The sequence below is a fragment of the Pelotomaculum terephthalicicum JT genome (assembly GCF_022410535.1).
Lineage (GTDB): Bacteria > Bacillota > Desulfotomaculia > Desulfotomaculales > Pelotomaculaceae > Pelotomaculum_D > Pelotomaculum_D terephthalicicum.
The window spans coordinates 399,397-447,031 of the sequence record NZ_JAKNBL010000001.1 but is presented as its reverse complement, the minus strand read 5'-3'; the positions used below and the strand labels follow the sequence as shown (position 1 = coordinate 447,031).

The following is a 47,635-nucleotide window of genomic DNA, read 5'->3' as shown; positions in this document are numbered from 1 at the left end:
CCTATTGCCTGAATCAATGGGACAACCTGAAAAACTTTCTGCTGGATGGCCGACTGGAGATTGACAACAATCGGGCGGAGCGCTCGATCAAGCCTTTTGTGATCGGCAGGAAAAACTTCCTATTCTCCAACACTCCCAGAGGTGCCAGAGGCAGTGCGATTATTTACAGTATTATAGAGACGGCCAAGGAGAATAATCTCAAACCTTTCAACTATCTGACTTATCTGTTTGAGCAGTTGCCTAATGTAGACACGAGTGACGCTACTGTCATAGACAGTTTGTTGCCCTGGTCGGATGCATTGCCGACTGACTGCCGCATGCCCCAACATTCCTCTGGATGAGAATACCCCAAATCTTGCTTGATGTACAGGTGTGCCATATTTGACGCTTACCTATAAACGTTATAGTACGTGGCTCCGGAAACCGAATCCCAAGTTAGATTCACTTGCGCGTCACCAGCTGTAGCTGACAGGTTGGTTGGAGCGGGAGGAGATGGGGTCAATTCCTCCATCATCTCCATTTCATAAATTAAAAACCGGCATTGCCATTGTTTGCCGAGACATTGATTTGGTACTTTATATAGCTTGTATCATTATTAAAAACAAATTCTTTTTTATTCTGTGTATTCCAGTCAGTAACATTAGATTGCGTATCTAATATAACCCAAGCCGAGCCATTCCAACCCTCAAAGGTCCAGTTTTTGGGTGCTCTATCGAAATAATTACTTACTAGTAATGTATATTTACATATTTTTTTTAAACTTGAAAACTCATAAGCAAGCCACCCGGTACGGTTGTCTGTTTCATGAAATGATCCTACACTATCATCAAACGCAAGATAGGCATAGTAATGCGCCTCTTGACCAGTAGAACTTGCATATCCTGAAGGATAATTGTTACTTGTCATATCCGGGATTAGATCATCAGTATACTCTGTAGCCATAGCAACTCCAGGGATAAAAATCGCTACCAACAACAACATAATCACTAAATATTTTTTCATTTCTTTCCCCTTTCTTTCCTTTTTTTATTGATTCACTTTATAACTCGCCTCGCTGGATACTAAAAATCACCACCTTCTCTATTAAATAAATCCTATATATGTAACAATTCGACAAAGCAAAAAGCTACCCTTGCCAAAATATCCAACAAATACCGACATAGTTCTACATTGTTCTGCAAAAGGAAATAACAGCAAAAGCCCCACTCGCCATTGAGCAGGGCTCGTTTCGAGGACTAAGCCGGTTTGGAAAAGTCCCTGGTTAGTATGTCCTTTATAGTCCTAAATTACATTAACCGTCCTTGTTGCCTCATCCCAGGATACCGTTTTGCCCAGCGCTTCCGCAAGCGCCCGGACAGGTGCCCAGGTAAGATCATCAATCTCTTTACCCTCCAGGACTTTGCCGGCAACCCTAATCGTTATCGCCCCTGTTACTGTGATTGCTTTCTTTTGCAATCCCAAAGCCACCACCAGACCGTAAGCGATCTCGTTGGCCAGGCCGTCCAAAAACGATGAATCTTTCAGCTTCTCCGCGTCGGCCGCCGTATCAATAAATAAGTTCTCAAGCAGCACTGCCGGCATCTCTGTTTCACGCAACACAGCGAAATTAGCCCTTTTCTTACCTCTGTCAACAACACCCTGCCCGGCAAGAAAACCGCTATAAATGGTGCTATGAAGCATAGTCCGAATTCTCTCGGTGTCATCACCCGCGTCGGTGTGGACGTAGGACTCAAACCCGGTACCGCCGCCGGCATTGATGTGAATAGAGCAGAAGTAATCCGCGCCCAGGTCGTTGGCAAATGCAGCCCGTTCGTTCAGGGAATCACTCCGCGGCGCAAACTTAACCTGCACGTCATAAGGCACCAGCTTTGCAGCAATGCGATTGCAAATATCATCTGTGAGGTTGGCTTCCTCTAGGCCATTACCGCAGGCCCCCGGGTCTTTCCCACCGTGGCCTTTGTCTAATACTAAAATCATTGTCTTTCCTCCTTAACTTCGTTGCTACTTTTCTTCTGGATTTCTTCCAAGGCTTTCGCCAACACATCCGGAACAGGCAACCCTGCCCGGCCGGCATTCTTCAAAACGCTTAGGCCCTCAATGCCGATATAAAACGATATGACAGCAGTACGGATGATGGTCGTCCCCACGGTCTGGTCAATATTAAAGGCTACGGCAACCAAAATGAAAATGAGGACCTTTTTAGCCACCCCTTTAAATCTTACTTCCGAGTTAAGCGTTTTTTCCACGAACGCTGCCAGTAGGCCGCTGGCATAGTCAAGTGCCACCATGATTACTAAAGCCTTTAATAACATATCCCATCCCCCAAGAACACTGCAGACAGTCCCGCCGATTGCCGCGCAGACCAAACCTACGGTTGCCTTGATTTTGTAACCTTCCATTTCCATTTTCCTTCACCCCCATAAAAATAACCGCCCCGCGGCGGTAAATATTTCACGAAAAATAATTCAGGCCCCATGGCGGGGTGAGGAATGTAATAAGACTTTTTTGTAAAATTTAACGTTCTATATGTTTCCTAAATTCCTTACCCTAATGGAGCGGCAACCTGCGACCTGCCGTTTGCATCACGCCTCATCACTGTATCCCCAGGCTCACCACCTACGTACCGGTAACTTAGCTCGGTTATCAGTACCGGTGCGTTTATAATCGTTTCCGTAATTAGCAGCATGATCGGCTTACCGGCAATGCGCCAGTTAATGAGCATGTTCAGTGCATCGTCCGGCTTAGGTATATCGTCCGTCCGGCAGTAGCTTTTGTCATGTTCGGCCGAAAAAAAACTAGAAAAAGAAATCCCGGATCGCTCGTCGCCCGTAGGGAAGTCTATGTCGCCGATATTGATGACATTGACCGTCTCTATTTTCTTAGCTCCCCTGGCCGTTATCTCGCTGGGGTTGACCGGGATGTGGAGCTCTGGACCGGCTGGGTCCTTGAGGTATATGTCCATGGAGATCGCCTCCTTAAAAGCTATTATTTAACTATTTTGTGAAGGATCGTCCTCCTCCCCGTCGAAACTAGCAGTTATGGACCACCAAATACGGCAGGGGGAGGTGAGAATCTTGGGAACGAGACTCCGCTATGAAAAAATGATCCGCGACAAATTTCCTGAAATTCGTTGGTTACGTGTCTATTCATCTGGATATTTCGAAGTAGTTGTGTACGCATGTGATGAAAATTTAAATCTATCTAATTCTCTTGCACAGCAACTCAGTATCTTCCTTGAAAATCAGGGGGCGGCTCATATCAAGCACATTGTAAAACATTATTTCTTTATAAGAGAAGACAATGTACCACCAGCTAGCGAACCCCCTCCTGAAATTAAACATATCGCCTTATACGGCGAATTAGACGCTCGGGGCATTAAAGAATCCATAATAAAAGCCTTTCCGTTTCTAAATATGAAAATGGTAACAGTGGAGAATGACGTGGTTAGGTTTAGTGTTTCTGATAACATCTTTTTAACTGACATCGAAAAGATGTTTATAAGAGACTACCTCCATGAAATTGTACCTTTAGGTATGCGAATAGAACTCCCTTAACCACCACTGATAATACCGATTTTTACAGCTTTCAGGAGTATGGCCCGGCACTCAAAATTCAATCCTTTTTCTGCCTCCATGCTCCTGGATATTTTTTCGTAAACCATATTCACATCGGTATCTCGATCTAAAGAGAAAAATAAATCAACGGAACCTGGCTTACGTCTTGCCACTCCCATATGAATAACTCCCGGTATCTCTTGCTGTTTTGACCAGGGGATTGCACCAAGGATGCACCTAACCCACCAGACCGGGCGGATTCTACCTTTACGCCTGAGCCGCTTCTTCTCTTCGGGACTAAGATTCTTCAGACTCATCGTCATCGCCCCCGGCCGTCAAATCCGCCCAGGTATTACCCTTTCCGGGCTCACCTGATTCCAGTTTTGCCTTTTCGAGACTAAGCCGCTCTCGGCTAATCTCCATATCTTGCTTCAGCTTGGCGACCTTCAGCTTCTGCTCTTCTGTGGCCATGGCCTCGTACCGGGCGATCAACTTTTCCAGGGTGGCCATGGCCTTGCTTTGCGCTATTAAAAATGTCGCCTGGCGATCCCAGGAGAACTGAAATTCATACTCATATTCGCACTCTTGGGAGTTGGAATTTGTCTTTGTGGTGCTTCTCTCGGTGCTTTTCTCGTAGGACCGCTTCAACTCCTTAATCATTTCGCCTTTATCCGTAACATACATAATCCGCTGGGCGCGGGCAATTGCCGCATACTGAATGACGATCTGATCCCAAAGGATGTCAATCGGGCTCTTAATATCTATCTCCTCAATGATGGCTTTTATCTCCGGGTCGTCGGGCATGATCCGGGCAGAAAAGCCATGCTTCAGCGCATGTTGCTGCCCCGGTTGCGTCCCACTCCCCGGAGCTCCCCCGTGCACCCAGCACACGCGCTGCCCCGCTCGGCGGGATTCTGGCACGGGCTGCCGTCGTGCTTACGGGCACCGCATATCACTTCCGGATCCGGGTCGGAGAGGATCGCCCGGCGCTCACGGCGGAGTTGACCCAGTTCTTTTACTTCGGCTTGGGTGAGGTTCTCGAAGGAGATGTCTTTTAGCTCGGCCAGGCGCGCTTCTAACTGCACTAAATAAGCCTCCAGTTTTTCAGGAGGCCAGTCAATAACTGCTTTTTCAGTTTTACCCAGGCATTATTATTTTGACCCTTTTCTTTTGGGGGCGATTTTTCTGCCCCTTTTTTCTGCCCCTTTTTGCCCCCATTTTGGGGTTGTTTTTCGCCCCCATTTTGCCCCTGGTCTTTGAGCTTTTTAAACTCCTTTTTCAGGCGGTCATAGTTTAATCCTTTCGCCTCGGCAAACTGACGGGCGCTTTTATATCGACCTTGATTGAATTCAAGAAATAGTTTTGCCCAGTTATGTGCTGCTGTGCGGCCCATCACCTCCACCTTCTTACAAAAAAATAATCTAGTTAATCCTATTTCTTAAAACCTCGATAAAGCTAATACATATCTCATAAAAGGCTATTAAACAAACATTTGTGTTACTGAATATTTATCTAAGAGTGCCCACATTTTTATTTTACCTGTTTCAGGATCGTAAAATAATGCAAAGATTATAAACAGTGATGATATTAATATCTTAAAAGAATGCAAGATTAAGGCAGATGAATAAAGTACCGGGCAGAAAAAAGCACTAAAAATAAATGAAGTTAATACAGGTATAGCAATGGCAATTAAACCAATTACAATAAAAGGTTTAGATATTAATATAATTTCACTAACTGGTAGATATTCTCCCAAACTAACATCCCCTTTCCATTTATTATTCGGTTAAAGGGGATTAACTCTTTATATTTTATCCTCAGGAGCTGCGCTGCCATGAGCCGGCATGTCCACGAACAATAAAACCGCTTAGATTAGAAAAGGTTATCGGTGCGCGCCATCCCTGGTTTTTGATTATTTTCGCCAGGAGTTGTATTTGGTTGTCCGGGTGCGTGTTCGGGTTGCGCGGGTTTGGGACCAGTGTTGCTATGTCGGCAAGTTCGTTGTACGCGCAATAAATCGGTACGCTATCTATAAGGGTTCGGGCGGCTGAATTAACGGAAAGGAAGGTGCTATTTTGAACGCGAAAATCGAGCGCGTCAACAAGGACATTGACAAATCAAGGGAAAAATCAGCGAGTTTCAGGCCCGGCTGCGGGAACTGGAAAAGCAGAAAACCGAGCTTGAAAACATTGAAATTGTGGAGGCCGTGCGCGGGATGAATATTCCGCTGACCGACCTCCCGGCCATCTTAAAGGCGCTCCGTGAACAGAACGGAGCGCCTTTCACTTCGGGCCAACTTGGCCCGAAGTCCACCAACAACACAGACAAGGAGGAAAATGAGGAATGAAAAAATTTCGCATGATGGCGGTGCTGTGCGCCGTTCTCACCCTGAGCTAGATTGAACCAGTAATGCCCTGTCGGCTCCATGCCTACCATAACTTTGTCTTTAATGTTTTTTTCTTTAATCGCACCTACCCAAGTGGTGAATTGTCCGAAGCCTTCTGTATCATTACTAAACTTAAGTAATCTTCCAACTTCAAGTCCACGGTAGTCGAAGGCTCTAGCATAGTGGATAAGTAAACTCCCACCCCTTACCCACATGAGCCCGGCAAATACTTTCAACAAAAGACTGTATTTTTTCAAAATCATCCGGTACCCCTCGGACGCCTGAAATCCTTATCTTCATCACATGCAGATTGTAAAAATTCTGAATAGTAGCTTCAATACCGTACGTCCTGAGTGCTTCTATAAGATCCTCCTTCTTTATTGGCCCGCCGCGTTTTTTCATTTTATTTAATATATTTGCGCGTCGAGTTGCTATGGTCAGCGAAGGATCTATTGCCAAGCCGTATTCAGTTTCACGGGTCGGAATTGACTCTACCGCCGCAGAAACTCGCGCTTCCTGCTTCACCTGGTTTAACAGGTTATAATAGTTCGAATTGTCGCTCTACCTCTTTGGAATCGGAGATTATCGCGCCGCCGCCAACGGTTTCCCGCAATATCTTTGCAATGTCTAATGCTGATTTCAGCTGACCTCGGGGATCTTTGCTGTAGTCTAAAAAAATCGATTTGTCTTGGCTATCTAACCATCCGACGGATTTCATATATTCAGCTTGTACTTTTGTTTGAGGAACTAGGCGCTCTAAGAAATTCCTAACATAAGTTCCCGCCGCTCCCCCCTCAGGTGTCTGTGTTCTTGTAAGGTCACTAGAATGGAGGAATCAAGCACTTGTTCATTCTTGCTTCTCGTCCCCCACATCTGGGCCGCTACCCCGGCCATATTACCCAAACCGCGCTGAATGTCAACTGCTTCGGCACTTGATGCAGCGGCGACTTTTGTGATTATGTCGGCAGTATCTAGCATTTGTTGGCCGGTAAGTTGAAATCCCGCTCGCGCCTGCACCATCAACTCAGCAGCCGCTTCAGGTGCCATTTTATTTAGCTGAGCGAATTTAACCGTAGCCTCAGCCGCCCCGTTCACGATATTCTGATAATCAATGCCGCCCTTCTGTAATTCAAGGATAGCTTGACCTACGCCTATATTTGAAAAAGTAGTCTGTAAACCTAGCCGATTCGAAAGGTCCTTTATCTCCTCCATTTTTGCCGCGACTTCATCATATTTGCTTAGGTCCGTTATATCTTTGCCGAATTGGGCCTTTATCTCAGTCATGACCTCTTGGAGGTTGGCAGCCTGCTTTACAGCCTCGGTTCCAATTGTGGTCGTGACCAGAACCCCGGCAGTACCAATGGCCGCTGCTATTCCACCCCCCCAGGCGAAATTCTTGAGACTGTCCATCTTCTTTTTTGTTTCATCGGTCGCGCTTTGCAATAAAGAAAATTGACTAATGATGTTTTTAACTCCTGATGTAGCAAAATCAGTAACAGATATCGCAATCGCTAAATCCAAAACCGTTGACACTGCCTCACCTCTTTTCGAGCAAAACAAAAACACCCTTATGGGTGCTTTCAGTTTCTTATTTATCTTACTTTTCTTTCAATCCACAATCATTTCGCTGCGGGTCCCACATTTGACAGGCCTCTTTTATACATTTTATATGAGGATTTGTTGCTCTGTTTTGTACTGCTATTGAGAATGAAAACGGACAAGCCTTTTCCTTATTATCTTCTTGCTTTTTCCCAAACAATTACACCAACTCCTTCCAACCTTTACTTACACTATACCAATCCCCCCTTATTTTCACAATATTTTTATGCAAAACAAAAACACCCTCGCGTGAGAGTGTTTACAATGCCTCTTAATTTTTACCTAAGTATTTCCTTTTGTGTTATAATAATTCTACAACAGAAAGGCTCAGGGCGGTCGGCATTCCTCCGGAAGGAGGTGATGCCTATGGAAGTATACCAGGCTTTGGCGCTGATGATTTCATTTGCGACATTAGTCGTTTTGGTACTTTCGTTTCCTAAACGGAAATAGACCGCCCAGTTTCAAAGGCTAGCGGTCTATTCCGTTACCTTTAAGCCGACCGCCCATAAAGCGGCTGTTGTGAGGAACCATGCGCAAACATGGTTCCTCTTTTAATTTTACGCATTTTCTAAATTTAGTATACCATACTTTGCAACATATTGTTACTAACTTTCAAATCATCATATGGGTAGCTATTTGCAACATATTGTTACGTTCCAACCTTGTGGCTGCCTGGCTCCGCCTTCCCAAAGAAAGGGAATCCAAGCCAGGGGTTTCCCACCTTGTGGCGGAGGCTTGGTGAGCGTTACCACGCTGCATGAAGTCTTAGTGGCACTTCTCACCCCAGGACACCGAATTGCCCTATATCTATTTAAACATTTTTTAACATAAATTTCAAGTGTAATCCCCTGTCAAACCCCTTATAGGTGACTTTGAGAGTGCTTTTCATATCCTGCAACATATTCTAAATCCCAGCAAAAGAATTCCTTGATAATCCATTGACATATGCCACTATATACGGTACTATCATATAGAGGTGCAGGCTATGAGTAAGCTTGAAAAGCTCCTACAAAAAATTAAAAACAACCCCAAACAAGTCAGGTTCGAAGAACTGGATAAAATACTGACCAGAGCAGGCTTTGAAAAAAGACAGCCAAAAGGCGGCTCAAGCCATTATTATTACACTAAAGGAGCTTTAAAGGTATCCATCCCTTACCGCCAACCATACATATTAACTACTTATGTTGTGGCTGCTATAAAACTCCTTGAAAGGATGGGCGAAGATGATTAAGAAAGACCTTGAATATTACCTTAAACTACCTTATAAGGTAGTCCTCTACCCCGCCGAAGAAGGCGGCTATGCCGTTGAAATCCCGGAGCTTCCCGGATGCATCAGCCAGGGGCAAACCCTGGAAGAGGCATATGAAATGATACAGGATGCAAAAAAAGGCTGGCTTGATATTGCCTTACAAGATGGAGAAACAATTCCCGAACCAGCCAGAATGGAAGAATACTCAGGCAAGTTTAATATCCGTATGCCCAAGTCCCTTCACCGCACTTTGGTTGCAAAGGCCAAGGAAGAGAATGTTAGCCTCAATCAATATATCAACTATCAATTAGCCCGCAGCGTCGGACATCCGGTTAAGTAGAAGGAGGCTTGTAGCCTCCTTCCCTATTTCCTCAAAACAAAAGCATCCCCATATGAGGATTAAGGCATTGCCCTGCCAGGGAGCCGCTACAGCCTCCAGCGCCTTCTCAATCCAGCTGTTCAAGCGCCGCTTATTGACTTTGCGGTTTTCATCGTCGCTTATTACGTTGCCTTCGATATCGGTTTTCGCCAAAGTATAATCATTAGCCATGCGCCAGGCCAGGGAGCCGTCACCGGCAGCACTGGGCTTCAGTTGAAAAGCTCCGATCTGGTGAGTATAAAGCTTAGTGTACTGGTCAAAATCCAATTCCTGCTCGGATCCGGATACCCATGTACATTCAACAGCCAGGCCGGAGTTTTCAATATTGCTGATAACGTGCACAATGGCAGAAAGGCACGCGCCGGAAGTATACTGATCGCCAACCGATTTATAACGGCCGTAAACCATCTGCATAAAGTCATCGATCTCTTTTCCTTCCAGGATCTGCCCGGCAACTTTAATCGTTATTTTATCCGTATCCACTACTGTCTTTTTCTGCAATCCCAGTGCCACCACCAGGCCGTAAGCGATCTCATTCGCCAGTCCGTCCAAAAACGATGAATCTTTCAGCTTTGCCGCGTCGGCCGCCGTATCAATAAATAAGTTCTCAAGCCCCTCATGACATCGCCAACATCTGCAGACGATGCAGCAGCAACCTTAACCATTGTGTCCGCTGCTTGAAGTAGTTGCTCACCTGTTAATTGAAAACCTGCCCTTGCTTGTACCAAAGCCTCTGCCGCTGTATTGGGTGGAACCTTGGATAATTGAGCCATTTTTACTGCGGCCTCACCTGCTCCGGTAAGGATGTCTTCGAGAGCTACGCCACCTTTCTGAAGCTCCAGGATCGCTTGCCCGGCACCAATATTTGAAAAGGTTGTTTCAAGACCAAGACGATTTGACAAATCTTTAATCGACTTCATTTTTTCTTCAATTTCAACCGCTTTTTCAGGATCAAATAAGTCCTTGCCAAATGTCTGCGATTTTATTCCAGACATGACCTCTTGCAAGTCGGCTGCCTGTTTTACTGCTTGAGCACCGATCATGGTGGTGGCTATAACTCCAGCCGTACCAATAGCCGCCGCTATTCCACCACCCCAGGCTATATTTTTAAGACCTTCAATCTTCTTTTTTGTTTCTTCGGTTGCGCTTTGCAATAAAGAAAATTGACTAATGATATTTTTAACTCCTGATGTTGCAAAATCAGTAACAGATACCGCAATCGCTAAATCTAGAATTGAACTCACTTATTCACCTCTCGTTGTGGATCCCACATTTGACAGGCCTCTTTTATGCATTTTGAAAAATTACTTTTATCCCTATTTGGTGCAAAAACAGAAAAAGTAAACGGACACGCTTTCTCGCTTTGACCCTCTTCTTTTTTCTTTCCGAACAATCATACCAACTCCTCTTAGAGCCTTATACTCATACTATACCAATCCTCCCTTATTTTCACAATAATTTTTAATCCAAACAAAAACACCCTCTTAAGAGGATGCTTTTGTTCGTTCAAATAAGTAATGTTAACTTTTAATCAAAAACATCTGCCCGCATACTAACAGTCCCATCCATCCTTTTATTCATTGCCTCGTTTCGTATAAACCCCTTATCAGAATAATACTGTTCCTTGCCAGAATATGCATCCAGGGTCAGAAATCTTACTCCCACCTTTGAGGCGCTAAGCTCAAAGGCAATATCTTTTACATAATCAATTAAAAAAGAACCAACGCCATAATCTTTGTATTTAAAAGCTCTTCCAAGTCTAGCAATCTTAATCGCTGGTACTTTATATGCTGCTTCTATTTTTTCCTCTTCCCGCTCTTTTTTGCTTAAAGGGATCGAATCGCAACACACCGAACAAAAAGCTGCTAACTCACCTTGATAATACAATAAGATTGTGCTATTCATTCCAGATTCTTGCTCTGAATAAGCTTCATCCTTTAAAAAACTGTTCATTTCAGCATCGCCACAATCAAATGCTTCGAGATCGGGCAACTCTGCTTCTGACAACCTCACTAATAAAACTGCTTTTAGGTTAATGTCAGGCATGGTTTAAATATTACAATCCTTTTTTCTTTATGTTTTTGAAAAATTTATTACGCTCTTTTGCTCTACGAATTTGTTCGGGAGTCGGCTTCCTTCTAATCTGTTCTAAAACAGCATCAGCATCTTTCCCGTAAAGCATGGGCGTTGGTTGAAGTTGTGTAGCCATTTTTCTCCCTCCTTTTTGATTCTTCTGAGACTCGTCCATATTAACACCCCCGGCATCTCGTTCATAGAATATCTATGCCCAGTCTGTCAGGAGCATAACCAGTATATGTCATTCTTTGTTTAGAAATATTGTAACATGTCCCATGTGGCATGTCCATATTATTTCAGTTTCTTTTAACGCTCCCGAACAAGGAGCTATGTAAATTTATCTGCTTGCAAAGGATACATTTTAAATCCCCCGATCAAAAGACCGGGGGATTCCTCTCGTTCCACTCATTAACCACAATTACCGTAGCCGCAAACGTCACATCGTCCATCTCCATGCCCTCGGTAAAACTTATACCAGCCCCGGAAGCCAGCGTTAACTCGACGCGGTTCCTGAACCAGGGCTGATCTGCGAGTTTTTTGCCAATTCAGCGAGTTTCTCCTGGGCGGCCTTAGGCAACTATTTTAGTTTCGAGTTCGTTCCACTCATCATAAGTAAACTCACTCATTAATTCCAGCACACCAGCCAACCCTTCAGGAACGTCCATCTTTTCGCCATTGACCGCCGCGACCCCCACCACAGTTTGAATTGTGACAGTGGACATGATGCCGCCAATGTTCTGTCCGCCCTCACTCATGCAAGTAGCCAGCAGTCGGCGCTCAATAAAGTGATGTTGTCCTTTTTTCTCCCGCGGCGTTACGATTTTGCCGGTAGACAGGGTGATGTCTTCCATGATAACCTCCATGAATTTATTTGATATTTTTATTTACGAAACCTTGCTTCGCCTGGCAGCCTGCCAGTTCAAAGTGTTGCTGATCGGCTTGTTATTTCCGTCCACAGATTTCTTGTAACCGTCAAAGGTTACTTCCTCGTACTTATATTTGCGGACAGTGCCGTCTTTGTAAGTCTCCGTGGTGAAGATCAAGAATTTGAGCGTCCCGCCCGTCTGGTCCTGGTAATTGCTCTTTTTGTCAACAATGTCGTCATAAGCGGTATTAACACTTTGCCCTTCGATGCTACCCTTCCAGCCATTCTGAAGCACCTGCCGGTGTTCGGTTTCCTCGCCGATGGGATTCTTTTTCTCCTCGGTGGTAATCTCTTCGACCGACCTGTTACTGTCCAAAGGTCAAAACCCTGTAGCCGTTGCAAAGCGTTTAGGCCACTCTAACACGAACGTAACCCTTGCGGTATATGCTCACACCTACCAGAAGGACGATCAAGCCAACGCTGACATTATGGCTACCATACTAACCAGGAAGGCAGACAAGAAGGAAAGAGATAGTAAAATAATTTAGGAAGCGGATTCCTAAAATGAAATGTCCCACAAATGTCCCACAAAACCGCTTTTATAAAAAAATAAAAACCCCGAAGGGATTGATTTATCTGGTGCGCCCGGAGAGACTCGAACTCCCGACACGCGGTTTAGGAAACCGCTGCTCTATCCGCCTGAGCTACGGGCGCTTATCATTTTTATAAAAGATTAACAATTAATTTTTCTGTATTCATCTTCAATAATTTCTTTTAACGTCGCGGCTACTTGCTCCACACCATGCATATCGCTGTAAGGAAGGGTATAGCTAAAGCGCCGCTCGTCAAGGTCCATATCATCAGCTATCTTACCAAAGAAACCACGTGTTTTCTTGTCAATTTCCATCACTATATACAGTTGACTCTCTTCCGCGACGAAATAAAGCTCAAGCTCGTCTAATTCCCGCGCCATGAATTTGGTCGGTTTGTACTCAAATTGTTGGAACCTGCCGTTATAATCCCCGGATGACGGTTTATCACGGAAACCCAGCATTGACAAGGCGTCAAACACCATCTGCATATAAGCGTTCGGGAGAACAACAACATCGTCAATATCCTTAGGATCAACGGCTTTTTTTATATCAAGATTGGTTACAAAGTAATATCTTGTTTTTCCCCTGGAAACAGGGATATCATAAGGAAGCTGCAAACGGACAGGAATAGTTTTCTCCGGTGAACCAGCCTTAATCAGCATGCTGTCAGCCACTTTGAGAGTCCCAATTTCACGTCTTATATTTACATACTTATCATCATGCTTGTAACGAGAGTCCAACACCAGGGTAATGTTGATTTTTTCCACTTGCTGGTCAATATTGCCGCCGGATATCTTTACTTCGCCTTCGATTACTTCACCCAAAGCTACCTTAGCGCGGTTAATCTTAAGATCGACCTTCGCCGCGCCGACCCCCAATCCGGCCAGCAGGTTTTTAAACAAAACTATCCCCCCAGAAAGTATACTAGCAACTCAATTAAGCACTTTTATCCAATATGACTTTAATGATATCTAAATTAGTATAGCTAAGTAGTGAACGGTTTGTCAAGTAAGGTGTTATTCCACTTATCCCGCAGGTTTAGGTTTAGCCCGGGTTAATCCCCGCGCTTTCCATGGCTTCCTTGGATCGCTTCATTATTTCCCGTTCCACCTTCGCTTTTTGGAGCGGCATGACTCCCGCAGTTATGCGGATTAACACATGATCCGCATACAAAGCGACAATACCGAGCACTTCGGGGCCGGTGGCGATCAAATCCGAATGTTCCTGCGCCAGCTTCAGGCAAGCCTGTTCAAGCGCGCTGACGGCCTGGTTGTGGTCGGCAGAATAAGCAACCCCGATATCTACAACCGCCTGGAGGCTGCCGCGGCTGTGATTGGTCACCTGCGCAATCTTACCGTTGGGAATGTAATGAACCTGGCCGCCTAAATCTTTCAGCCGCGTAACCCGCAAGCCAAGCGCCTCGACAATACCTGACACCCCTGTGGCGGTTATATAATCACCCACGTCAAACTGATCCTCAAAAAGAATAAAGAAACCGGAGATGACATCTTCGACCAGATTCTTGGCGCCGAATCCGACAGCCAGCCCGACTACCCCCGCCCCTGCCAGCAAGGCGCCGGTTTGCACCCCACAAATACCAAGAATCATCACCAGTGCGATAAAATAAACACTGTACCGTAAAATGCTGATTGACAGCGCCGCCATGGTGCGGACTCTCTTGCTGCCGCCAAGGTGTGAGTCTTCCTCGCGGGCAAACAGCTTGGTTATTGCCGAGCTGCCTAAGCGGACAACAATAAAAGCGGCTGCTATAATAGCCAGAATTCCCAGTAATTTGTGATAATTAAAACCAGCGGCAAGAGTATTCAGATAATCAATGTTCAATGGAGGCAAAATCCGACACCTCTAATCATTGCTTTGCAAACAACTGCTCAAACCTTATCCTGATATAATAGAAAAATCAACATGAAAATATTGGTTATCCAGAAAAAAACGCCTTATATCCTTTGTAAGCCATAAAAATATCCACCTTGCTGGCCACCTCAAAAGGCGAATGCATCCCCAGCAGGGCCACCCCGCAATCGAGCACATCCATACCGTGGTCGGCCAGCAGGTGGGCGATAGTGCCGCCGCCACCCTGGTCTACTTTGCCCAACTCGCCAGTCTGCCAGATCACCCCGGCCTCATTAAATAACTTGCGCACCAGTGCCACCACTTCCGCATGCGCGTCATTAGACTCATACTTGCCCCTGCTTCCGGTATATTTGGTCAGGACTGCTCCCGCGCCAAGGCGGGCGGTATTCATCTTTTCGCTGACATCTCCATAGTTCGGGTCGAAACCGGCGTTAACGTCGGCGGACAGCGCGAGCGAATTAACCAAAACACGGCGAGCCGTCAATTCATTGTAATTTGAAACGCAGCGGGCAGCGATTTCCCTTACCGTGTTCGTGAAAAAAACAGATTCCATCCCCGTGTTGCCGCTGCTGCCGATCTCTTCTTTATCAGACAGCAGGACCAACGCAGTCCGCTCAGGCAAAGAGGTTTCCGCCAGAGCACGCAGAGCGGTGTAAACACAAACACGGTCGTCCTGCCCATAGCCCCCGACAAAGCTGCGATCAAAACCCACGTCCATAGCCGGCCAGGCTGGAACCAACTCCAGTTCCGCGCTGATTAAATCTTCTTCCACAATACCATATTCACGATTCATGTATTCGAGAATGGCCAGCTTGAACCGTTTTTTTAATTCGCTCCCCGGCAGGGGGATGCCTCCCACCAGGATGTTCAGGTTTTCCCCGGGCACGGCGTCCGCCATCTTCTTATCCATTTGGTCCTTAGCCAAATGAGGCAGGAGATCGGGGATTGTAAAGACAGGGTCGCCCTGTCTCTCTCCAACCGTCACTTGAACCGGATCCCCATCGGCTTTTACCACTATTCCGTGCAGGGCGAGCGGAATAGACAGCCACTGATATTTTTTTATGCCTCCGTAATAATGCGTTTTAAAAAAGGCCATTTCCTCATCTTCAAAAAGAGGCATTGGTTTCAGGTCCAGGCGCGGGCTGTCGGCATGCGCGCCGACAACATGCAAACCATACTCCAGGGACCTTTTTCCGATAACGGCTGCGATTAAAGCTTTGTGCCGGTTGACCGTGTAGATCCTGTCGCCCGGCTTTAATTTCATCATACTGTTCAACGGACGGAAGCCAATATTATTGAGATGCCTTACTGTTACTCCAATTACCTCTCTTTCCGTTTTAGCCGCGTCCAAAAATTTTTTATAATCACCGGCGAAGGCCATTACCCCGGCTTTTTCCGCCTCGCCCAGGCAGTCCCAGGCGTTTTGTCTGCGGTAGGCTAGTTTGGAAGCGGGGTGCTGTTCTTTGGATGCTGTCACAGTTCAAATCCTCCCGTGTCTGATATTCAATTTATTATCACCATTTTGGCAAGTCAAATGCTATTAGCCGGTCCGGAGGGCAGCATATTTTTACCCGGCATACCTCCCGGAAGCGTTTTGTTAAGAACATTAATCAGCGGATTAAAGTACGTTATCAGTGCGGAATCCCTAAAAGCTTTACCCTGCGGAACGGCAGTCTCCGGTGTGCCCCGATAACCGCCGGAAAACGGGTTCTGTTGTTGAAACGGTGAAAGCAGTGTGAGAATAATCAGCACAAACAGCAGACCTTTTAAAAATCCGAATAACAGTCCGCCCAGGCGATTTAGCGGCCCAAGCAGGCTAAAGCCGGCAAAATTTGTTAAAATAAGCCCGGCGGCGTTTACCAGCCAGACAGTGGCCGCCAGCAGCGCTAAAAAGGTCAGCGCTTCAAGAATGGTGCCGGCAACCAGCCTGGTGACGTAATCACCGGACAGCTGTTTTCCCGCAGCGAAAGGACTGACAACATCCGCGGCGGGTTGCCAAAACTTTAATAAAGGCCCGGTCAAGGGAAACATTAGTTCCTCCAGGTGCCAGCGGGCAGATAAATAATCAGCTAAAGGCCGGTGGTAAAAATAGGCTGCAGCTAAACCGGCCAGCAGCCCGGCCATTTTCGCCACACTAATGAAAAGACCGCGGCGCAGTCCTTGGCAGGCGGACCAGGCGAGGATCGCTACAATCAACCAATCCAACCAATTCATTTGACCAACTCCGCTTAAATATCTAAATCATCACACCACATAACAATTATACGGAATCTTTCTAAGATATGAAACTTTTTTTGCAATTGCGCAAAAATCTAATAGGCGGAATTATTAACAGGCACACTAGCAATACTAAACCGGCGTATCCGAACAGGGGATATAAAAGACGCACTAAATTGGAAAAGCCGCAGCCGGCGAACGGCAGGGCAAGCAGGCAGGCGCATATGCCGAAAAACCTGTAATTAACGCCTCCGTGGGGTGCAAGCCGGCTGGCAATCCCATGGGCGTCAGCTATCGCGGTCGTAATAATGGCGAGCCAGATCAGAAACCCGAGCAACCAGTGAAAAACAAGCCCGAGTTTATTGGCGAGAAATAAAAGAGGAATTTCGTAGGCCGCGGCTTCGGGAAGATATAATAAACCCGCCGCCGTTACTATGGACACAGATAAACCCAGCAAAAAGCCTCCGGTTATTCCGCCGGCGACGCCAATCTTTAGCGGAATGCTGCCGCCCAGCGATGAAAGCACGGCCACCGGCACAACCATGTTATATGATACGTAAAGAAAACCGGCACACACCCAGGAATCGGCCACACCGCCCAGAGGCGTCGCCTGCGGAATCAGAAAAATTGCTTCTTTCGCCTTATATATGGCAATCAGCGCGATCAACACGACAGCCAGCAGCTTTAAGGGAACAAGGAAGACATTAGCCGTCAGCACTCCATTCAGCCCGCCCATGATCACCAGTGATGTCAAAACAATCACCACCCATACCCCCGCGCGGGCCGGCAAACCGAAATGCTCGCCAAAAACAGCGGCGCTGCCCGCCATCATCACGCTCAGGCCGCCCATTAGCATTAACAGATTTAACACATCCACTATTTTTCCGGCTTTGGTTCCCAATAGAAATATGATCAGTTCCTTATAACTGGTTGCGCGCATCTTTACCGAAAGGAACATCACCAGGCCGCCCAGGTATGCGAACAATACCGTCGAGAGGACAACACCTAATAGCCCGTTGCAGCCATGTAAAATAAAAAACTGCATTATTTCCTGCCCCGAGGCAAAACCTGCCCCTATCACAGAGCCGACATATGCAGTCACAACTTTGGCCAGCAGCAATAAATTGCTTTGTGAACGCGGCATTGGCGCCCTTCCTCCGGGCTAATTTTTCATCTTAAGGTTCCGTATATGAATTTTTATGCCAATCAGCTAAACTAATGCATTTAAAAAATTTTTTTATTTAGGAATAATTGACCACCCTCGCGGCAATAACTATATTAGTTTGCACTTCAGGAGGGTTGTCAATGAAAAACATAGGTCAATTAAATACGATAACGAACATAGAGAAGACTTGTATAAATATTGAAGATACTGCCGCGGTTAATAAGTTTGCCACGGATCTCGCCATAAGACTTAAAAGATTCGCAGTCCGCCCGGAGAGCCCGAAAGTATTATTATGCATTGGTACCGACCGCTCCACCGGCGACTGTCTTGGACCTTTAGTCGGCAGCATTATCGATTCGGGCGATCAAGACTTTTATATTGTTTACGGCACATTGGAAAAGCCGATACATGCCAGCAACCTGCGGGAAACGATCGAAGAAATTCAAAAAAATTACCAGGATCCTTTTGTCATTGCTATCGACGCGTCACTTGGCAAGCTGGAAAATGTCGGTTATGTTAATCTAGGAGACGGCTCCTTGCTTCCAGGCGCGGGTGTCAACAAAAATCTTCCACCGGTGGGACAAATCCATATTACTGGGATAGTGAACATCGGCGGGTTCATGGAGTACCTGGTGCTGCAAAATACCAGGTTGAATTTAGTGATGAGAATAGCTGATGTCATAGCAAACGGACTCAAGAGGGCCATTCCCGAGTATAAAAAGATAAACGCCTGGGGTCTTTAGCCCCAGGCGTTTATCAAGTTTATGCGAAATATCAAGTTTTCTTGTTCACGGCAGCAGAAAATGTTTCACGTGAAACATTTTCTTTGCCCAGCATCATTTCAATAATCCGTTTTAATTCGTCCTTGCTGCGGTAATTTATCTCCAGCCTGCCGCCCCCGCCGGCAGTTTCTTTTAATTTTACAGGCGTTTCAAAATAATTCTTCAAAGCTGCTTCTAATTCTCGCACAAAATTATTAATAACAATTTTATTATTAATATCTTTTTTTCCTTCGCTGATATGCTTTGTCATTTTTTCCGCCTGACGCACGCTCAACTGTTGCTTGGAGATCTTTTTTGCCACAGCCAATTGTTTTTCGGGTTCCCGTATCGCCAGCAGGGCTCTGGCATGACCTGTATTCAACTGCCCCCCGGCAAGCATTTCCTTTATTTCCGGCGGCAATTCCAAAAGCCTTACCATATTTGCCACAAAAGGCCGGCTCTTCCCAACCCGGCCGGAAACCTCATCCTGCGTCAGCCCAAAATCTTTTATTAATTGCTGATATGCAGACGCTTCTTCCAAAGGATTCAAATCCTCACGCTGCACATTTTCAATAAGCGATACTGCAATAGCCTCTAAATCGTGGTAGTCCTTCACCACAGCCGGTATGACCTTATGTCCCAGGAGCCGGCAGGCCCTCCATCGCCTTTCCCCGGCAATCAGCTCGTACCCGCCGCCTTTCGAAGGCCTGACCACGACAGGCTGGATAACACCATGTTCTTTAATTGAAGCGGCGAGTTCCGCCAGCTTTTCTTGATTAAACAACTGTCTTGCCTGACCGGGCGCCGGCTTAATATCGTCAATGTTAATTTCTTTATATTCTTCTTGATTCTCTTTTTGACTCGCCATACTTCTCTCTATACTTGGAATGAGCGCTTCCAGACCCTTGCCAAGACCTCTGCGCTTACTCAATGCCGATCACTTCCTTAGCGAGTTCGTGATAAACTTCCGCGCCTTTTGAGCGCTTGTCGTACACCATCACCGGTTTACCATGACTCGGCGCCTCGCTTAAACGGATGTTTCGCGGCACAATAGATCTGTATACCTTTTCCCTGAAATGCTTTTTCACCTCGTCAACAACCTGTATGGCCAAATTTGTTCTCCCGTCAAACATAGTTAACAGCACACCCTCGATGACCAGTTCCTTATTTAAATTTTTTTGCACCATGCCGATAGTATTTAACAGCTGTCCTAAGCCTTCCAGGGCGTAATATTCACACTGTATCGGGATTATCAGGGAGCCGGCCGCTGTTAAGGCGTTCAATGTAAGCAAACCTAATGAAGGCGGGCAATCAACAAAAATAAAGTCATATTTGTTTTTAATTACGCTTAAAGATGCTCTTAAGATCTTCTCCCGCTCAGCCACATTTACCAATTCAACTTCCGCCCCGGCAAGCTCTATAGTGGCCGGAACCAAGTCTAAACCTTCCACCGCGCTCGTAACTATCACTTTCTCAATATCTAACTGATTAATCAAAACATCATATATGCAAAGATTAACTTTTTCCTTGTCTACTCCCACGCCGGTCGTCGCATTTCCCTGGGGGTCGATGTCCACTAGCAAAACCTTCTGCCCCATCAGGGAAAGCCATGCGCTTAAATTAACCGCCGTGGTCGTTTTGGCAACTCCTCCCTTCTGGTTGGCAATGGCGATAATTCTCCCCACTTTTTCCACCCCCACTATTATTCCAGCAGAATAAACCTAATAATTCAACATTTTCTATCCTGGTTCCTGCCGCGAAAAAGATCTCCTTAATTTAAATTGATGGATTGCTTTGTTGCGTCAACCTAAGGGTGAATTTGTGAAGTGCAAAACAAATTTTAAACAGGTTTTTTCAAGGGAACTCCGGGACGCCGCGGGTATTTTTCAGGGGTCGGCTTTATTTTCTTAACAACCACCAGGTTTCTTTCATCACCAGTAACAGGTAAATTTAATTTAATAATTTTTGCAATTTCCCCTCCAAGTATATTAACTGCTTTTTCCGCCGCCGCTAATTCCTCAAAAAGTTTCGGCCCTTTCATCGCCAAAAAAAACCCGCCAATCTTCACCACCGGCAGGCAATATTCGGCTAAAACTCTCAATTCAGCAACAGCTCTCGCCGTGACCAGGTCGCAATACCCCCTATAAAACGTCTTTCTGCCAATTTCCTCAGCTCTTGTGTGCATGGCGGAGATGTTTTTTAAATCCATAGCTCGGATCACTTTCAATAAAAATTTCACTTTTTTAGCCTGAGATTCAATCAAAACGACTTCCAGTCCAGGCCGGCAAATCTTTAGAGGTATACCCGGAAATCCGGCCCCTGTGCCTATATCCATTAATTTCATGCCATCGTTAAACATACCGGCCTTCAAGCAGGTCAGAGAATCAATAAAGTGTTTTACGGCAAATTCCTGCTCATCCACTATCGCGGTAATATTGTTTTTCTTATTTTCTTCTACGATCAACCGGTAAAATAATTGAAAGCATTCTAATTGACTTTCCGTTATTTCAATACCCATTTCCTTTAAACCTTTTTTGAGAGTCTCCAGCAACTCACTCATCCGTCCACCTGTAATTAAAAAATTATTATATCTTCGCCCCTTATAAACGTATGAACTGTTAGCCTTCGGACTCGTTCAAACTCGCTCGCTACTCTCGCTTAAACAGTTCCCTCTCTTATCCCCAGGCTCACTCGTTCCCTGAATTAGTACTCAAAACTCAAAATCGCTCTTATTGCAAGCGCACTCCAATCCAGGCAACTTTGCTACCATATTTACTATTCAACTTTATCTTCTTTCCGTCTCTTTCTCTGCTCCAGATGAATCAACAGCACCGACAAGTCAGCCGGCGTGACCCCGGCAATCCTGGCAGCCTGTCCAATTGAGGCGGGTTTAATATTTTCCATTTTCTCTTTAGCTTCTAAAGAAAGGCCTTTTACCTTTCCATAATCGAGATCCGCGGGAAGCTTTTTTTCCTCCAAACGTTTAAAGCGTTCCGCCTGCGCCTGCTGCTTTTTTATATATCCCTCATATTTAATCTGAATCATCACTTGCTCACGCACTTCCTCATCTAAATCAGGGTGACCCACAGGCAGCATCAACAAGTTTTCATAGCTGATTTCCGGCCGTCTCAGCAACCCCGCCAGAGTGATTCCCTGCTGCGGCAAACCCGCGCTTTTTATTTCATCCAATATTTTTTTAGTTTTCTCTGTCACCGGCACAACAGTATGATTCAATCTTTCCTTTTCGTTCTCAATAAGTTCTTTTTTTTGCACATACATTTCATATCTGTCAGCGGGTATCAATCCGATTTTATAACCTATTTCAGTTAATCTCAAGTCGGCGTTATCCTGTCTTAAAAGCAACCGGTATTCTGCCCTGGAGGTCAGCATCCGGTAAGGCTCGTCAATCTCTTTAGTAACCAGGTCATCAATCAGCACACCGATATAAGCCTGCGCTCTGTCTAAAATTAGCGGTTCTTTCTCCTGCACATAAAGTGCGGCGTTAATACCGGCAATAATGCCCTGCGCCGCAGCTTCTTCATAGCCGGATGTGCCGTTCAGCTGGCCGGCCGAAAAAAGCCCCGGCACTATTTTTGTTTCCAGTGAAAGCTTCAACTGACCCGGAATAATGTAATCATATTCGATAGCATAGCCCGCCCTCATCATTTCCACCCGCTCAAGACCCGGCAAGGTGCGCAGCAAGGCCAATTGAACGTCCTCCGGCAGGCTTGTGGACATGCCCTGCACGTACATTTCCGTGGTATCCCTGCCCTCTGGTTCGATAAAAACCTGATGGGCAGGCTTATCCGAAAAACGCACTACCTTTGTTTCGATGGAAGGACAATAGCGCGGCCCCTGGCTCATAATCACGCCTGTATACAACGGCGACCGGTGTAAATTCTCTCTGATTAAGCTATGTGTTTTTTCAGTGGTGTAAGTCAGCCAGCACGGCAACTGTTCTCTATGAAAAGGAGGCGAAAAAAAGGAAAACCTCTTCATTTTCTCATCCCCCGGCTGGATATTCATACGGGTAAAATCAACGCTTTTTTTATCAATCCGTGGCGGCGTCCCCGTTTTAAAACGATTCAATTTGATGCCAAGTTCGACCAGGCTGCCTGATAATCCAACAGATGGAAATTGCCCGTTCGGTCCACCCGGATAAGAAAGATCACCAATAAAAATCTTTCCTTTTAAATATGTGCCTGTTGTTAAAACAACTGCTTTTGCCGTAAATACAGCCCCTGTATAGGTGGCCACCCCGCACACTTTTCCATTTTTTACTAACAGCCGCTCAACCAGCGCCTGCTTTAAATCTAGATCGTTTTGCTGCTCAAGCGCCTGCTTCATTCCGTTTTGATAACATTTCTTATCCGTCTGGGCGCGCAAAGCCTGAACAGCCGGCCCTTTTGCGGTATTTAAAAGGCGCATTTGGATAGAAGCCCGGTCGGTATTCAGGCCGATTTCCCCGCCCAGAGCGTCTACTTCCCGCACCAGGTGTCCTTTTGCCGGCCCGCCAACCGCCGGGTTGCAGGGCATCAACGCAACGTTGTCCATATTCAGCGTGACAACCAGCGTCCGGCAGCCCATCCGCGCGGCGGCAAGCCCCGCCTCACAGCCGGCATGTCCCGCGCCAACTATGATAACATCATAATTTCCCGCAAAATATTCCATCATCTTCCGCCTCATTTACCAACACAAAAATCTTTAAAAATCTTTTCAATTAAATCATCAGTAACGGACATGCCGGTAATTTCCCCTAAAGCCTCCCAGGCTTCACGCAAGTCTATGGCCACTATATCCACCGGCACCATGCCTTTTATTGACGAAATTGCCTCGCTTAAATGAAACGCCGCCTTTTCCAGCGCCTGTTTATGCCTGATATTTGTAACCATATAGCTGTCGGATTGATCGACTTTTCCACAAAGCAACAGATCGGCGATCATATCTTCCAACTCAGCAAGTCCGGTCCCTTGTTCGGCTGATATACAGATTATCTTTCTGCCGCCGGCTAGCTTTTTCAAATCCTCCATATCTATTTTTTTATCTTGAACATCTATTTTATTTACTATAACCAGGCATTTCTTAGCACCCGCCAATGCCAATACCGCAAAGTCTTCCCTTGACAATCCCTCTGTCGCGTCAAGCACCGGCAGGACCAGATCAGCCCGGTCAGTCGCCTCTCTTGTCCGCTCCATGCCGATCTTTTCAACTAAATCCTCGGTCTCGCGCAAACCCGCCGTATCAATAATTCTTAAAGGAATTCCTTTAATATTAATTATTTCCTCGATAACATCCCTGGTTGTTCCCGGCACATCTGTCACTATCGCCCTCTTTTCCCTTAACAGAGCATTTAACAAAGAGGACTTCCCCACATTCGGCTTGCCGACGATCGCCGCTTTGACACCTTCCCGGTAAATAATACCTGCGTCCGCCCCTTTAATTAAACTTTTTATTTGTTCCAGCAACACTTCACCGGCGCAAATAATATCCTTACCGGTTGCTTCTTCTAAATCATCTTCCGGAAAGTCAATATTAACTTCCACCTGCGCCAGAATGCCAAGTATTTTATCTTGTATCTCTCTGATTTTCTTGGATAAATCACCTTTTAATTGGGAAACCGCGAGTTTTAACCCCGCTTCAGTCTTGGACCGGATCAGGTCAATAACAGATTCCGCCTGGGCCAGGTCCAATCTGCCGTTTAAAAAAGCCCGCTTGCTGAATTCACCAGCCTCGGCCAATCTTACCCCTTCCGCCAGGACAAGTTCAAGCGTTTTTCTCAAGGGAACCATGCCGCCATGACAATTTATTTCCACTATGTCTTCCCTTGTGTAAGAATGCGGCGCTTTCATATAGCAAAAAAGCGCTTCATCAACAACTTCCCCTGTCAGACGGTCGCAGACATGTCCGTAAATCATTCTATGACTTTTTATTTCCTTTAAACCGGCTCTCTTTGACTTAAATATTTTTCCAGAAACTTTTAAAGCTTCAGGGCCGCTTATTCTGACGATTCCTATACCGCCTTCACCCAAAGGTGTTGAAATAGCAGCAATTGTATCTTCTTGCAATACAACCACCTTCCGGTAAACAATAATCTTTTCATTCCCATTGCCGATTTCTATTTATAAACCCAGCTTGCTGTTCAGCCCGCTGGGTTTATCATCATTTTTTCGGGGATATAATAATTTTACGGTAAGGTTCGTCACCTTCACTGAAAGTATATATGTCATCCCTTCCCTGCAAAGCAGTGTGAATGATTCTTCTTTCCTGCGAACTCATTGGCTCCAAAACTACGCTTCTTCCTCGCTGCTTGGCCTTATTCGCCAGTTTTACGGCAAGTTTTTGCAGCGTTTCCTCTCTTCTGTGACGATAACCTTCCACATCAATAATTATTTTTCTTCTAACTTCCTTATTTTTATTAACTGAAAGATTTACCAGGAACTGCAGCGCATCCAGTGTTTCGCCTCGCCTGCCAATTAATATTCCTAATTCAGGTCCCTTCAGGTTTATAGTAAGAAAATCTTTTTTCTCCACCACATCCAACTCAACTTGCAGATTCATGCTTTTGATGATATTATTCAGCAAATCAACAGCCTTCTCGGAGGCCCCTTCTTTTAAAATTACTTTAACCCTTGCCGGCTTTGCTCCAAACAGACCTAAAATTCCTTTTGTCGGTTCCTCAATTATCTCCACTTCCACATCATCTATGGAAACACCCATATTCTGAAGAGCCTGTCCAACAGCTTCTTCAACAGTTTTACCTGTTTTCTCTACAACCTTCACCTTCCACTAGCTCCCTCCTTTACCGGCATGTTCTGTTTATTAATAAAATACTGCTGTATTGCGCCGACCACATTAAAAACAACCCAGTACAAAGCAAGACCCGCAGGCACAGTAGCCGATATCCAGACAATAATAAGAGGCATCATATAAAGCATTGTTTTCTGGGTAGGATCTGTCATGGATGTAGTCATTTTTGACTGAAGAAAAGTAGTTATGCCGGCCAGTAACGGCAAAATATAATAAGGATCCGTACCACTCAAATTTTGTACCCAAATAAAACTCGCGTGCGCCTCGTTAATAAATGGAAAAGCATACAATGACCTGTACAGCGCTATTAAAATCGGCAACTGGATCAACAACGGCAAACACCCGGCCATTGGATTGGCGTTATTTTCCTTGTACAAATCCATGATCATCTGCTGCATTTTTTTCGGATCTTTATTCTTCCATTTATCTTGAATTTGTTTTACTTTCGGTTGCAGCCTTTGCATAACTACCATAGATTTCATTTGTTTTTGGGTCAGTGGATAAAGAAGCATTTTAATTAAAACAGTTAATAGTATAATCGCTATACCATAACTTGGCACCCCTGCCTGTACAGTCAACTGATATAACCAATTCATTAAACCGGTCATACCATCAACAAGTGCATTAAATATTTCCAAATCTCAATGCCTCCCAACAAATACCGGTTAATAAAAAAATATGATCAAATTACCTTCCACCTGCATAAGCATTTTTACACAGAATTATCCACACTTATACCGGATCAAATCCACCGGGATGAAAAGGATGACACTTCAGTATTCTTTTCACTGCCATCCAGACGCCTTTTATTATTCCATATTTTTGTACAGCTTGCAAAGCATAATGTGAGCAAGTCGGATAAAAACGGCAGGTAGGCATTTTTAAAGGAGATATAAACACTTGATATAAACGAATCAACAAAATTAACAATTTCCTCATGTCTGCCCTCTGCGAGAAGTAATATTTTTCAACAATTTTAACAGGCTTTCTTCAACCTGTTGATATTTTCGCCCTACGATGGCGTTACGCGCCAGTAAAACATAATCAAAGCCAACTGGAAATTTATTTATATTTAAACGGCAGACTTCTTTAAACAGGCGTCTTACCCTATTCCTTACTACGGCATTGCCAATTTTTTTACTTGCTGTAAAGCCAAACCGGCTGGTTTCCAAGTTATTCACCCAAAAAAATAAAACTAGATAGCGGTCAGCCACTGATTTTCCACAGCTATATACTTTCCGATAATCTTTATTTTTTTTAATTTTATTAATAACAGTCATTAATTCTCCTGCTATCTAATATATCCAACCATTAACACCAACTATACTCTTAAAACGTTCATATAGCTAGAAAGGCCACCTTTAATATACAGCGGCCTCACGCAGTTAATCTCTTTCTACCTTTAATTCTCCTTCTTTTAATAATATTTCTTCCAGACCGTGCAGCCATTCTCTTTAAGAAGCCATGCAGTTTTCTATGCTTGCGTGACTTCGGCTGGTAGGTACGCTTCATCAAATACACCCCTTTTATACTTGGAATAAAAGCAAAATGCCGCTATAGCTAGGCACACACTACCTATTATATAGTAATCATTTTTTAACGTCAAGAATAACAAGAAGAGAGATAAAGCGAGATAAAATAGGCATTGACTTAATAAAGTAAATCTTGGTATGATTAATTAGCCATTTACAAATACAGTAATAAACTTCAAAATATATTCATTAATTAATAGTTTCTTTAGCTAAAATCTTAACTTAAACCTTCAAAAGGTCTCTTTTTAAAGCAGAGAGAATTTTTGGGGTTTAATTTTCTTTCTTTAAAAATTTCAATTTTGACAAAATTCTTTCTCAGGAGGTAACCAGGAGTTTATATGATTAAAAGTGAAGTCCAGGATCTTTGGGAGCAATCACTTCAGATTTTACAAAAAAAAATAAACAAATATTCCTTTGAGACTTTGCTTAAATCACTTAAACCCCTTGGATGCCATGAAAATACAATTATTATCGAAGCCCCCAGCTATTTTACACGTGATTGGCTCAGTGACCGGTACGCTCCTCTAATTAAAGAAGTTTTCCAAAATATCTTGAACAAAGATATCGATGTAAAGTTTCTCATATCCAGCGAAATATCAGATATAGCATCTTCCAATAAAAAACAAAACGATAAAAATACTGATGATTTATCTTCAACGCATTTCAATCCAAAATATAGTTTTAAAAATTTTGTAATCGGCAACAGCAACCGGTTTGCCCATGCCGCTTGTCTTGCAGTGGCTGAATCTCCGTCAAAAACCTATAATCCTTTATTTATATATGGAGGCGCCGGACTGGGTAAAACCCACTTAATGCAGGCTATTGGCTGGTTTATTCTGGAAAATCACAACAAAATGAAAGTTTCCTATGTAACATCCGAAAAATTTACAAACGAGTTAATTAATTCTATAAGAGATTATAACACCAACGATTTTAGAAATAAATACCGCAATATGGATATCCTGCTAGTGGACGACATTCAATTTTTGGCGGGAAAAGAAAGCACGCAGGAAGAATTTTTCCATACCTTCAACTCTCTGTACGAAGACAACAGACAAATAATCATATCCAGTGACCGTCCGCCAAAAGAAATACCGACATTGGAAGATCGTCTCCGTTCCCGCTTTGAATGGGGCCTTATCACTGATATTCAACCGCCCGATCTGGAAACCCGCATAGCTATTTTAAGAAAAAAAGGGCAATTAGAAAACTTGCAGGTGCCTGATGACACTATTTCTTATATTGCGGATAAAATTCAATCGAATATCCGTGTCCTTGAAGGAGCTTTAATCAAAGTGATTGCTTACGCTTCTTTATATAACGAGGAAATAACTCCGGAACTGGCGGCGAAAGTTCTAAAAGACATACTGCCGCCGGAAAAACCGACTGAAATAACAGTAGAACTGATCCAACAGGTTGTTTCCAACTATTATAATCTCCGTCAGGAGGATTTTAAGGCTAAGAGAAGAACTACCGCCATATCCTTTCCCCGTCAAATAGCCATGTACTTGACGAAGGAACTAACGGATCTTTCCCTGCCCAAAATAGGAGATTTTTTTGGAGGCCGTGATCATACCACCGTGCTGCACGCGTGCAACAAAATAAGCAACAAGCTGCAGGAGGATTATACATTGCAGAACGTTGTCTCTGAACTAGTAAAAAAAATAAAAAACAGTTAATAAATAACTCTGTTATTTAATTGCAAACTGTGGATAATTATTTTTAAAAAATATTTTATTAAAATTTATCTTTTTTTTATCAACAGCTTTTTCTTTAAGAAATATCTCAGCGGAACCACCATATCCACATAATAACAGCTACTACTACTATTAATAAAAAATAATAATTTATTTTATAATAATATTATTAACCGGGAGTAAAAAAATGCATTTAATCAGCAGTAAGGACGACCTTTTATTTGCGGTTCAGACCGTTCAGCGCGCCGTATCCTCAAAAAGCCCCTTGCCAATCCTTTCAGGAATAAAATTTGAGACCGCAGACGATCTGCTCATCGTTACAGCCACAGATTTAGAAATAGGGATCAAGTGTTCCGTAAAAGCAAGCATTATTGAAAAAGGCGCGGCGGTTTTACCCGCCAAATATATTTCTGAGTTAATCAGAAAGTTGCCTGACGTTCCGATTTCTTTTCAATCAGATCCCTTGACGGAGAGCGTAATAATTAAATATGGTGAATCGGAGACCAATATTAACGGCTTCCCGGTGGAGGAATTTCCCGAAGTCGCTTTACCTTCGCGTGACACCGGCTTTGATATTCAGGAAAATATCTTCAGAGAAGCTATCAGACAAGTTATTTTTGCCGTCGGCACGGATGAAAACAGGCCGCTGTTTACAGGCGCCATGCTTGAATTGAAAAACGGACAGATGCAGATGGTGGCTACCGACACGCACCGTTTGGCCTGGCGCAAGGTTAACGCGGACAACTGCGGCATTATTGACATATCAGTGCTCATTCCGGGAAAAACTCTAAATGAATTAAGTAAAATTATTGGCAGACCGGAAAAATCGGTGCAGGTTACCATTACAGAAAACCAGGTTCTTTTCGCTACGGAGAACATATCTTTTATTTCTCGTTTAATTAATGGCAAGTTTCCTCCTTTCCATCAGGTAATTCCACAAGAGTTGCTGTCAAGGGTTCGTTTAAAAACAAAAGAACTTTTGGAGGCGACGGAAAGGGCCGCTTTATTAACCACAGAGGGATCATCCGTGATCAAACTTGACTTAAAAGATAAAATTTCTGTTATCTCGGCCAGCACCGTGGCCGGGCGGGTTTATGAGGAAATTTCCGCTTATTATGAAGGTGAACCAATTAAAGTCGCTTTTAACGCGCAATATCTAAGTGAGTTGTTAAGAGTAATCGGGAATGAAGAAATTGATATAGAATTTGCCGGTCCGCTCAGTCCGGGAATATTTAGGCCGGTAGGTGAGGAAGACTATTTTTCTTTACTCCTGCCCGTACGTGTGAAAGAGGAATAAAACATCTGGAACTGGGAGTGTTTAATTATTGCGCCTGCAAAACCTGGAGTTGATGAATTTTCGCAACTACCTCCATGAGCATATCAGACCAGGCTTTTCATTGAATATTTTAAACGGAGAAAACGCCCAGGGAAAAACAAATATTTTGGAATCTGTCTATTTGGCCTGTACGGGCAAGTCATTCCGCACTATCAAAGAAAGTGAAATAATCAACTGGCAGAACGATTTTTCTTTAATAAGCTGTTTATTCGAATCCGCGGGGCGTGAGCTGGAGTTAAAAGTATTGCTGACACCCGGACAGAAGAAAATAAAGGTCAATGGCGCGCCGGTCCGCGGTTATCCTCTGGGGTGGCCGGGAGTAGTGTTGTTTACTCCGGACGACATGGTTATTGTGAAAGGATCGCCACAAGAAAGGCGGCGTTTTTTAGATGCGGAGATCGGCCCGTTCGACAACCGGTATGCGTATTGTCTGGGCCGTTACCAGCGGATTTTGACCCAACGTAATAATTTATTGCGTGAGATCAGGGACAGGAAGCGTGATAGCGAATTACTGCAAACCTGGAATGAACAACTTTGCCAATACGGAGCGCAAATAATTTTTTTCAGACTGGCATTATTGAAAAAAGCGAATCCTGTTATACGGAGTATTTACCATGAATTGACGGGTGGGTTGGAGGAGCTTAGCATACGCTACCTGTCTTCTTTAAAAATTGACTGCATGACCAGCGAACAGGAGATTATTAATCTTTTTAACGCTGCCTTGTCCGCCGCGAAAAACGAAGAAATCGCGCGCGGGCAGTCATTAATCGGGCCGCACCGCGACGATCTTGTTTTTTTAATTAACAAGAAAGAAGCTAAGGTATATGGTTCTCAAGGACAGCAGCGCACGATCGTGCTGGTTTTAAAATTAGCGCAAATGCAAATGTGGCATAATGAAATTGGCGAGCACCCTATTTTATTGCTTGACGATGTCTTGTTTGAACTGGATAATGCCAGGCAAAAAGCTTTATTTAATAAAATAAAGGAAAATGTGCAGACTTTTATTACATCCAGCACTGTTAGAGATATAGGTGCGGGCGATGGACTGAGCAAGAAGCTCTTTATTGTTCGCGAAGGCAAAATAATAAAGTCAGAAAAGGAGGTCTGATTATGTTTCTACATATTGGGGCTGATGTGGTGGTGCCGAAAAAAGATATTATAGCTATTTTAGAGATAGAGACGAAGTCATCTCCAATCACCAAGGAATTTCTTGAAATCGCCCGGGATGAGGGCTTTATTGAACACGTATCGGGAAATAATAAAGAAAAATCTTACTTGATTACCACTGATAAAATATATTTTTCCCCTATTTCATGTACGACTTTAAAGAAAAGATCCGATAGTATCATTGACGAGTAATTAGATCATAATAATACTCTAAAATAATCCATAATTTATTAATTTTGGTTATAAGTTGAGGGTGAATTGCCTGTGTGTTATAATAATATATGTCTAGTCTAAAAAAGGAGTTGTTCTGGCATTGAATGGATATGACAATAGCAACGGGTATGGCGCTGAAGAAATTCAAGTGCTGGAAGGACTTGAGGCCGTTCGCCGCCGTCCCGGCATGTATATTGGGAGCACCAGTGCCAGAGGTCTTCATCACTTGGTATACGAAGTTGTGGACAATAGTATTGATGAGGCGATGGCAGGTTATTGCGACCAGATAGAAGTGACAATTAATGATGACAATTCGGTTACAGTTATTGATAACGGACGGGGCATACCGGTCGGTATACAACCAAAGGTTGGCCGCCCCGCGGTTGAGGTGGCCTTGACGATGCTGCATGCCGGCGGCAAGTTCGGCGGGGGAGGCTACAAAGTATCAGGCGGCCTGCACGGCGTGGGGGTTTCTGTGGTTAACGCCCTTTCCGAGTGGCTGGAAGTTGAAGTAAGAAGGGAAGGGAATATTTACCGGCAGAAATATGAACGTGGTGTCCCTGTAACAGATTTAGAAATAATCGGGCCAAGTGAAATTAGCGGAACAAAAGTGACTTTCAAGCCCGATCCCGATATTTTTGAAGAACTTGATTACAGTTATGATACCCTTTGCCAGCGCTTGAGAGAACTGTCTTTCTTGAATATGGGCGTCAAGATAGTCCTGAAAGACGGACGGACCGGCCAGGAAGTAGTATTGCAGCATGAGGGCGGCATAATTGATTTTGTCAAGTTTCTTAATAAAAATAAAACCCCTTTGCATAATGCGCCGATTTATTTCCAAATACAGAAGGATAATGTGCTGGTCGAAATATCTTTGCAGTATACTGACGTTTATACGGAAAACATACTATCTTACGCCAACAACATCAACACCGTTGACGGTGGAACGCACGAGGCGGGCTTTAAGGCGTCGCTGACCAGGGTAGTCAATGACTACGGCCGCAAATATAATATTTTAAAGAATGGCAACAGCAACCTGTCGGGGGAAGATATCAGGGAAGGTCTCACTGCGGTAGTCAGTGTGAAAGTGCCGGAGCCGCAGTTTGAGGGACAAACTAAGGCCAAGCTGGGCAACAGCGAAGTCAGAAGCATTGTAGACGCGGTCGTCGCTGAAGGATTAAGCGCTTTCCTTGAGGAAAATCCCCAGATTAGCAAACGCATTCTGGAAAAAGCGCTAAACTCTTCAAGAGCCAGAGAAGCGGCGCGGAAGGCGAGAGAGTTGACCAGGCGGAAAAGCGCTCTGGAGAGTTCTACTCTGCCGGGTAAGCTGGCCGACTGTTCCGATAAAGACCCGTCTGTTTCAGAATTGTATCTTGTTGAGGGAGACTCCGCGGGCGGCTCGGCCAAGCAGGGAAGAGACAGGCGCTTTCAAGCGATCCTCCCCTTAAGGGGCAAAATTTTAAATGTGGAAAAAGCGCGTTTAGACAAGATCTTGGCCAACGAAGAAATCAGAGCGATGATTACGGCTCTCGGGACCGGTGTCGGGGAGGATTTTGATATCAGCAAGGCCAGGTATCACAAGTTGATCCTGATGTCCGACGCGGATGTTGACGGCGCGCATATCAGAACGCTTTTGCTCACTTTCTTTTACCGCTACATGAGGCCGTTGATCGAAGCCGGTTATGTTTTTATCGCCCAGCCCCCGCTTTATAGAGTAAAGAAAGGTAAAAAAGACGTTTATGTCTATAATGACGCTGATTTGGATAAATTATTGGAGCAAATCGGCAGGGACGGAGTGAATGTTCAAAGATATAAAGGTCTGGGCGAAATGGATGCCGGACAATTGTGGGACACTACCATGGATCCGGATACGCGAACAGTTTTGCAGGTGGATATGACGGACGCTATAGAAGCGGATGCCGTCTTCTCAATGCTGATGGGCGACCGTGTGGAGCCGCGGCGCGACTTTATCCTGGAAAACGCTCTCGCGGTGAGAAACCTGGACGTATAAGGTGTTGTCTTGAAATTAAATATCTATAGCGGTGCAGCCCCTGCCAGGAACGGCAGGGGTTTTAAATTGTTAAAGCCGATTCAAAGAGCAAGAGTGATCCCGAAGATAAACGAGGGAACTGTTTAAGGCGATTTTCAGCGCACGTAATCCATACAAAAAAAGAAGCAAGAAGAAGCTATGCTGATATATTGGTAATTATTGGCCTAATATAGCTAAATATTAGGTTTGCTAAAATATGGTAGCATATAAATCAAAAAACGAACGGCAAAGGGGGCAAGGATAATGAGAACTGTTTTAAAATACAAGGCGGTGGGATTTAATAAAACCAAAACAATATTTTTAACCGCCTTATTGCTGTTAATATCTTTTATATCCGGCGCGATGCTTGAGAGATCAGACAATTTCCTGCAAGACATATATGCGATTGCGCCGGTAGTGCTCGATGAAGTGAAGACATTTTTCCGTGAACAGGTTTTTATCAAAGTTAACTCAACAGTCGGCTGTCTTAAATGGGGATCGGTAATTACGCTTTCAATTTTCGAACGCAGCTTGGCCGGCTTGATTAGAGGGCCCTAAAAAATATATGAAACGGGGGGTGCGTTCAATTGAGCGAAACTAAAATTATTTTAATCTCAAGAAAATGGCCGCAGGCGATAATGCAAAAGTACCGGCAAAAATTATATCTTTTGTATGCACGGGCCATTGGCAAGCTGCCAATAAAAAACAGCAATAAAAAATGATTAGAGGTGGTGTGTTATGATTGTATGAAATGCTGTCGGGACATTGAATAAAGGAGGCGCTAAACATATAAGTTAATTCGCAATCAACGTTTTATAAATAACAAGTAAATTTTACGGCGAGCGGGTTTGTTGAACAGGTAAGAGAGAGTTATTAACCTTGGTTTATGAAACCATGAAAGACCCGGCTGTAAAGTTTACAGCACTGTCAGAGCCGTTATTCGGTAAATTGCATTAATTAGTTTATTTTGGTATAATTCCTAAGGCAGAGAAAATAGGCAGAGGTGAGCGGTTTGCCGTCATTAACTGGAAAAGTGATCCCGGTGAATATTAACGAAGAGATGAAGCATTCCTACCTGGATTATGCTATGAGCGTTGTCGTGGGAAGAGCGCTTCCTGATGTGCGTGACGGGTTAAAACCGGTGCACCGCCGTATTCTTTACGCGATGCACAATCTTGGTCTCTCGCCTGAAAAACCGTACCGTAAATCGGCGTTTATTGTCGGCGATGTGCTGGGGAAATATCATCCCCACGGAGATGTGGCGGTATACGACGCTTTGGTGCGTATGGCGCAGGACTTCGCCGCCCGTTATCCGATGATAGACGGGCATGGCAACTTCGGGTCCGTTGACGGGGACTCGGCGGCGGCCATGCGCTATACGGAAGCGCGGCTGTCCAAGATTGCGACGGAAATGCTCTCTGATATTGAAAAAGATACAGTCAGCTTCAGTCCCAACTATGACGAAAAAACTGAGGAACCGACTGTTCTACCCTCCAGAATCCCTAATTTATTGGTCAACGGTTCCGCCGGTATCGCGGTGGGAATGGCGACCAATATTCCGCCCCACAACCTCGGTGAAGTAATCGACGGAGTAGTTATGCTCATTGACAACCCGGATGTCGGCATTAAAGAGCTGACAACCACGGTTAAAGGACCTGATTTTCCCACCGGCGGCAAAATCATGGGTATGGAAGGCATTTGGAACGCTTACCGCACCGGCCGGGGCAGCATTAAAGTCCGCGCGCAGGCGGTAATTGAAAACAACGCGAATGGAAGAAGCAGCATTATCGTTAATGAAATACCATATCAGGTGAATAAAGCGCGCTTGATTGAAAAAATAGCCGAACTGGTAAAAGAAAAGAAACTGGAAGGGATTAGCGACCTGCGGGACGAGTCGGACCGCAAGGGCATGCGTATTGTTATTGAACTAAAAAGAGACGCCAACCCGCAGATAATTCTTAACCAGCTTTATAAACACACCCAAATGCAGGAGAGCTTTGGGGTAATCATGCTGGCGCTGGTGGACGGCAAACCCCGTTATTTAAATCTGAAACAAGCTTTATTTTACTATCTTGAGCACCAGAAAGACGTGATTGTAAGGCGCACCCGCTTTGAGTTGAAAAAGGCGGAAGCGCGGGCGCATATTGTTGAAGGCCTGCGTATCGCCCTGTCCTATCTGGACGAGGTAATCAGAATTATCAGGTCTTCCCGCACAACGGAAATTGCCAAAGCATCTCTGATGGAAAGATTTAGTCTTTCCGAAAAACAAGCCGAGGCTATTGTGGAAATGCGTTTGCGGCAGCTTACCGGCTTGGAGCGGGAGAAGCTGGAGCAGGAATATAAGGAACTCATGGAAAAAATAAACTACCTTCGCTCAGTACTGGCTGATGAGCGAAAAGTTTTGGACATTATCAAAAGTGAGTTGACCGCTATCAGGAAAAAATACGCCGATCCGCGCCGCACCACCATATCGTATGAAGAAGCGTCTTTTGAAGATGAAGACTTGATCCCGGATGAAGAAGTTGTGCTCACCATCACCAACCAGGGTTATGTGAAAAGAACCCTGCTTGATACATACCGCAGCCAGCGGCGGGGCGGCCGCGGCGTTACCGCCATGGGCACCAAAGAGGAAGATTTTGTCAGACATCTTTTTATCACCACGACGCATCACTTTTTATTGTTCTTTACCAACCGGGGAAAGGTATACCGGCTTAAGGTGCATGAAATACCGGAGGCCGGCCGGCAGGCCAAGGGAACGGCGCTGGTGAACCTGATCTATATCGAAAACAATGAAAAAGTGACGGCGGTTATCCCGGTGCGCGAGTTTAATCCGGATCAATATTTATTTATGGCGACCAAGCAGGGGGTTGTGAAAAAAACCCCGTTGAACGAGTATGATACCTCCCGCCGGGATGGAATTATCGCCATCACCTTAGACGAACAAAATGAATTAATTGACGTAAAGCTCACTACCGGCAAAGAAGAAATCTTTTTAGCCACTCTAAAAGGCCTGGCCATTCGCTTTTCAGAACAGGAAGTGCGCTCCACGGGCCGTGTTACCCGTGGCGTAAAAGGAATTTCTTTAAGGAAAAACGACGTGGTGATCGGGATGGAGACCGTTCGTCCGGAATCCTATTTGCTTACCGTGACGGCCAACGGGTTCGGCAAGCGCACTCATATTGCCGAGTATCGCCTGCAGTCCCGCGGCGGCAAGGGGATTATTAATATTAAGACAAGCGATCGGAACGGGCCGGTGGTAGCCGTCCAGGCCGTGAAAGATGAAGAAGAAATAATGATGATCAGCGCCGAAGGAATCATTATTCGCTTAAGCGTCGCGGGTATTTCCGCCATAGGCCGCTCAACCCAGGGAGTGACTTTGATGCGCCTTGACCCGGGGGATTTCGTGGTAGCGGTCGCCAAGGTGTATATGGAGGACTAAATTAACCAAAGGAAACCTTTTCATTAAAGGGCTTTATAAGTCAAAACCGGGGATTATATCACCGGTTCTTTTCATATGCGAGTGTGGTTATGTTTTTGCTATTTATGTTTTAGCCCGGCGTTTTAAGGCTAAAATAGTAATAGATAAAAGGTATTGATAATGATATGCGATTAGGTTATAATAATGTCAAGGTCAATCAAAGTCAAACAGGCGGCGGCGTATGGGATGGTGACTTGAATGAATAATATATCCGATATCATTGAGCGTTATCTGAAGAAACTACTGGCGGAAAGCATTCAGGATTTTATTGAGATTCAACGCAGTGAACTGGCGAACCGCTTCAATTGTGTTCCTTCACAGATCAATTATGTGCTGACAACCCGCTTTTCAACGGGCCGGGGCTATATTGTGGAGAGCAGAAGAGGTGGAGGGGGATTTATCAGGATCGTCAAGCTGCCCCTGGATCAGCGGGTGGATCTCGTACTTGATATCAGCAATTTAATCGGCGATTCGATATCTCAAAACGACGCCGCAGGTTTAATCCGGAGACTGCTGGAGGAGGGGTTGATTACCCAGAGAGAGGCCCGCTTGATGCGTGCCGCGGTGGACGGCAATATCCTGCGTATAAATTTGCCTGTGCGCGACCGATTGAGGGCATTGATCTTAAAAGCGATGGTAACGGCGGTATTGAGAGAGTGAGTCTGATAAACGGCAAGTTGAAGGGGGAAGCTGATATGTTATGCGAGCGCTGCGGACAGCGTCCGGCGACGGTGCATATGACAGAAATAATAAACGGTCATAAAAGTGAAACACATCTTTGTGAGGTGTGTGCCAGGGAAATCCAGCCCCAGGGTTTTGGTTTTGTCCCGCAGATACACCTGCACAATTTCCTTGCCGGTCTTTTAAATCACGAACTGGGCGGGGAGCAGCACGATCAGGCGGAAACAACCGGAAACAGATGTGAAAAGTGCGGGGTGCCTGAAGGACAGATTCTTAAACAGGGACTGCTTGGCTGCGGCGATTGCTATCCTTTCTTTGAAGACAAGGTGCTTCCCCTTTTGCGAAGGATTCACGGCAGCACCAGGCATACCGGTAAAGTGCCTGAGCGCACCGGAGGACGCGCCCGTTTGGCGAAGGAGATCGGTATTTTGAAGAACCATCTTAAAGAAGCGGTTAGCCGCGAGGATTTTGAGCAGGCCGCTCAACTCCGTGATCAAATTCATCAATTGGAAAAGAGTATGAATGAGGGAGGCGAAGTTTGATGCCGCTCAAAAAGACAGTGAACGATTCCCACAGCCGCTGGATGGACGCGGACGGCCCGGAGTCGGGCATAGCGATAAGCAGCCGGGTTAGGGTGGCTAGAAACTTGGCCGGCATACCTTTCCCGCACTTGTTGAATAATGCCAAGGCCGAAGATGTGATCCACGCGGTGAGACTGGCGGTGGAGGACAAGGAACTGGCAAAACAGGCCGGTGTACTGGAGTTGAGCTTGTTAAGCGCATTGTCTCCGGTAGAAAGACAAATACTAGTAGATAAGCATTTGATCAGCCCGGATCTGATAGACAATTTTGAGCGCAAGGCGGTTGTGCTGAGGGATGATGAAGTAATCAGCATTATGGTTAACGAGGAAGATCATCTACGGATCCAATGCCTGCTTTCAGGTTTGCAGCTTAATGAGGCATGGGATTTGATTAATCAGGTCGATGACGGATTGGAAAAGACTATGGACTATGCTTTTTCCGAGCAGCTTGGCTACCTCACGGCATGTCCCACTAACGTGGGAACCGGCATGCGCGCCTCGGTAATGCTGCACTTGCCTGGTTTGGGGTTGGTAAAGCAGCTGCGAGGGGTGCTGAACGCTATCGGTAAAGTCGGCCTTACGGCGCGTGGCCTTTTTGGAGAGGGCACGGAAGCTCTCGGGGATCTGTATCAAATATCCAATCAAATTACTCTTGGACAGACCGAAGAGGAGATAATCAGCAATCTTACCGCGATAGTCCGGCAAATAATCTCCCAGGAAAAAGCCACTCGCGAAGCCCTTTACAAAGACAGGCGGGATTTTGTCGAAGACCGTGTTTACCGTGCTTACGGCATCTTAAAGAACGCGCATATTCTGTCTTCGGAAGAGGCGATGCGCTTATTTTCCGAATTGAGGCTGGGCATTGAAATGAATTTGTTGTCGGGCATACCAGCTAAGTTGTTAAATGAACTAATGGTGAGGATCAGACCGGCTTATTTAATCAAGGTGGCAGGCCGGGAGATGTCCGCCCACCAGAGGGATGTTTTCAGGGCGGAATTAATCAGGAATGAATTTAAAGAATTATAGTTTAGGAGACAGGAGTCAGGAGTCAGAATTCAGTAGAGATTTCTTGCATTCCTTTAGAGTTTTTAACTACTGACTACTGTCCCCTGACTACTATGTATTTATTGGAGGTGACTGCCGTGTTCGGAAGATTTACCGAGCGGGCGCAAAAAGCATTGTATCTTGCCCAGGAAGAAGCGAAAAATTCAGGCTACCCGTATGTAGGTACGGAGCACCTGCTGCTTGGCCTGATCCGCGAAGGCGAGGGTGTGGGGGCGAAAGTGCTGGCTGCGGTTGGGCTGGATGCGGATAAAGTGCGGGCGGCGGTGGCGCAAATAGTGGAAGCCGCCAAAGGGACGGCGACGGGTGAACCGGCGCTGACTCCACGGACAAAACGGGTGTTGGAACTGTCGGTGGATGAAGCCAGGCGCATGGGTCATAATTATATCGGCACCGAGCATATGCTGCTGGGTTTGGTCCGCGAAGGAGAAGGTGTGGCGGCCCATATATTGAATGCTTATGGCGCCGACAGCAACAAGGTCCGCGCCATGGTTGTCAACATGCTGGGCGGGCAGTCAGGCGCCGCCGCCGAAGGGCAGCCGGCCGGCAAGGCGAAGGGCGGCGGAACTAAGACCTTGGAGCAGTTCGGGCGTGACTTGACCGTTTTGGCCAGGGAAGAGAAACTTGACCCGGTGGTCGGCAGGGAAAAAGAAATTGAAAGAGTTATCCAAATCTTAAGCCGGCGCACGAAAAACAACCCGGTGCTGATTGGTGAGCCGGGTGTGGGTAAAACCGCCGTGGCCGAGGGCTTGGCCCAGCGGATCAACGCCGGAAACATACCGGAAATATTGGAAAATAAGCGTGTGGTAACCCTGGATATGGGTTCACTGGTGGCGGGTACCAAGTACCGGGGCGAGTTTGAAGAGCGTTTAAAAAAAATAATTGAGGAGATTCGCCAGTCCGGCAATGTCATCCTGTTTATCGATGAACTGCATACCATGGTGGGAGCGGGCGCGGCTGAAGGGGCTATAGACGCGGCCAATATATTAAAGCCCGCGCTGGCCAGGGGTGAGTTGCAGTGCATTGGCGCGACCACGCTGGATGAGTACCGCAAGCATATTGAAAAAGACGCCGCGCTGGAGCGCCGTTTCCAGCCGATTACCGTCGCGGAGCCCACAGTTGAGGAGACCATCCAGATTCTGCGCGGGCTGAGGGATAAATACGAAGCCCACCACCGCGTCAGGATTACTGATGCCGCCCTGGAAGCGGCCGCCAAGATATCGAGCCGTTATATTACCGACCGGTTCCTGCCTGATAAAGCCATAGACCTGGTGGACGAAGCCGGTTCTAAAGTAAGGCTGCAGGCTTTTACCGCGCCGCCGGATTTGAAAGATCTGGAAAAGAAATTAGAAGTACTGCAAAAAGAAAAAGAAGCGGCGGTTAATAGCCAGGAGTTTGAAAAGGCGGCCGAGATAAGGGATCAAGAAAAGAAGATCCGGAATGAACTGGACCAGCTCAGGGAGTCGTGGAAACAGCGCAAAGGCGGGGCGGAACTGGTGGTGGACGAAGATGTCATCGCCCAGATCGCGGCTAGTTGGACCGGTATTCCGGTAAAGAAGCTTGCCGAAGAAGAATCGGAAAGGCTTCTGAAAATGGAAGAAATATTGCACCGGCGGGTAATCGGGCAGGATGAGGCTATTTTGGCCGTGTCCCGGGCGGTGCGGCGCGCCCGCGCCGGGCTGAAGGACCCGAAGCGTCCCATCGGCTCGTTTATTTTCCTTGGTCCCACCGGGGTGGGTAAAACCGAGCTGGCCAGGGCGCTGGCGGAGGTTCTATTCGGCGATGAGGATGCCATGGTGCGCATTGACATGTCGGAGTATATGGAAAAATTCGCGGTGTCCCGCCTGGTTGGCGCGCCCCCCGGCTACGTGGGTTACGAAGAAGGCGGCCAGCTTACCGAAGCGGTGCGGCGGCGGCCATATTCGGTAGTCCTGCTGGACGAGATTGAAAAAGCCCACCCGGATGTTTTCAATATTTTGCTGCAGGTGCTGGAAGACGGCCGGCTGACCGACTCCAAGGGGCGCAAGGTGGATTTTCGCAACACGGTAATTATCATGACATCCAACGTCGGCATGCAGATGATTAAGCGCGAGACGGTCCTCGGTTTCCGCGCCGGTGACCGGAGCGAGGCAAATTACGAGAATATGAAGAGCAAGGTCACAGAGGAGCTGAGACGCACTTTCCGCCCCGAATTCCTTAACCGGATTGATGAAATTATCGTTTTCCATGCTTTAAGCGCTGAACATATCAGGGAAATTGTCGACCTGATGCTGAAAGAAGTTTCCGAAAGGATGAAGGAAAACGAGGTTGAGATCAACGTTACCGAGACTGTCAAAGACTTGCTGGCCAAGGAAGGCTTTGATGAAGAGTACGGTGCCAGGCCGCTGCGCCGGGCGATCCTCCGCCTGGTGGAAGACCGGCTTTCCGAGGAAATCCTCAAAGGGACCTTCCAGCGGGGCAACAGGGTGTTGCTTGATACGGGCGCCGATAATGAAATCACCGTTAAAATCGCCTGAATATGATGATGCTACGTTACAAACCTGCCGTTACTGCAAAGTACGGCAGGTTTTGTTTTTTAAAAAAATAATTATATTGACAAAATACAGTATGCGAGTCTAAAATAACTTACATAGTGCAATATTTCTTAAACAGTATAAATATTCCAACAGTAATGATATAAAGGGGTGAAATACCGTGGAATACATGGGTGAAAAGAGCATAGAAATGATGAAAGAAACGCGGCGCCAAACAGCGCAAACCCTGGAAGGAGGAAATCCACCCAAAAACGACTTGCCGCAAAGCGCCAAAAAAGGTGTCGCTGTAATAGATGGTAAAACCATTGAATTCGTAGAAAAAAGCCTGCTGGGAAATAAAATAAAAATACGCCTGCCTCAGAATTTTAAAAAAATGTCACCCGAAACCGCCGCTTTAAAGTATCCTTTCCAGAGAAGGCCGGATCTAATTTACTCAAATGAAAGCTTTTCAGTAAATATTACCTTCAAACATAGCCAAAACCCCCTTAAAGAAACAGATATAGACATATTTAAAGACGCCATGATCCAAATCCTTAAAAAGACGCATCCTACCGCCCCGTGGCTCGAAGACGGCGTAAAAGAAATAAACGGGAAAAAAATAGGTTGCGTTGATTCATTATACCCCTTCTTGGATATAAAAATATACAGCCTGATGTTCTTCACAGAACTGGAAAACAAAGCCCTGCTATGCAGCTTTAACTGCACCGAAGAAGAAATGGCAGACTGGAGGCCGGTAGCCGTCAGAGAAATAATGGAATCGCTTATAATCGGCCCCGAGAATTTAGAAGGGGTCAGCCCTTGACATTGGACAAGCGCATAGCAAATAATGGGGTGATAAGACACCGAAAGCCCTAATAATTAAAGTATAATGACCGTTAACCGATAAAGCTGTCAAATGTCAAGGGCTGACCCCGCCTATGGTTCTATGAAAATATTTTCTCTAGCATAGAAGGATATAGAAGGGAATAGGCACCAAGGCAAAGAAAGTACTAACTTGGCAGCAACGGTTATAATTGAAGGCCGAAATGGGGATATCTTGGTGAAAATATCTTCGGTTGATCGGAGCCCGGGTAGAAAATACAAACCAACCGTGCTAAAGGCGGGAGACGGCAAAGACTTTTCCAGCACCCTGGATATGGCTAAAAGAGAACAGCGGAAGCTTGAAGAGATGCTGGACAAAATAAAAGCCGCGGGAGAAAAGTTAAAGAGGACAAAAAGCAAAGCAGATGTGATCGAATATAAAAATCAAATACAAGAATACCTGTCTTTCGTCTTGGAGAAGTATTACAGGGTAAAACAAGATTACGGATTGGGCCGGCTGCTGATTAGAATTGAGATAATAAATGAAAAGATCGATGAGCTGACTGCCTCCCTGCTGGAGCAGCAGAAAGCAAATCTTGAGATTGCCGGTAAAATTGATGAAATAGCTGGGCTCTTGCTCGACCTGTATAATTAGCCAAGTCAAGTCTTGTCCGGCTTTATGTCCTAATTTGTTCAGCTTCCACCAGGGCAAGCCATTTTTCCATGTTATCTTGCAGGACCGCCCGGACTTTTTCAAGTTCGCTCTGCCGTTGCTGGCAGGCCTGGTAATCCAGATAGACTTCAGGCTGCTCCAGTTCTTTTTCCAGGCGGACGATCAAAGATTCCTGGTCGGCAATGGATTGTTCCAGGCTGGCGATCTCGCGTAGGTGCTTGCGTTTTTGCCGATCCTCCTCTTTCTTTTGCAGGTACTGTTTCTGTTTCTTTTCCTCACTGTCCGCCGGGCGGTCCGGCCCGGATTTTGCCGCTCCTGGCAGGCGGGGTTTTTTATTCTGGTAGTAGTCATAATTTCCTTGATAGCTGTTTACGCTGCCATGGGATAATTCCAGTACCCGGGAGGCTACTTTGTTGATAAAGTACCGGTCGTGGGAAACAAAAAGAATGGTGCCGGGGTAGCCGGCCAGGGCGTCTTCCAGCGCTTCTTTGCCCGGCAGGTCCAGGTGGTTTGTCGGCTCGTCCAGCAGAAGGAAGTTTGCTTTGCGCAGCATTAAGGCGGCCAGGGCCAGGCGGGATTTTTCACCGCCGCTTAACCCCGCCACACTTTTGTTCACATCATCGCCGCTGAACAAAAAACCGCCCAGCGCTTTGCGAATATCCAGTTCGTTCATGTGCGGGTACCGGTCCCACAATTCGTGCAGCACATCCTTGTCCCGGTGCAGCCCCTGATGTTCCTGCTCGTAGTAGCCGATCTGCACCAGACTGCCCTGCCTGATATGTCCTGCCAGGGGCGGGAGCAAGCCGGCGATGGTTTTTAACAGGGTGGATTTGCCGGTGCCGTTGGGTCCGATCAGGACAACCCGTTCCCCCTTCTCAATATCAAAGTTTAACCCCGTGGCCAGCGCCGCGCCGGGATAGCCAATGGTCAATTCACGCACCTTGAGCACTTCCCGTCCGCTTGGCCGCTCAACATGAAAAGATACTTTTACTCTGTGTTCTTTCTCCGGCCGGGTCACCCGCTCCATCTTTTCAAGTGTTTTCAAACGGCTTTGGGCGCGCCCGGTGGTGTCCTTGGCGGCCATGTTGCGCCTTATGAATTCCTCCATGCGGCCTATTTCCTCTTGCTGCTTTTTGTACGCCTTCAGCTGTTGCTCCTGCAGCTCGGCTTTTTGCCGGACAAAACTGGTATAATTCCCGGTGTACCGGGTAATCCCGTTTTTGTCCAGGTCGTAAATCACCTTCGCCAGAGTGTCCAGGAAGTAGCGGTCATGGGAAACTGCAAGTACAGCCCCGCGGTATGATTGAAGATATTGCTCCAGCCAGGTCAGATTGTCCATGTCCAGGTAATTGGTCGGTTCGTCCAGGATTAACAAATCCGGCGCGCCGAGCAGGCAGCGGGCCAGGGCCAGGCGGGTCTTCTGGCCGCCGCTCAGTATGTTCACCGGGGTGTTGTAGTCCATGTCCCGGAAATTTAGCCCGTGCAGTACACCGCGTATGTTGGCTTCGTACTCAAATCCGCCTTTGTTTTTGAATTCTGAGGAAAGATTGTCATAGTCCCGGAGCAGTTGCCGGTATTCTTTGCCGTCCGCTACGACGGCCGGGTCACCCATGCGTTTTTCCATATTTCTAAGTTGCTTCTCTATACAAATTAGGTGAGTGAACGCTGAGAGCATTTCGTTCCAGATACTTTGCCCGGATTCCAGCCCGCCGTCTTGCGCCATATAAGAAACCGACAGGTCTTTCGCCTTGATTACTTCGCCCGCGTCCGGCGACAGCGCGCCGGTGATTATTTTCAACAGGGTGGATTTGCCCGCTCCGTTGACACCCACAATACCTGAGCGCTCCCCTTCCTGAATGATTAAGTTCACGTTATTCAGCACCCGGTGGGCGCCAAAAGATTTGTCAATGCGGACCGCCTGCAACAAGATCAAGCTTTAATCACCTCTTTTACCTACCCAGTTTACAATAGCGGGCGGTAAGATTACAAGCATGCGGCACAGGTTCATATATTTAAGTTGCCTGAAAATCTGTTAAACTAAGGTGGCGGCAATAAATTATAAATTTAAAAAGCGAAGTATAGGCAATATGCCAAACAAAAAGGTGGGGAAATGAAATGCAAAAGAGATTTACCGTTAAAACCCGTAATCGTGAAGAGCTTATTGACATCACCGATGAGGTTAGGAAAATCGTCATTGATGCAAAAATGAAAAGCGGGATCGTAAATGTATATGCGCGTGGCGCGACGGCGGCAATAATGATTCAGGAAAATTGGGATGAAAGCGTCCAAAACGATGTGGTCAGTTTTTTGCAAAATTTGATTCCAAGAGGCGTTTGGAAGCATGATCGGCAAGACGGCAACGGGGACGCGCATTTGAAGTCAGGCCTGATTAGTCCAAGTGAAACTATCCCCATTATTGACGGCGAAATTGGGCTATCCACCTGGCAGAATATTTTTCTTTGTGAATTCGACGGGCCGCGGCCGGGCAGAGAGATCGTTGTCACCATTATCGGCGCTTAACATGCGGGGCGGTTTTATAAAGATCATTATTTGAGTATTAAAAAAGGCAATCGGTAAAAGAATAAGTATACAATGGAAAAGATAAAAATTTGGATCAACAACCGCCTCGCCGAGGTGAAAAAGGGGACCAATATTCTGGAGGCGGCAAGAAGCGCCGGTATCGAAATCCCCTCTCTTTGCTATTTAAAAGATATTAGCGCCCCGGGCGTCTGCCGGGTATGTCTGGTGGAAGTGGAAAAGAATCAAAAAAAGACCCTGCAGGCTTCCTGTGTCAGCCTTGTTGAGGAAGGGATGAAGGTTTTTACCGACACGCCCCGGGTGCGTCACGCCCGCAGACGTATGGTCGAATTGCTTTTGTCCGAACACAAGCGTGAGTGCACCAGTTGTGTGAGGAACTTGAATTGTGAACTGCAAAGGCTGGCGGACCGGATGCGCGTGCGGAAAATCCATTTGCAGGGGGAACGGCTTGAGCATTTGGTTCATGACAAAAATCCTTTCATAGTCAGGGACTATAACAAATGTGTCAAGTGCCGGCGGTGCGAGGCCGTCTGTAAGAACGTGCAGGGGGTAGGCGCACTGGCGGCGCAGCACCGCGGCTTTAGGACCGTGATCGGCCCGGCCTTTATGAAGGACCTTTCCGAGGCCGCCTGCATAGCCTGCGGGCAGTGTGTGATGGCCTGCCCCACCGGGGCGCTGACAGAAAAAGAAAGTATCGACGAGGTGTTCTTGGCGCTGGCCGATCCGGAAAAGTTTGTCGTGGTGCAAACCGCTCCCAGCATCAGAGTCACCCTTGGCGAGGCCTTCGGCATGCCGGTGGGTACGGTGGTTACCGGAAAGCTGGCGGCGGCGTTAAGGCGGTTGGGCTTCGACCGCGTCTTTTCAACTGACTTCGGGGCGGATATAACTATCATGGAAGAATCGCACGAACTTCTGGAGCGGCTGAAAAAGAGAGAGCGGCTGCCGCTGATATCCTCGTGCAGCCCGGGCTGGGTCAGATTTTGCGAACACTTTTACCCCGAGTTTTTGAATAATCTGTCTTCCTGCAAGTCGCCTCAGGAGATGATGGGGGCTTTGATTAAAACTTATTTTGCCCAGAGAGAGGGAATCGATCCCGGGAAAATAGTCGTGGTCGCCGTTATGCCGTGCACCGCCAAAAAATTCGAGGCTGCCCGGAGAGAAATGGTCACCAGGGGCCTGCGGGATGTTGACTACGTTGTCACTACCCGGGAACTGGCCAGGATGATCCGTCAGGCCGGTTTGAACTTTTCAGAATTGCCGGATGAAAATTATGACCAGCCGCTCGGTATTTCTTCAGGGGCGGGAAATATTTTCGGCGGAACAGGCGGCTTGACCGAGGCTGCCGTCCGGATGGCTTTCGCCGTGGCCAATCCCGGTGCCAGGGAGCCTATTATTGAACTTAAGGAGTTGCGGGGCGTCCGCGGCATAAAAGAGGCGTCCATTGACTTGAAAAAAGGCGGAAAAATCAAGGTAGCCGTTGTGCACGGCACCCGCAATGCCAGGCGCGTGCTGGAAAGAATCAAGAGGGGCGAACATTTTGATTTCGTTGAAATCATGGCCTGTCCCGGCGGCTGCGTCGGCGGAGGCGGCCAGCCAATTTTCGGAACCCCCGAACACAGGGAGCTGTCCGCGGAGTACCGGCGTAAACGCGCCGAAGCGTTATATAAAATTGATCTTGCTGAAAAACTGAGAAAATCCCACGAAAATCCCGCTGTAAAAGTTATTTATGAAGATTTTCTCGGACACCCGCTAAGCAAGAAAGCAAAAGAATTATTGCACACCAGCCATGCT

The 47,635-nt window shown here is 46.1% G+C and carries 58 protein-coding genes and 1 tRNA gene (1 of these 59 cut by a window edge); 24 read left to right on the top strand and 35 right to left on the bottom strand.

The window, feature by feature from the left end; all coding sequences use genetic code 11:
• The coding region (locus tag L9W92_RS02280; protein WP_240082142.1) for an IS66 family transposase at positions 1 to 341 on the top strand (341 nt) is incomplete at its 5' end.
• Between the two features lie 187 nt (positions 342 to 528).
• On the opposite strand, the gene L9W92_RS02275 is transcribed toward L9W92_RS02280, so the two are convergent.
• The 4 genes from L9W92_RS02275 to L9W92_RS02260 form a co-directional block, all read right to left on the bottom strand.
• Positions 529 to 1,002 carry a hypothetical protein gene (locus L9W92_RS02275; protein ID WP_240082141.1) on the bottom strand — a complete coding sequence of 158 codons (474 nt, stop codon included), beginning with the start codon at positions 1,000 to 1,002 and terminating at the stop codon, positions 529 to 531.
• A 279-nt stretch (positions 1,003 to 1,281) separates the two neighbouring features.
• A complete protein-coding gene (locus tag L9W92_RS02270; RefSeq protein WP_240082140.1) occupies positions 1,282 to 1,977 on the bottom strand; it encodes an N-acetylmuramoyl-L-alanine amidase in 696 nt (231 codons plus the stop codon).
• Complete coding sequence (locus L9W92_RS02265; RefSeq protein WP_240082139.1) at positions 1,974 to 2,405, bottom strand: phage holin family protein; 432 nt, start codon at positions 2,403 to 2,405, stop codon at positions 1,974 to 1,976. Before L9W92_RS02265 ends, L9W92_RS02270 begins: the two co-directional genes overlap by 4 nt.
• 137 nt (positions 2,406 to 2,542) lie before the next feature.
• Complete coding sequence (locus tag L9W92_RS02260) at positions 2,543 to 2,962, bottom strand: hypothetical protein (protein ID WP_240082138.1); 420 nt, start codon at positions 2,960 to 2,962, stop codon at positions 2,543 to 2,545.
• A gap of 112 nt (positions 2,963 to 3,074) precedes the next feature.
• On the opposite strand from L9W92_RS02260, the gene L9W92_RS02255 reads away from it, so the two are divergent.
• Positions 3,075 to 3,554: a hypothetical protein gene (locus L9W92_RS02255; RefSeq protein ID WP_240082137.1), complete on the top strand. Its 480-nt coding sequence runs from the start codon at positions 3,075 to 3,077 to the stop codon at positions 3,552 to 3,554.
• Here the strand turns inward: L9W92_RS02255 and L9W92_RS02250 are convergent.
• Both L9W92_RS02250 and terS read right to left on the bottom strand, forming a co-directional pair.
• Complete coding sequence (locus L9W92_RS02250; RefSeq protein WP_240082136.1) at positions 3,551 to 3,871, bottom strand: hypothetical protein; 321 nt, start codon at positions 3,869 to 3,871, stop codon at positions 3,551 to 3,553. The two genes, L9W92_RS02255 and L9W92_RS02250, sit on opposite strands and share 4 nt — an antisense overlap.
• Positions 3,852 to 4,475 carry a phage terminase small subunit gene (terS, locus tag L9W92_RS02245; RefSeq protein ID WP_240082135.1) on the bottom strand — a complete coding sequence of 208 codons (624 nt, stop codon included), beginning with the start codon at positions 4,473 to 4,475 and terminating at the stop codon, positions 3,852 to 3,854. The genes L9W92_RS02250 and terS overlap by 20 nt, the downstream gene beginning before the upstream one ends.
• Positions 4,476 to 4,486: 11 nt before the next feature.
• Between terS and L9W92_RS18755 the strand changes: the two genes are divergently transcribed.
• On the top strand, positions 4,487 to 4,612 hold the full coding sequence (locus L9W92_RS18755; RefSeq protein WP_282442265.1) for a hypothetical protein: 126 nt from the start codon (positions 4,487 to 4,489) through the stop codon (positions 4,610 to 4,612).
• Between the two features lie 26 nt (positions 4,613 to 4,638).
• Here L9W92_RS18755 and L9W92_RS02240 read toward each other — a convergent pair whose 3' ends face one another.
• Together L9W92_RS02240 and L9W92_RS02235 are read right to left on the bottom strand one after the other, a co-directional pair.
• Entirely contained in the window at positions 4,639 to 4,947 is a 309-nt protein-coding gene (locus tag L9W92_RS02240) for a hypothetical protein (RefSeq protein ID WP_240082134.1), read from the bottom strand.
• Between the two features lie 87 nt (positions 4,948 to 5,034).
• Positions 5,035 to 5,310, bottom strand: coding sequence for a hypothetical protein (locus L9W92_RS02235; RefSeq protein ID WP_240082133.1), 276 nt, complete (start codon positions 5,308 to 5,310; stop codon positions 5,035 to 5,037).
• Positions 5,311 to 5,670: 360 nt separating this feature from the next.
• Here L9W92_RS02235 and L9W92_RS02230 point away from each other — a divergent pair, with 360 nt between their 5' ends.
• A complete protein-coding gene (locus L9W92_RS02230) occupies positions 5,671 to 5,901 on the top strand; it encodes a DUF4315 family protein (RefSeq protein ID WP_376741769.1) in 231 nt (76 codons plus the stop codon).
• 213 nt (positions 5,902 to 6,114) lie between these two features.
• Here the strand turns inward: L9W92_RS02230 and L9W92_RS02225 are convergent, their stop codons facing one another.
• From L9W92_RS02225 to L9W92_RS02215, 3 genes are all read right to left on the bottom strand, one after another.
• Positions 6,115 to 6,465 (bottom strand): putative phage tail protein, encoded by a 351-nt coding sequence (locus L9W92_RS02225; RefSeq protein WP_240082132.1) that lies wholly within the window; start codon positions 6,463 to 6,465, stop codon positions 6,115 to 6,117.
• 231 nt (positions 6,466 to 6,696) lie between these two features.
• Positions 6,697 to 7,473 carry a phage tail tape measure protein gene (locus tag L9W92_RS02220; protein WP_240082131.1) on the bottom strand — a complete coding sequence of 259 codons (777 nt, stop codon included), beginning with the start codon at positions 7,471 to 7,473 and terminating at the stop codon, positions 6,697 to 6,699.
• 64 nt (positions 7,474 to 7,537) lie between these two features.
• Positions 7,538 to 7,699 (bottom strand): hypothetical protein, encoded by a 162-nt coding sequence (locus L9W92_RS02215; RefSeq protein WP_240082130.1) that lies wholly within the window; start codon positions 7,697 to 7,699, stop codon positions 7,538 to 7,540.
• Between L9W92_RS02215 and L9W92_RS19265 the strand changes: the two genes are divergently transcribed.
• The 3 genes from L9W92_RS19265 (at position 7,648) to L9W92_RS02205 (ending at position 9,128) form a co-directional block, all read left to right on the top strand.
• Positions 7,648 to 7,989 carry a putative holin-like toxin gene (locus tag L9W92_RS19265; protein ID WP_376741765.1) on the top strand — a complete coding sequence of 114 codons (342 nt, stop codon included), beginning with the start codon at positions 7,648 to 7,650 and terminating at the stop codon, positions 7,987 to 7,989. The genes L9W92_RS02215 and L9W92_RS19265 overlap by 52 nt on opposite strands.
• Before the next feature lie 535 nt (positions 7,990 to 8,524).
• Positions 8,525 to 8,770: a toxin HicA gene (locus tag L9W92_RS02210; RefSeq protein ID WP_240082129.1), complete on the top strand. Its 246-nt coding sequence runs from the start codon at positions 8,525 to 8,527 to the stop codon at positions 8,768 to 8,770.
• The gene (locus L9W92_RS02205) at positions 8,763 to 9,128 is read left to right on the top strand and encodes a type II toxin-antitoxin system HicB family antitoxin (protein WP_240082128.1); all 366 of its coding nucleotides are present in this window, start codon (positions 8,763 to 8,765) and stop codon (positions 9,126 to 9,128) included. The genes L9W92_RS02210 and L9W92_RS02205 overlap by 8 nt, the downstream gene beginning before the upstream one ends.
• On the opposite strand, the gene L9W92_RS02200 is transcribed toward L9W92_RS02205, so the two are convergent.
• The 13 genes from L9W92_RS02200 to L9W92_RS02140 form a co-directional block, all read right to left on the bottom strand.
• Entirely contained in the window at positions 9,096 to 9,719 is a 624-nt protein-coding gene (locus L9W92_RS02200; protein ID WP_240082127.1) for a hypothetical protein, read from the bottom strand. The genes L9W92_RS02205 and L9W92_RS02200 overlap by 33 nt on opposite strands.
• Positions 9,720 to 9,733: 14 nt before the next feature.
• The gene (locus L9W92_RS18625) at positions 9,734 to 10,411 is read right to left on the bottom strand and encodes a phage tail tape measure protein (RefSeq protein WP_240082126.1); all 678 of its coding nucleotides are present in this window, start codon (positions 10,409 to 10,411) and stop codon (positions 9,734 to 9,736) included.
• Positions 10,408 to 10,560, bottom strand: coding sequence for a hypothetical protein (locus tag L9W92_RS02190; RefSeq protein ID WP_240082125.1), 153 nt, complete (start codon positions 10,558 to 10,560; stop codon positions 10,408 to 10,410). The genes L9W92_RS18625 and L9W92_RS02190 overlap by 4 nt, the downstream gene beginning before the upstream one ends.
• 134 nt (positions 10,561 to 10,694) lie before the next feature.
• Positions 10,695 to 11,213, bottom strand: coding sequence for a hypothetical protein (locus L9W92_RS02185; protein WP_240082124.1), 519 nt, complete (start codon positions 11,211 to 11,213; stop codon positions 10,695 to 10,697).
• A 10-nt stretch (positions 11,214 to 11,223) separates the two neighbouring features.
• On the bottom strand, positions 11,224 to 11,415 hold the full coding sequence (locus tag L9W92_RS02180; protein WP_240082123.1) for a hypothetical protein: 192 nt from the start codon (positions 11,413 to 11,415) through the stop codon (positions 11,224 to 11,226).
• Between the two features lie 397 nt (positions 11,416 to 11,812).
• Complete coding sequence (locus L9W92_RS02175) at positions 11,813 to 12,094, bottom strand: hypothetical protein (RefSeq protein ID WP_240082122.1); 282 nt, start codon at positions 12,092 to 12,094, stop codon at positions 11,813 to 11,815.
• 33 nt (positions 12,095 to 12,127) lie between these two features.
• Positions 12,128 to 12,484 carry a hypothetical protein gene (locus L9W92_RS02170; protein ID WP_240082121.1) on the bottom strand — a complete coding sequence of 119 codons (357 nt, stop codon included), beginning with the start codon at positions 12,482 to 12,484 and terminating at the stop codon, positions 12,128 to 12,130.
• Positions 12,485 to 12,745: 261 nt separating this feature from the next.
• Positions 12,746 to 12,822, bottom strand: a tRNA-Arg gene (locus L9W92_RS02165).
• A 19-nt stretch (positions 12,823 to 12,841) separates the two neighbouring features.
• A complete protein-coding gene (locus tag L9W92_RS02160; RefSeq protein WP_240082120.1) occupies positions 12,842 to 13,603 on the bottom strand; it encodes a sporulation protein in 762 nt (253 codons plus the stop codon).
• A 142-nt stretch (positions 13,604 to 13,745) separates the two neighbouring features.
• Positions 13,746 to 14,552: a mechanosensitive ion channel family protein gene (locus tag L9W92_RS02155; RefSeq protein ID WP_240082119.1), complete on the bottom strand. Its 807-nt coding sequence runs from the start codon at positions 14,550 to 14,552 to the stop codon at positions 13,746 to 13,748.
• A gap of 85 nt (positions 14,553 to 14,637) precedes the next feature.
• Positions 14,638 to 16,050, bottom strand: a complete 1,413-nt coding sequence (locus L9W92_RS02150) for an aminopeptidase (RefSeq protein WP_240082118.1) — start codon at positions 16,048 to 16,050, stop codon at positions 14,638 to 14,640.
• Between the two features lie 53 nt (positions 16,051 to 16,103).
• Positions 16,104 to 16,787 (bottom strand): CvpA family protein, encoded by a 684-nt coding sequence (locus L9W92_RS02145; RefSeq protein ID WP_240082117.1) that lies wholly within the window; start codon positions 16,785 to 16,787, stop codon positions 16,104 to 16,106.
• 61 nt (positions 16,788 to 16,848) lie between these two features.
• Entirely contained in the window at positions 16,849 to 17,934 is a 1,086-nt protein-coding gene (locus tag L9W92_RS02140) for a YkvI family membrane protein (protein WP_240082116.1), read from the bottom strand.
• 161 nt (positions 17,935 to 18,095) lie between these two features.
• Between L9W92_RS02140 and yyaC the strand changes: the two genes are divergently transcribed.
• Positions 18,096 to 18,698 (top strand): spore protease YyaC, encoded by a 603-nt coding sequence (gene yyaC / locus L9W92_RS02135; RefSeq protein ID WP_240082115.1) that lies wholly within the window; start codon positions 18,096 to 18,098, stop codon positions 18,696 to 18,698.
• Positions 18,699 to 18,729: 31 nt separating this feature from the next.
• Here yyaC and L9W92_RS02130 read toward each other — a convergent pair whose 3' ends face one another.
• The 10 genes from L9W92_RS02130 to rpmH form a co-directional block, all read right to left on the bottom strand.
• Positions 18,730 to 19,647 carry a ParB/RepB/Spo0J family partition protein gene (locus tag L9W92_RS02130; protein WP_240082114.1) on the bottom strand — a complete coding sequence of 306 codons (918 nt, stop codon included), beginning with the start codon at positions 19,645 to 19,647 and terminating at the stop codon, positions 18,730 to 18,732.
• Positions 19,640 to 20,401, bottom strand: a complete 762-nt coding sequence (locus L9W92_RS02125; protein WP_240082169.1) for a ParA family protein — start codon at positions 20,399 to 20,401, stop codon at positions 19,640 to 19,642. Before L9W92_RS02125 ends, L9W92_RS02130 begins: the two co-directional genes overlap by 8 nt.
• A 155-nt stretch (positions 20,402 to 20,556) precedes the next feature.
• Positions 20,557 to 21,276, bottom strand: a complete 720-nt coding sequence (gene rsmG, locus L9W92_RS02120; RefSeq protein ID WP_240082113.1) for a 16S rRNA (guanine(527)-N(7))-methyltransferase RsmG — start codon at positions 21,274 to 21,276, stop codon at positions 20,557 to 20,559.
• Positions 21,277 to 21,491: 215 nt separating this feature from the next.
• A complete protein-coding gene (mnmG, locus tag L9W92_RS02115) occupies positions 21,492 to 23,387 on the bottom strand; it encodes a tRNA uridine-5-carboxymethylaminomethyl(34) synthesis enzyme MnmG (RefSeq protein WP_240082168.1) in 1,896 nt (631 codons plus the stop codon).
• 11 nt (positions 23,388 to 23,398) lie between these two features.
• Positions 23,399 to 24,781, bottom strand: coding sequence for a tRNA uridine-5-carboxymethylaminomethyl(34) synthesis GTPase MnmE (mnmE, locus tag L9W92_RS02110; RefSeq protein ID WP_240082112.1), 1,383 nt, complete (start codon positions 24,779 to 24,781; stop codon positions 23,399 to 23,401).
• Positions 24,782 to 24,875: 94 nt separating this feature from the next.
• On the bottom strand, positions 24,876 to 25,496 hold the full coding sequence (jag, locus tag L9W92_RS02105) for an RNA-binding cell elongation regulator Jag/EloR (protein WP_240082111.1): 621 nt from the start codon (positions 25,494 to 25,496) through the stop codon (positions 24,876 to 24,878).
• Entirely contained in the window at positions 25,493 to 26,161 is a 669-nt protein-coding gene (locus L9W92_RS02100; RefSeq protein ID WP_240082110.1) for a YidC/Oxa1 family membrane protein insertase, read from the bottom strand. Before L9W92_RS02100 ends, jag begins: the two co-directional genes overlap by 4 nt.
• Before the next feature lie 94 nt (positions 26,162 to 26,255).
• Positions 26,256 to 26,462, bottom strand: a complete 207-nt coding sequence (gene yidD / locus L9W92_RS02095; protein WP_240082109.1) for a membrane protein insertion efficiency factor YidD — start codon at positions 26,460 to 26,462, stop codon at positions 26,256 to 26,258.
• A complete protein-coding gene (rnpA, locus tag L9W92_RS02090; protein WP_240082108.1) occupies positions 26,459 to 26,803 on the bottom strand; it encodes a ribonuclease P protein component in 345 nt (114 codons plus the stop codon). Before rnpA ends, yidD begins: the two co-directional genes overlap by 4 nt.
• Positions 26,804 to 26,900: 97 nt before the next feature.
• Entirely contained in the window at positions 26,901 to 27,035 is a 135-nt protein-coding gene (gene rpmH, locus L9W92_RS02085) for a 50S ribosomal protein L34 (protein ID WP_240082107.1), read from the bottom strand.
• Positions 27,036 to 27,393: 358 nt separating this feature from the next.
• Between rpmH and dnaA the strand changes: the two genes are divergently transcribed.
• From dnaA to L9W92_RS02020, 14 genes are all read left to right on the top strand, one after another.
• Positions 27,394 to 28,734, top strand: coding sequence for a chromosomal replication initiator protein DnaA (gene dnaA, locus L9W92_RS02080; RefSeq protein ID WP_240082106.1), 1,341 nt, complete (start codon positions 27,394 to 27,396; stop codon positions 28,732 to 28,734).
• Positions 28,735 to 28,939: 205 nt separating this feature from the next.
• A complete protein-coding gene (gene dnaN / locus L9W92_RS02075) occupies positions 28,940 to 30,049 on the top strand; it encodes a DNA polymerase III subunit beta (RefSeq protein ID WP_240082105.1) in 1,110 nt (369 codons plus the stop codon).
• A gap of 28 nt (positions 30,050 to 30,077) precedes the next feature.
• The gene (recF, locus tag L9W92_RS02070; RefSeq protein ID WP_240082104.1) at positions 30,078 to 31,196 is read left to right on the top strand and encodes a DNA replication/repair protein RecF; all 1,119 of its coding nucleotides are present in this window, start codon (positions 30,078 to 30,080) and stop codon (positions 31,194 to 31,196) included.
• Positions 31,197 to 31,198: 2 nt separating this feature from the next.
• Positions 31,199 to 31,447 (top strand): extracellular matrix regulator RemB, encoded by a 249-nt coding sequence (remB, locus tag L9W92_RS02065; RefSeq protein WP_240082103.1) that lies wholly within the window; start codon positions 31,199 to 31,201, stop codon positions 31,445 to 31,447.
• Between the two features lie 121 nt (positions 31,448 to 31,568).
• A complete protein-coding gene (gyrB, locus tag L9W92_RS02060) occupies positions 31,569 to 33,479 on the top strand; it encodes a DNA topoisomerase (ATP-hydrolyzing) subunit B (RefSeq protein ID WP_240082102.1) in 1,911 nt (636 codons plus the stop codon).
• A gap of 282 nt (positions 33,480 to 33,761) precedes the next feature.
• Positions 33,762 to 34,055 (top strand): hypothetical protein, encoded by a 294-nt coding sequence (locus tag L9W92_RS02055; protein ID WP_240082101.1) that lies wholly within the window; start codon positions 33,762 to 33,764, stop codon positions 34,053 to 34,055.
• Positions 34,056 to 34,084: 29 nt separating this feature from the next.
• Entirely contained in the window at positions 34,085 to 34,219 is a 135-nt protein-coding gene (locus L9W92_RS18750) for a hypothetical protein (protein WP_282442264.1), read from the top strand.
• A gap of 290 nt (positions 34,220 to 34,509) precedes the next feature.
• Complete coding sequence (gene gyrA / locus L9W92_RS02050) at positions 34,510 to 36,936, top strand: DNA gyrase subunit A (RefSeq protein ID WP_282442263.1); 2,427 nt, start codon at positions 34,510 to 34,512, stop codon at positions 36,934 to 36,936.
• Between the two features lie 237 nt (positions 36,937 to 37,173).
• Positions 37,174 to 37,635 carry a CtsR family transcriptional regulator gene (locus tag L9W92_RS02045; protein WP_240082100.1) on the top strand — a complete coding sequence of 154 codons (462 nt, stop codon included), beginning with the start codon at positions 37,174 to 37,176 and terminating at the stop codon, positions 37,633 to 37,635.
• A gap of 35 nt (positions 37,636 to 37,670) precedes the next feature.
• Positions 37,671 to 38,198 carry a UvrB/UvrC motif-containing protein gene (locus tag L9W92_RS02040; RefSeq protein ID WP_240082099.1) on the top strand — a complete coding sequence of 176 codons (528 nt, stop codon included), beginning with the start codon at positions 37,671 to 37,673 and terminating at the stop codon, positions 38,196 to 38,198.
• A complete protein-coding gene (locus L9W92_RS02035; RefSeq protein ID WP_240082098.1) occupies positions 38,198 to 39,262 on the top strand; it encodes a protein arginine kinase in 1,065 nt (354 codons plus the stop codon). Before L9W92_RS02040 ends, L9W92_RS02035 begins: the two co-directional genes overlap by 1 nt.
• 116 nt (positions 39,263 to 39,378) lie before the next feature.
• Positions 39,379 to 41,814, top strand: a complete 2,436-nt coding sequence (locus tag L9W92_RS02030; RefSeq protein ID WP_240082097.1) for an ATP-dependent Clp protease ATP-binding subunit — start codon at positions 39,379 to 39,381, stop codon at positions 41,812 to 41,814.
• 178 nt (positions 41,815 to 41,992) lie between these two features.
• A complete protein-coding gene (locus L9W92_RS02025) occupies positions 41,993 to 42,634 on the top strand; it encodes a hypothetical protein (RefSeq protein WP_240082096.1) in 642 nt (213 codons plus the stop codon).
• Positions 42,635 to 42,871: 237 nt separating this feature from the next.
• Positions 42,872 to 43,288 carry a YaaR family protein gene (locus tag L9W92_RS02020; RefSeq protein WP_240082095.1) on the top strand — a complete coding sequence of 139 codons (417 nt, stop codon included), beginning with the start codon at positions 42,872 to 42,874 and terminating at the stop codon, positions 43,286 to 43,288.
• Between the two features lie 22 nt (positions 43,289 to 43,310).
• Here the strand turns inward: L9W92_RS02020 and L9W92_RS02015 are convergent, their stop codons facing one another.
• Positions 43,311 to 45,239 (bottom strand): ABC-F family ATP-binding cassette domain-containing protein, encoded by a 1,929-nt coding sequence (locus tag L9W92_RS02015; RefSeq protein WP_240082094.1) that lies wholly within the window; start codon positions 45,237 to 45,239, stop codon positions 43,311 to 43,313.
• 182 nt (positions 45,240 to 45,421) lie between these two features.
• On the opposite strand from L9W92_RS02015, the gene L9W92_RS02010 reads away from it, so the two are divergent.
• Together L9W92_RS02010 and L9W92_RS02005 are read left to right on the top strand one after the other, a co-directional pair.
• On the top strand, positions 45,422 to 45,826 hold the full coding sequence (locus L9W92_RS02010) for a secondary thiamine-phosphate synthase enzyme YjbQ (protein ID WP_240082093.1): 405 nt from the start codon (positions 45,422 to 45,424) through the stop codon (positions 45,824 to 45,826).
• 72 nt (positions 45,827 to 45,898) lie between these two features.
• Positions 45,899 to 47,635, top strand: partial view of an NADH-dependent [FeFe] hydrogenase, group A6 gene (locus L9W92_RS02005; protein ID WP_240082092.1) — the 5' portion only. Its footprint extends 141 nt past the window's final position; 1,737 of the gene's 1,878 nt are visible here — the first part of the coding sequence; the start codon lies at positions 45,899 to 45,901; the stop codon falls past the right edge of the window.

Bases quoted from the DNA above. Each gene is read 5' to 3' on its own strand.
- L9W92_RS02275 (WP_240082141.1), bottom strand. From the start codon at position 1,002: ATGAAAAAATATTTAGTGATTATGTTGTTGTTGGTAGCGATTTTTATC.
- L9W92_RS02270 (WP_240082140.1), bottom strand. From the start codon at position 1,977: ATGATTTTAGTATTAGACAAAGGCCACGGTGGGAAAGACCCGGGGGCC.
- L9W92_RS02265 (WP_240082139.1), bottom strand. From the start codon at position 2,405: ATGGAAATGGAAGGTTACAAAATCAAGGCAACCGTAGGTTTGGTCTGC.
- L9W92_RS02260 (WP_240082138.1), bottom strand. From the start codon at position 2,962: ATGGACATATACCTCAAGGACCCAGCCGGTCCAGAGCTCCACATCCCG.
- L9W92_RS02250 (WP_240082136.1), bottom strand. From the start codon at position 3,871: ATGAGTCTGAAGAATCTTAGTCCCGAAGAGAAGAAGCGGCTCAGGCGT.
- L9W92_RS02240 (WP_240082134.1), bottom strand. From the start codon at position 4,947: ATGGGCCGCACAGCAGCACATAACTGGGCAAAACTATTTCTTGAATTC.
- L9W92_RS19265 (WP_376741765.1), top strand. From the start codon at position 7,648: ATGAAAACGGACAAGCCTTTTCCTTATTATCTTCTTGCTTTTTCCCAA.
- L9W92_RS02210 (WP_240082129.1), top strand. From the start codon at position 8,525: ATGAGTAAGCTTGAAAAGCTCCTACAAAAAATTAAAAACAACCCCAAA.
- L9W92_RS02205 (WP_240082128.1), top strand. From the start codon at position 8,763: ATGATTAAGAAAGACCTTGAATATTACCTTAAACTACCTTATAAGGTA.
- L9W92_RS02185 (WP_240082124.1), bottom strand. From the start codon at position 11,213: ATGCCTGACATTAACCTAAAAGCAGTTTTATTAGTGAGGTTGTCAGAA.
- L9W92_RS02180 (WP_240082123.1), bottom strand. From the start codon at position 11,415: ATGGACGAGTCTCAGAAGAATCAAAAAGGAGGGAGAAAAATGGCTACA.
- L9W92_RS02175 (WP_240082122.1), bottom strand. From the start codon at position 12,094: ATGGAAGACATCACCCTGTCTACCGGCAAAATCGTAACGCCGCGGGAG.
- L9W92_RS02145 (WP_240082117.1), bottom strand. From the start codon at position 16,787: ATGAATTGGTTGGATTGGTTGATTGTAGCGATCCTCGCCTGGTCCGCC.
- L9W92_RS02140 (WP_240082116.1), bottom strand. From the start codon at position 17,934: ATGCCGCGTTCACAAAGCAATTTATTGCTGCTGGCCAAAGTTGTGACT.
- yyaC (WP_240082115.1), top strand. From the start codon at position 18,096: ATGAAAAACATAGGTCAATTAAATACGATAACGAACATAGAGAAGACT.
- rsmG (WP_240082113.1), bottom strand. From the start codon at position 21,276: ATGAGTGAGTTGCTGGAGACTCTCAAAAAAGGTTTAAAGGAAATGGGT.
- mnmG (WP_240082168.1), bottom strand. From the start codon at position 23,387: ATGGAATATTTTGCGGGAAATTATGATGTTATCATAGTTGGCGCGGGA.
- yidD (WP_240082109.1), bottom strand. From the start codon at position 26,462: ATGAGGAAATTGTTAATTTTGTTGATTCGTTTATATCAAGTGTTTATA.
- rnpA (WP_240082108.1), bottom strand. From the start codon at position 26,803: ATGACTGTTATTAATAAAATTAAAAAAAATAAAGATTATCGGAAAGTA.
- rpmH (WP_240082107.1), bottom strand. From the start codon at position 27,035: ATGAAGCGTACCTACCAGCCGAAGTCACGCAAGCATAGAAAACTGCAT.
- dnaA (WP_240082106.1), top strand. From the start codon at position 27,394: ATGATTAAAAGTGAAGTCCAGGATCTTTGGGAGCAATCACTTCAGATT.
- dnaN (WP_240082105.1), top strand. From the start codon at position 28,940: ATGCATTTAATCAGCAGTAAGGACGACCTTTTATTTGCGGTTCAGACC.
- remB (WP_240082103.1), top strand. From the start codon at position 31,199: ATGTTTCTACATATTGGGGCTGATGTGGTGGTGCCGAAAAAAGATATT.
- L9W92_RS02055 (WP_240082101.1), top strand. From the start codon at position 33,762: ATGAGAACTGTTTTAAAATACAAGGCGGTGGGATTTAATAAAACCAAA.
- L9W92_RS02045 (WP_240082100.1), top strand. From the start codon at position 37,174: ATGAATAATATATCCGATATCATTGAGCGTTATCTGAAGAAACTACTG.
- L9W92_RS02040 (WP_240082099.1), top strand. From the start codon at position 37,671: ATGTTATGCGAGCGCTGCGGACAGCGTCCGGCGACGGTGCATATGACA.
- L9W92_RS02035 (WP_240082098.1), top strand. From the start codon at position 38,198: ATGCCGCTCAAAAAGACAGTGAACGATTCCCACAGCCGCTGGATGGAC.
- L9W92_RS02010 (WP_240082093.1), top strand. From the start codon at position 45,422: ATGCAAAAGAGATTTACCGTTAAAACCCGTAATCGTGAAGAGCTTATT.